Consider the following 56336-nt stretch of genomic DNA (forward strand, 5'->3'; position numbering starts at 1 on the left):
TGCCGCGGGTCTCGTAGTACTGGACGACGGCGCGGCGGGCGGAGAGGATTCCCCGCGAGTCGGAGTAGCCCTGCGTCACGGGCAGGTTCGCGGCGATGTCCTGGACGATCGCCTCGGGGGCTTCGAATCCGAAGGGGGCAGGGTTGCCGATGTTGAGCTTGAGGATCGTGTGCCCGGCGGCTTCCATCGCCTGGGCCTCTTCGAGGACGGGTCCCCGGATGTCATAGAGGACATTGGCCAACTTCGACGACTGCCTGAACATGTGAACCGAAAAACCTTTCATACGACTGCTGCTACATCCACGCTAGGACCCCCGCCGAGGTGGTTCTGACCAAACAGAGGCCCGTTTCCCAGACCTTTGCTCGGTTCGGAGGACCGTTGTGCAGACCTTTTGCAACTGGGCCTCACGATACTCTGGGGAGCATGGCGGATGTGAAGCCGGGGCCCCGTCGAAGGGGGCGCCCCCGTAAGGAAAACGGCAGTGAGGCGCGGACAGCGATCACCGATGCCGCCTCGGCCGAGTTCGCTGAGAAGGGCTACGACAAGGCGTCGATCCGTGGAATCGCCCGTCGCGCCCAGGTCGACTCCGCACTCGTCCACCACTATTTCGAGTCCAAGGCCGGCCTTTTCGCGGAAGTCGTCAAGCTTCCCGTGCGGCCGGACCGCATCATCCGCTCGGCCTTGGACGTCTCGGTCGACCGCCTCGGCGAGTCTCTCGTGCACACGGTGCTCAGCGCCTGGGAGCAGACAAGCGTGAAGTCGATCGGGGTGACCGTTCTGCGTTCTGCGGTGAGCGATTCGGCAGCCGGCCGACTGATCAGACAATTTCTCCTGCGCGAGCTCAAAGGAGCAGTGGCGGGAAGGATCGCGGACGGAGGCGTCGACCGCGCCGAAGCAGATTTGCGGGCCACGCTCGTCCTCACGCAGATGGCGGGTGCGCTCATGTTTCGCCATGTCCTCGAACTCGAACCGCTGGCATCGATGCCGGTCGACGACCTCACCGCGCGCCTGGCGCCGGCGGTGCAGGGGCATCTCGATGGAGTCGGCGACTCGATGTGAGCCCGAACGGCGGTCGTGCACGTACCGCTCATCGGCGGCAGGGCGGCGGTCATGAAATCTCTCCGTGAGAACCCTTGACCGGAGCACTCTCGGATGTCATATTCAGCACATGATGAATAAGTCGGTGGAAGCACGAGGGCTGACAATTCGGCGGGGACGTTCCACCGTCATCGACTCACTGGATCTGGATGTGCCCAGGGGTGCGATCGTCGGTCTGCTGGGTCCCAGCGGCAGCGGGAAGACGACGCTGATGCGGGCGATCGTCGGCGTGCAGATCGTCGCGGGCGGACGTGTGCAGGTGCTCGGCCGACCTGCCGGTTCGGCAGATCTGCGGCATCGCGTCGGCTATATGACCCAGTCGGCGAGCATCTACGATGACCTCAGTGTGCGGGCGAATCTGCGCTACTTCGCACGGGTGCAGGGAGCTCCGAAAACCGATGTCGACCGGGTGCTCGAACGCACGGACCTCATCGGGCAGGCCGATCAGCTGGCCCGGACGCTCTCCGGCGGTCAGGCCAACCGGGTGTCCCTCGCCGCGGCAATGCTCGGTTCTCCGGACCTGCTGGTCCTCGATGAGCCGACGGTGGGACTCGATCCAGTGCTGCGCAATGATCTGTGGGATCTCTTCCGCGGGCTCGCCGAGGAGGGGACCACGCTGATTGTGTCGAGCCACGTCATGGATGAGGCCACACGCTGTGACCGGCTGCTGCTGATGCGGGAGGGCGCGATCATCGCGGACACGACACCGCACGATCTGCTCGCCGGCACAGGGGCCGCCTCGGCGGAGGAGGCGTTCCTCGACATCATCGAGAAGGACACGGCCGGTGAAGGACCTGCCGGGCACGGACGCCGGCCGGGGACCCATCTGCTCTCCCGGAACGCGAACGGCAACGGTAGACCAAGCCACGATCGGCGGGGCCGCGGGACGAAGAAGGGAGGTCGGCGATGAACCCGATGCGCACCCTGGCCACGACGGGGCGTGTGCTCACCCAGATCCGCAACGACCCGCGCACGATCGCCCTGCTGCTCATAGTGCCCAGCCTGCTCATCGGCCTGGTGGCGTGGATCTTCGACGAGACCGAGGTATTCGCCGACATCGGTCCGGCGATGCTCGCGCTCTTCCCGTTCATCGTCATGTTCCTCGTCACGAGCATCGCGACCCTGCGCGAACGTCGGGGCGGAACGCTGGAGCGGCTGCTGTCGATGCCGCTGGGCCGCGGCGATTTCATCCTCGGATACACCCTGGCATTCGGGCTGCTCGCCGTGGTGCAGACGGCCGTGGCCGTCTGCTATGCGACTTTGGTGTGCGGTCTGGAGATCGAGGGTTCGGTCGGGCTGCTCTTCGTCGTCGCGATCGCCGACGCCCTGCTCGGCACGGCGCTGGGCCTGCTGGCCAGCGCCTTTGCCCGCACGGAGTTCCAGGTCGTGCAGTTCATGCCTGTGTTCGTATTCCCGCAGATCCTGCTCGGAGGAATCTTCCTTCCGCGCGATCAGCTGCCGGATGTGCTCGAGGTGATCGGCGACTGGCTGCCGCTCTCTCACGCGATCGATGCGCTGGATGCCGTATCGACCGGCAACGAGGATGACGCCTATATCTGGCTGCGGGTGCTCTTCATCGCCTGCTGGATCGTCGGAGCCATCACCATCGGGTCGCTCACCCTGCGCCGCCGGACGCCGTGAGAAGTGACGACGTTGCGGAGAGTTGCGAGCAGTGCCGTCAGTTCCGTCCGGACCCCATGGGTTCAGTACGGTCGATGAGCTCGTAGGGTCGGCGGCCCTGACCCCGGACGAAGGCGAAATAGCACAGCCACAGCGCGACGACCCACAGCAGACCGACCCACAGGGCCGGTCGCGAGTCGGGGACGATGCCGACCATGACGACGACGAAGACGATGAACGCGACGGTGATCCACGATCCCACCGGCCACAGCGGCATGGGGAATTCGCTGGGAAGGCGAGCCTCCTCGGCGATCACCTTCTTCATCCGGATATGGGAAGCGAGGATGATCAGCCACACGAGCACCGTGGCGAAGGTGGCCAGAGCTCCGAGGAGGAACAGGGCCTGGTCGGGGTAGAGGTAGTTGAGGACGACGCCTGCCAGCAGCGCGACGATCATCGTCACCACGGTCATCACGGGCACGCCATTGCGCGAGGTGCGGGCGAAGGACCGCGGAGCCTGCCCCTGTTCGGCGAGGCCGTGGAGCATCCTGCCGGCGCCGAAGATGTCGGCGTTGATGGCCGACAGGGCCGCCGTGATGAGGACGACCTGGAGGATGGCGGCCGCTGCACTGAAGCCGACGGAGTCGAAGATCGCGACGAAGGGGCTGATCTCGGAGGTGATCTGGTTCCACGGCAGGATGCACATGATCACGCCGAGGGTGAGGACGTAGAAGAGGAGGATGCGCACCGGCACCGAGTTGATGGCGGCCGGCAGCACCTGCTTCGGATTCTGTGCCTCTCCGGCGGTGACGCCGATGATCTCGATGCCGCCGAAGGCGAACATCACGATGGTGAACGATGAGAGCAGACCCCAGAACCCGTTGGGGAAGAAGCCGCCGTGGTCGAACAGGGCCTGCGGGCCCATCTGGTCGTGGTCAGCGATGCCGAAGCCGAAGATGATGATGGCTACTCCGGCGGCGATGAGGGCGATGATCGCAACGATCTTGATGAGTGCGAACCAGAATTCGAGTTCACCGAAGACCTTGACGCCGATCATGTTGATCGCGGCGATGAAGAAGACGACGGCGAGCACCCAGATCCACCGGGGGACGCCCGGGAACCAGAAGCCCATGTACACGCCGACCGCAGTGGCGTCGAAGACGGCGACGAGAACCATCTCGAAGGCGAAGGTCCAGCCGACGAGGAAGCCTGCAAAGGGGTGGATGTAGCGGGAGGCATACTGGCCGAAGGAGCCGGAGACGGGGTGGCGGACGACGAGTTCGCCGAGGGCGCGCATGACCATGAAGACGGCGGCACCGCCGATGATGTAGGCGAGCAGCACTGCCGGTCCTGCGGCTTGGATCGACTCCGAAGATCCCATGAAGAGGCCGGTGCCGATGGCGGAACCGAGGGCCATGAAGCGGATATGTCGGGCGGTCAGGCCCCTGTGCAGGCCGGCGTTCTCTTCATATCCGTCAGCGTTTGCGTCGCTGGGGAGCGCCTCGTTGCGGTCCTTGTCGGCTGGAGCCATCGGTGTCTGCTGTCCTCTTCTCTCGACTGACCGTGGCCGCCTCGGCCCCGATGCGATCGACGGACCCGGCTCCACGGCCACCTCAGATTCTCACACCGGGGTGGCGGGCGAATACGGAAGCTGGCACAAAGAGTCCGAGATCTCAGAAATTCGGGTCGGACCGGCGTCTGGAACGGAGCAGTCAGGCTGTCTGCCGATCGCTGGAGAGCATCCCGAAGATGAGGGTGTCGGTCCATTCGCCCTTCGACCACCAGTCCTTGCGCAGGTGCGCTTCCTCCCGCATCCCGATCCTGCGAGCCAGATTCGCCGAGGCGGTGTTCCGGGAATCCATCTGCGCGAACACCCGGTGGAGGCCGTAGTGGTCGAAGGCGACATTGAGGACCGCGATGGCCGCCTCGGTGGCGAACCCGTGGCCACTGGCGGCCGGATCGAGGATCCAGCCGATCTCGGCCTTCTGCTCACTGTCGTTGTCGAGCCAGATAGCGATGTCGCCGATGACGTGCGAACCTTCAAGAGAATCGAGACCGTAGGCCGTCTCGATGACCAGGGCCAGGGCACGGGATTCGGTCTCGAGCCCCGTGCGCTGCATGCGTTCTGAGACCTTGGTCCGGGCCACCTCGGCGGTCCAGGGATCTTCGAGGAGGAACCGGGAGACGTCCTCGCGGGAGAATATCCGCAGCTGCTCCTCGACGTCGGATTCGACATAGGTGCGCAACCGCAGTCGGTCGGTGGTCAGCGGAAGTTCGATGGGTTCCATGGGCCTACTCTGCCAGGTCGACCTGTGGAGACGACGAACGATGCCGGACGCTTCGCTGGGAAGAATCCGGCACCGTTCGCGGTCGGGCTGTGGTCGGGCTGGTGTCAGGCGGGGAGGATTCCGCGGCGCTTGGCCATGCGGATCAGAGCCGATCCGCCGATGATCGCGGCCACGCCGAAGAAGATCGCGGCACCGATCTCGACGCCGGTGCGCGGCAGGGTTCCGCCGCCACCGCCGGCCAGACCCGGACCTTCATCTCCTCCGCCGGTCGAGGCATTGCCTTCGCCGCCTTCGGAGCCGCCGTTCGCAGCGGCACCGCCTCCGGCAGAATCAGACGACCCGTTGGCGTCCTCGGATGCGTTCGAGTCCTCGGTACCAGCCGCGCCGTCATTGCCACCGGCATCGGACGATCCCGCAGCATCGTCGGAACCGTTCGCATCGTCGGAACCGGACGAGTCGTCATTGCCGTTCGCGTCGTCGCCCGGGTCGCCGGGCACTTCGGCGTCGGGGTCGAGTCCCAGACCGTCGGCGATCGTATAGTGCATGTCGGTCTGGTCGGTCAGCCCGACGACATTGGCGGCGCCCGGACCGTAGGCGGCGATGCGCAGCTGCGTTCCGGTGTGGCCCTGCGACTCCTCTTCGTCAGCGGTCGCGTAATTCATCGTCATCTCCGAGCCGTCGGCGGTGGTCAGGGTCCGGGTGAGACCCGGGGTGTCCGAACCGGCACTGACGATCTGGCTGGTGTGAGCATGATCGGCGGTGGTGATGACGAGAGTTTCGCCGTCTTCCTTCGCAAAGTCGAGGGCGGCCTTGACCGCCTCGTCGAGGTCGACGGTCTCACCGATCTGACCACACGGGTTGGCTGCGTGATCCTGCTTGTCGATGCTCGCTCCCTCGACCTGGAGGAAAAAGCCCTTGTCATTGTCGAGCAGGTCGACAGCCTTCTTCGTCAGCTGGTCGAGCTTCGGTACGTCCGAGGTGCGCTCCGGGTTGTTCTTGCACTTCACGGCCGGTTCGGTGCCGCCTCCGTGCGTGGCCTTCGGTCCCTCCCAGCGAACGGGGAAATTGCCCTCTGTGAAGAGACCGAGCACCGGTGCATCTTGGTTCGCCTCGGTGATGGAATCGAGTGAATCGGAGTCGTCGACGAGCTGGTAGCCGCGTTCCTCCGCCTGCTCACGCAGCGTCTTGTCCTTCCAATCGCCGGCGGTGGCTTTCTGCTCGAAGGACGCCGAACCGCCGCCGAGGGTGACATCGGCACGAGCATTGAGGATCTGCTCGCTGATCGAGCCGAGACCGCCGTTTTCCAGTGTCTCGTCCGCGCAGTCCTTGGCCGTCTCCTCGGGGCCGTAGCAGCCGCGCTGGCTGATGTGGGCGAGCTGCGCGGCCGGAGTCGCGTCCTGGATCTCCGCGGTCGAGACGTCGCCGGTCTTCATGCCCCTGGCGCGGGCCATCTCGATGAGAGTCTTGTGCGGTTTGCCTGTCCGGTCGACGCCGAGAGCGCCGTTGTAGGTCTTCGTGCCTGATGACCACCCGGTGGCGCTGGCCGCGGAGTCAGTGACATAGTCCGGCTTGCCGGAGTCTCTGTCCACCGCGTAGGTCGTGTACTGCCCGGTCAGCGGCAGTTCGTCGAGGCCGTCGAAGCGACCATGGGCGCCCCTCGCATAGTTGCGGGCGGCGGTGATCTCCGAATCGCCCATGCCGTCGCCGATGAGGAGGATGACGTTCTTCGCGCCGGAGTCCTCGACCGCGTCGCGGATGGCGTCGGTGTTGTCGCCGTCGAGTTGGCGGGCTCCGCCGGGTTCGTCGATTCCTGCCGCCGAGGCGGGACTTGCGAATCCGAAGAGTGCGAGGCTGAGCGCGCCGGTTGCCGCGGCGAGTCGCAGGGTTGTCCTGGCCATGTGCAGTCCTTTCGTTGAGGTGCACAGGCGCTCACCGAAGAGGAGGCGTCGTAACGATTCGAGCGGTGCCGGAGGCAGGGCTCGGCCGGGTGCGTGAGCGTCGTGTGCGAGCAGACGGCCTCCAACCTACTCAGCATTCACACAAGGCGAGTGGAGGGAACGTGAAGCCTGAGTTAACTCGCAGTTCGGTCTCTGCGTCTCCGCATCAGTTCTGCGAACCGATGACAAATGGCACCCCCGCCTCGGTGACAAATGGCATCTGCTCACTCGGCCGCTGATTTCTAGTCTGTGGACATGACTTCACAGACAGCGACTCACACAGCCCCTCCCACCCGAACGGCACCCGACGCCCCGTCGGCAGTCAACCTCACCAGCCTGACCAAGAGCTTCGGCGAATTGACAGCCGTCGACGGCCTCAACCTCGACATTCGCCCCGGCGAAGTCGTCGCCTTCCTCGGACCCAATGGGGCTGGTAAGACAACGACCATCGACATGCTCCTCGGACTCAGCCGACCAGATGGCGGCTCAGTCGAGATCTTCGGGATGCCGCCTCGGCGAGCGGTCGCGCTCGGGCTCGTCAGTTCGGTGATGCAGACCGGTGGACTGCTCGATGACCTCACCGTCCGCGAAACCGTCGACTACACCTCGGCGATCTTCGCCTCCTCCCTCGACACGGACCTCGTCCTCGAACGCGCCGGGATCACCGACATCGCCGATTCGGTGGTGAAGAAATGCTCCGGCGGGCAGAAGCAGCGCCTGCGCTTCGCCATGGCCCTGCTGCCGGACCCCGCCCTCATCGTTCTCGACGAACCGACCACCGGAATGGACGTCACCGGCCGTCGCGACTTCTGGCACCAGATGCGCGCAGACGCCCTGACCGGCAAGACAATCCTCTTCGCCACTCATTACCTCGAAGAGGCCGATGAATTCGCCGACCGCGTCGTTCTCGTCGCCGACGGCCGGGTCGTCGCCGACGGACCCGCCCACGAGATCCGCGGCATGACAGCAGCGAAGACCGTGAGCGCAACCCTGCCGATGACCGACGACAACACCGAATCGGGCGTCAATGACCTGCTCGATCGCCTCGGCGGACTGGCCGGTGTCGAATCCATCGATGTCGCTGCCAAACGTCTGAAGATGCGCACCACAGACTCGGATGCAGCCGCGAAGATGCTCTTCGAGAACGCGTGCACCGACCTCGAGATCACCTCCCATTCCCTTGAAGACGCCTTCATCAGCCTTACCTCGAAAGGAGCCTGAAATGTCCGTTCGCCCCGACACCGCTGCCCACCCCGAATCCGCAGCCCACACTGACTCGCTCACTGACACCGAAACCCGCACCGCCGCCTCGGCGACGTTCCTCACCTCGCTGGAGAACCGACGGGTGCCCCGCCTCGGCGGATTCTCAGTCACCCTGCTGCGCCTCGAACTGCTGCGGAAGCTGCGCAACCGGCGCACATTGATCTTCACGATGATCATGCCCGCGGTCTTCTACCTCATCTTCGGCCTGACGAACAAGGGCGAGATGCTCGGTAGCACGGACGCCGCGCTCTACATCTCGGTCTCCTTGGCCACGTATGGGGCGATGATCGCTACCACCACGGGTGGTGCGCAGGTCGCCATCGAACGCGCGCTCGGGTGGAGCCGGCAGCTCGCACTGACGCCGTTGCATCCGGCGGCCTACATCCTCATCAAAGTGATCGTGTCCATGGCTCTCGGCGCGGTGTCCGTCATCGTCGTCTTCGTCCTTGCCGCCGTCACCGGTGTCCACGCACCACTGGGCACACTCATCGCCTCCGGTCTCCTCGTCATCCTCGCCTCCGGTGTCTTCGCCGCTTTCGGTGTCATGCTCGGATACCTGCTGCCGGCCGAGAACGCGATCCAGGTGGCCAGCATGGTCCTCGGCATCCTCTCGCTCATCGGCGGACTCTTCGTTCCACTCGAGATCTGGCCCGACACCCTGCAGACGATCGCCCGCTTCACCCCGGCGTACGGAGTCGGCGAAATCGCCCGCGCACCGCTTGGCGGGGGTTACGATCATTGGGCGATCGTCAGCGTGATCGTGTGGCTGGGGATCTTCGTGGCAGGTTCGGCCTGGGCCCTGCGCCGAGACACCGCACGAGTGTGAGGCCAATGGTCGCGAACGGGCCACGACACCGCATACGTGAACGACGCGAACACGACGACCAGCATGACGGCCAGGGCACAGTGACGGAGGAAGGACCACAGTGACCACGCACGACAGCATCGGTGAGGCGAGGGCAGAGTCCTCGCCCGTCGGGCTGCGTTCGCTCAACTTCATGAGTTGGTTCTTTCCGTTCTTCTGGCTCGTCTTCCTCGTCTACCCCCTGAGCGCATCGTTCCAGCTCGGCGGAGCACAGCGGATCTGGGGCGTGAGCCTCACCGCCGCATTCGCCGTCATCTTCTACGGCGGAATGATCGCCGGCGGGGTCGGTCTCGGCACCTTCGCCCGCACGATGCGCGATCCCCACGCCCGCCGTACCCGCCGGGCGCTCATCATCGTCAATGCTTCGATCATCGCAATGATCGTCATCACTGCGGTGGCCGTTCCCATCGTCGGTGAGCAGGCGCTGGCATTCCTCGCCTATATCTCCGTCCTCTCCGTCGTCTCGATTCGGCGGGTGATACCTGGCCTCATCATTGCGGCATCGACGCTCATCGTCGCCGAGGCGGCCCAACGTCTCGTCCCCGGGTGGACTCACGATTGGTCGTCCACCTTCGGGATCTCGATCTCCGGGTTCGCCATGGTCATGGCGCTCATGGCCGGCGACCGAGCCCGCGCGGCACGGGCGGCAGAAGAGGAGAACCGGCGACTCGAGCGGGAGGCCGAACGCTTGCGCGTGTCCCAAGTCGTTCATGATGTGCTCGGACATTCGCTCACCGTCATCGCGCTCAAGGCGCAGCTGGCGGCGAAGCTCGAAGCGGCCGGCTCGCCTGATGCGGCTCGGCATATCGCCGAGATCGAAGAACTCGCCCGTGGTGCGCTGGCCGATGTCCGGACCACAGTGCAGGGGACACGGACGATCTCCCTGGCCGAGGAGCTCGTCGAGGCGACTCGTGCGCTGCGCGCCGCCGACATCACGGTCGAGGCTCCTACCTCGGTCGATGTCGTCGACCCACGGCTGCGAGAACTCTTCGCCTGGAGTCTGCGTGAAGGCAGTACGAACATCCTCCGGCATGCCCGAGCCCGACGGGCCACCATCGTTCTCGAGAGGAATCGATTGACCATCAGCAACGACAACGGTCGCCGCGATGACCCCGCGCACCCGGTCACGGAGCTCAACCTCGGCGAGGTGGGTGCCGGATCGGGACTGCAGGGACTGCGGAGTCGGGCACGCGCACTCGGTGGGAGTCTGCGAACGCAGCAGACCGACGAAAATTTCGAACTCATCGTCGAAGGAGCGGATGCGGACCTCGCGCGTCCCCGCGAGGACGCAGGTGGCGGCGAACTCGACGCAGGCGATGCCGATCTCAACGTTGAGAGAGGTGAGATCGGTGACGACGTTGCTCATCGCTGACGATCAGACCATGGTCCGTGAGGCGCTCGCCGCCCTGCTCGGCATGGAATCCGACTTCGAGGTCGTCGCCCAGTGCGCTCGCGGTTCCGAGGTCGTGCCGGCGATCACCGCGACTCGACCGGATGTGGCGCTGCTCGATGTGGACATGCCCGAACCCGATGGGCTCACCGTCGCGGCCACTCTCAAGGACAAGTTTCCCGAGGTCAAGGTCATCATCGTCACGACCTATGGGCGGCCCGGTTGGGTCAAACGTGCCCTGGACGCCGGGGTCAGCGGGTTCATGGTCAAGGACGCTCCGGTCGATCACCTCGCCGAGGGGATACGCCGGGTCATGGCCGGGATGTCGGTCATCGATCCCGAACTCGTCGTCGAATCGACGATGCACGGGGCGTCACCGCTGACCGCGCGGGAGACCGATGTTCTGCGCGCGGCCGCCGACGGGGCGAGCGTCGACGAGGTGGCCGCTCAGTTGTATCTGTCTGCCGGCACCGTGCGGAATCGACTGTCCTCGGCGATCGGGAAGACGAACGCCCGCAACCGTGCCGATGCCGCGCGGATCGCCGCAGAGAACGGCTGGCTGTAGGTCACAGGAGGCTGTAGTGCTCAGCCAGTCAGGCTGTCACCGCCGCAGCGCCTGTCCCCAGGTCAGCTTCGGTCCCGACTTCAGGATCGAGCGTTCGAAGATCCTCGTGGCCAGCAGCAGCGCGAGCAGCGTGGTGACGATGAGGATGAACAGGGACACCAGCGGCTCCCACCATTCGATGGTGCCGAGGAAGACTCGCATCGGCACTGCCACCGCCGCGGAGAACGGAATGTAGGACAGCACCGCCATGACCGTTTCGTTCGACGAGAAGATGATGACGCCCATGTAGGGGAGGAATATGAGCATCATGATCGGCGTGCTCGTCGACGGCAGGTCCTCGGTGCGAGAGACCATCGATGCCGCGGCCGCGTAGAGGGCGGCGACCATGACGAAGCCGACGATGAAGAGCGGGACGAACCAGGCGATCGGTTCGGCGACCTTGCCCAGCACCAGGTCGTTTCCGCTGATGGCAGCGCCCGCGAGGACCGCAATCGCGGTGAGTCCGATCTGTGCGAAAGCGAGGATCGTGCACGCGATGACCTTGCCGAACATGAGCACCCGCGCCGACGTGGACGCGAGCAGGATCTCCACGATCCGCGACTGCTTCTCCTCCACCACTGACGAAGCGATCGTGTTCCCGAACGTCATCGCCGCCATGAAGAACACCAGGCCGAGGCCGAGCCCGATGAAGTAGGTGAGCGCCGGGTCGGGGGCGTCGAGATCGAGGAGTTCGACCTCGGGGGTGAGGCTGAGTGCCCCGATGAGTGATTCCGGTGCCGAGCGCAGGGACAGCACTGCGACCCCGGTCGGCGAATCCTGGGATTCGACGACGGCGGATTCGACCTCCTCGGAGGCGATCAGGGCTTTTGCCTCGTCGACGTCAGCGACTTCGACGGTCTCGATATCGTCGATCCCCTCGACGGCTTTCGCTCCCGCCGAGGTGACCGCCACCTTGTCCGTGGAGGAGAACAAAGAGGGCAGCGCCCCGGAGACCCCGACGAGGACGCCGAAGAGGACGATGCTCAGGATCGTCGAAACCATGAACGCCTTCGACTTGATTCGCACCATGATCTCGCGTTCGATGACGAGCCCGATCGCGGTGGTGAATCCGGCTCGGTTCGTGCTGACTGGAGCCTTGCGGGTGCTGTCGGCTGCGGTGGTCGTATCGGTGGTGCTCATGCCTGCGTGACCTCCTGGAAGAGACGGTTGAGGGCGACTTCATGCGGAGCGAAGGACGACACCGATGAGACGGTGAGCGCTTTGCGCAGAACCGCCTCGGCAGTATCGGCGTTCGGGGCTGTGAACCGGGCCCAATTTCCGTCGAGTTCGACGACGGAGATATCGGGCAGACCACGCACCCAGCCGAGGTCCGCATCCGTCTGCAGCGTCCACTCGGGCAGGCTGCGCTGACGGCGCAGTTCCGCGGTGGTGCCAGCTGCGACGAGGCGGCCGTCATTGATGATGACGAGGTCGTCGACGAGACGTTCGACGAGGTCGAGCTGGTGACTGGAGAAGAGGACCGGAGCGCCGGAGGAGGCAAAGTCGGTGAGGACGCCCAGGGTGCGTTCGACGGCTACGGGGTCGAGGCCGGAGAACGGTTCGTCGAGGACGAGTGCCTGCGGGTCGTGAATGAGAGCCGCGGCGATCTGGACCTTCTGCTGGTTACCGAGGCTGACTGATTCAAGGGTGTCGGTGGGCTCGCCCTTGAGCTCGAGCTGTTCGAGGAGGTCGAGCCCGCGCTTCTTCGCCGCATGGCGGGTGAGACCGTGGAAACGGGCGAGGTAGACCAGCTGATCGATAATCGGCATCTTGGGGTAGAGGCCGCGTTCCTCAGGCATGTAGCCGATCGCGCTGCGGTGGCCGGCGGTGATAGGGGTGCCGTCGACGAGGATGCGCCCGGAATCGGCGGCAAGGACGCCGAGGATGATCCGCATGGTCGTGGTCTTGCCGGAGCCGTTCGAACCGACGAAGCCTGTCATCCGGCCGTCGCCGATGTCGAAGCTGAGGTCGTGCAGCACCTGCTTGTCTCCGAAGCTGCGGTTGATGTTCTCCAAGGTGATCATGCTTCAACGCTATGCGGAGACCGGCCTGAGCGGATCAGTCTTGAGGGTGAATTCGGTACCCTGCGTGAGGGGGATCGCGGCTCTTCGCAATCGAGGGTGCAATCGGGGTCGGTCGGCGCTTGCGAAGACTCCGAATATCCCCTGTTGCGTGGTTCGGTACGCGAGTATCATTCAGCCCATGACGAGACCGAGTGAGATCCTCGGCAGCGTAGTCGCCGCCAGCGAGCGCGAGCAGCTTGAGACGTTCCTGGATTATCTGCGCGACGCCGTCGTGCGCAAAGTCAGCGGCCTGTCGGAGGAGGATGCTCGGCGCAGCCCAGTGCCGAGCGGCACCAGCCTCGGCGGCTTGATCAAACACCTGCGTTGGGTGGAGTTGGGAGCGTTCGCTGAGCAGATCGGGCAGATCCCCGCCGCGGAACTGCCCACACCGCCGTGGACCGACGCAGACCCTGAGGCCGACCTGCGGTTGGAGCCGGACGAGAAGCTGCACGATGTCATCGGTGCCTACCTGGAGGAGTGCGACCGCTCCCGAGAGATCGCCGCCCAGCACAGCCTCGACTACGTACCGCCGGGCGGAAAGTTGACGTTGCGGTGGGTGTACCTGCACGTGATCCTGGAGACCAGCCGGCACGCGGGACACGCGGACATCGTGCGCGAGATGATCGACCGCAGCGTCGGCGACTGACTGCTCGCCGCGCGCCATCGGTCCGTGTTCCGGCGGCCGGGCAGATGCTTCAGTAATTGAAAGTCGAGCTACTGAGTAGTCGAAACCGAAACTACTCAGGTGGCCTCGGACTACCTGTCTATTGCTGAAGAGCGGGGTCTGAGCAATGTAGTTGAGTCTGCAATTCCATAGCTTGGAGGAGTTCGACCAGCTCCTCTTTCCCCATCCCCGAACTTGATCGCACCTAGTCGTGCGCGGTCAGGGATTCGAAGCGAGCTGAAACATCTTGCTCGACTTCGAAATGAGGAATGTATGACCCGGTTAGGTCTGCGCGTGCGCGCCTGGTGGGCTGCACTCACAGCTGTGCTCATGGTTGCTGCCGGCGGCGCCATTGTGCTGCCGGCCGCTCCGGCTCAGGCGGCACCCGTTTCGATCACCTGCGAGCCAGGAGCTGTCTATTCGGTCTCGGCGAAGGGCGCGCTTCGGGAAGTTAAGAATGGCAGCTCTTCTGAAATAGTGGCGGCCAGCAACTTCTCGAGCTTCAACGGTCTTGGCATTGGGAAGGATGGGGCGACGATCTATGGGTATGAACGAACGAACAATGCTGGTACCGCAACCATCTATTCGCTCGACAGGTTGACTGGAACGTGGAAGACGACCAATGCGAATACCGGTTCCGCAGTAACTGAATTCCAGTTCGTGGGTGGTGCTGTCGACCTCAGCACGGGCGTCTTCTTCTTCGGCGGATTTACCAGCGACGGCAAGAAGTTTGGAATCTATGCTTATGATCCATCGACCAAGGCGATCAGTCGCAAAGGTGTAATCAACACCAATCGAAATATCGTCAGTGGATCGGTCGCCAACGGAGATATGGCTTTCGACAGCGAGGGCAATCTTTTCGTAGTTCGCGGCATGAGCAACCAGACGAGCATCTTCTCGGTGGCCAAAAACAACCTCGATACTGCGAGCGGATCCAATACGGTGACAGCCTCCTTTTCGGGGCCATACTCGACGACGCCCGATGTCAACGGTGTCGCATTTGATGCTGCGGGATACGGATACCTCGGTGCAGGAGCGAACTTTTCACGCTGGAACACTCCTGCTTGGACAAATCCCGACAGCAACTGGTTCTCGGGTGCGTCGAGCTTCGGCAGCACGGACCTCGCGACCTGCTCCTCACCCGCGACAGTCACTTTGCAGAAATATGTCGAAGGAGGACGATCAAAGCCGGGCGATCAGTTTTCTCTCTCGCTCAAAGAAGACGGCTCCGAATTGGGGCCGGCGACAACCACAGGCAACGCCATAAACGTCCAGGACGACAAAATCGGGCCGATCCCGTCGAAGCGTGGATTAAACCTCACGTTTGCGGAGACAGCGGGCAATTCGACGACGAATCTCAATGACTACGCCAGCACCTACTCGTGCGCCGTCGATGGCAAGGCACTTTCGGGTTCCTCCGGTACCGGAACCTCGGGCACGGTGACCATTCCCAGCACCGGTGACGCCGTGGTCTGCACGATCACCAATGCTCCGCTGACTGCCAACGTCTCCATCCACAAGGACGTCGTCGACGAGAACGGTGAGAACAAGAAACCGGGCAAGGACTGGACGGTCGGTGCGAAAGCGACAGCCACCACCGACTCGGTGACATCGAGTCCCACTACTGCCGCGCAGAAGACCGACGCGAACGGCAATGCGAAATGGGGGCTGAAGTTCTCAAAGACCACAGGTCGGGCCACCGTTGCGATCTCGGAGACCCAGCAGGATGGGTTTGAGTTCAAGAGCGGCAGCTGCGACATCACTCGAATCGACGGGTCCAAGACCACGACGAAGCTCACGAGCGAGAAGAGCACCGACCTCACCGGCATCAAGCCTGGCGACAACGTCGACTGTACCTACCTCAACAAGGTCAGCGACACCGCACTGACCCTAGTGAAGAAGGTCGACAACAAGGCCGCCGCCGGCACTGCCAAGGACACCGACTGGACGCTCAAAGCCGCGGGCGATGCAGCCTCGGGCAACAAGACGATCGAAGGCAAGACAGGATCGATCGAAGTGACCAAGGCAAAGGTGAAGGCGGGCAAGTACGCTCTCTCCGAAACCGGCGCTCTGAAGGGCTACGAAGCCTCCGACTGGCTGTGCAAGCCGTCCTCCGGCTCCGGAACAGTCACCTCCGATAAGAGCTCGGTGACCTTGAAGTCCGGCGACGATGTCACCTGCACCGTCACGAACACCGCGAAGACCGGTGCCGTGACCTGGGGCAAGACCGACGAATCCGGCACCGCTCTCAAGGGTTCGGTGTGGACCCTGACCGGACCGGACGGGTCCGAGCTCACGATCGAGGACTGCGCAGCCTCCTCGGCGAGTGAATGCACCGGAGCCGACAAGGACCCGGCAACGGGCAAGCTCTCGGTCACCGGCCTCAAATGGGGCGACTACACGCTGACGGAGAAGAAAGCCCCGGCTGGATACATCCTCGACGCCACGCCTCACACGTTCACGGTCTCCGGATCCGAACTCGACAAATCGCTCGGGTCGTACACCAACGAGCAGAAGCCCCAGGTGGCGCTGCCGCTCACGGGTGGAACCGGAAGCCAGATCTACCTCATCGGCGGAGCAGCTCTGCTCGCAGCCGCCGGTGCCATCGCACTTCTCAAGGGCCTGCGCCGCAGGAACCGGAAGCACTGAAAGGGAAACAATGAAAACTAAGAAACTGGGTCTTCTGCGGCGTCTGACCGCGGTGGCCGCGATCGCCTCGCTGAGCGTGCTCGGCATGACGGGCACGGCGCAGGCCGACAGCAACGTGGGCAACATCGACACCGGTCGCTCCGGTTCGATCATCGTTCACAAGTACGACGGCGCCTACGGCACCGACGGTGGCGACGGCTCGGTGAAGACCGACACCTCGAACCTCGGCACCCCACTCGACGGCGCCGAGTTCACTGTCAAGCAGGTCACGGCCAAGGGCGGCCAGGCCATCGACCTGAAGACCCCTGAAGGCTGGGACCTCATCAGCGGGCTCAAGGCCTCCGAGATCAAGGCCGGCGGATTCTCGCTGGGCAACGGCATTGCGAAGACCACCGCAAACGGCGGACTCGCGACCTTCGAAGGTCTGCCGCTCGGTCTCTACCTCGTGGAAGAGACCAAGGCTCCGACGAACGCGACCTCGACCACGGACCCATTCCTCGTCACGCTGCCGCTGTCGCAGTCGAGCGGCAAATGGCTCTATGACGTCAACGTCTACCCGAAGAACTCGGTGAACAAGACGCAGCCGACGAAGGAAGTCTCCAACCCGACTGCGCCCGTCATCGGTTCGACCGTCGACTGGACGATCACCGCGCCGGTCCCGGCCGCGAACAACGGCTACAAAAAGTTCTCGATCGTCGACCAGCTCGACTCGCGCCTGGAATTCGTATCTGCCAAAGTGGCCGGTTTCACCGAAGGCACCGACTACAACATCGTCAGGGACGGTCAGACCGTGACGATCAACTTCACCAAGGTCGGACTCGGCAAGCTCACTGCCGGTCAGAAGGTCGTTTCCACCATCACCACGAAGGTCACCTCTCAGGGTGATGGCACCATCGAGAACACTGCGCTCGTCAACACCAACGATTCGACCGTCGAGACCCCGGCCGTGAGCACGAATTGGGGCTCGCTGCAGATCATCAAGCACGTCGCCGGCGACAAGGCACACACCCTCGCCGGAGCCGAGTTCGACATCTTCTCCGACAAGAACGGACAGAACAAGGTCGCCTCGGTCAAGACCGCGGCTGACGGCACTGCAACGATCACACTGTGGGTCGGCAACAACGATGACACCACGCAGAAGTACTGGGTCAAGGAGACGAAGGCTCCGACCGGCTACATCCTCGATGACTCCCTCAACGAGGTGACCGTGAAGGCCGGCGCCACCACCGCAGCCGTCAAGTACGAGTTCGCCAACACCCAGCAGGGCCACCCCGAACTGCCGCTGACCGGTGCTGACGGCAAGCTGCTCGCGATGATCGCCGGAATCGGCCTCATGCTCATCGCCGGCGGTGCAGGCGTCGTCGCAGCCAACCGCCGCAAGAACCAGGTGTGATCCACTCACCTGAGGACAGGCATTCCACCGAGGCTGCCGTGCCGGGCACGTCCACGCGGCGTCCGTCCCCCGACGGGCGCCGCTGGCGCGTGCCGATTCTCTCCCTCGTCATCGCGCTCATCGCTCTGACCGGACTGAGCATCTGGACCTACCCGAGTGCGGCAGCGTGGTTCTCCCAGCTCGACCAGTCGAAGATCATCGGAAAATCGGCGACGACGACCGAGGGCGACAAAGTCGAAAACGCCCGTGAGATCGCGCTCGCCCACAAGTACAACCAGGCTCTCGAGTCCGGTGCGCAGTTGGAGTCGAACCACCGGCTGCCTTCGGGGAAAGGGACCTCGGCCGAGGGTGCCCCAACGTACGAGGATGTGCTCGACGACGGTGGACCCGGAGTGATGACCCGTCTGCGGATCCCCTCCATCGATGTGGACCTGCCCGTCTACCACGGCACCGACGACGCGACCCTGCTCAAAGGGCTCGGCCACCTCGAGGGCACGAGTCTGCCTGTCGGCGGGGACGGCACCCATTCGGTCATCACCGGCCACCGAGGTCTGGCCGACGCGACCATGTTCACCAACCTCGACAAGGTGGGCAAGGGCGACCGATTCACCCTGACGACGTTCGGACAGGTGCTCAGCTACCAGGTGGTTCGCACCCAAGTAGTCGACCCGGACGAGACCGAATCTCTGGGCACGATCTCCGACCGCGACCTCGTTACGCTCGTTACCTGCACGCCCTTGGGCATCAACTCCCAACGGATCCTCGTCACCGCTGAACGCGTGTACCCGACCCCGGCCGCAGATCAGGAATCCGGGCTCGCCGAATCCGACCTGCCCGGCTTCCCTTGGTGGATCGTCATCATGGGTACGGGTCTCGTGGCAGCCGGAATCTACGTCTGGTGGTCAGGCCGTCCGGTCCGCCCGAAGGGCGAGAGGCCGAAGACCGATACCCCCGCCGAGGCGGACGCTCAGTCCCGTTCGACGAGGGTTAAGCCTTCGCGCTTCCCACGGCATTGATCCGGCCGGTGTCGCGGAGCTTGAGCAAGTGTTTCGGAATGTCGCGGCGCCGTTCGGCACCGAGCTTCGCTCGAGCCTGCAGCACATGTGACTCGACAGTGCGCACTGACAGGACCAGGCGTTGACTGATCTGCACATTCGTCAGTCCCTCGGCGACGAGTCGGCACACCTCGAGCTCCCGTTCGGTCAGGGTGACGGCTGGAGCCGCAGCATCGGAGATCGCGGTGTCCTCACGTGGCTGCGGATCTTCCGGAGGCGTGGCAGCCCGCTGTCGCAGCGCGTCGAGTGCTTCGCCGGCCACGCGTGCGCGGGAACTGAGACGTTGAGCGAGGAACAGAGCCCTGGACTCGGCGAAGGCGTGGCGGGCGGCACCCCGGTAGCCGACGGACCGCAGTTCCAGACCGGCGGCCAGGAGCGCCTCGGCGTCCTCAGTGGCCGAGGCATCGAGATGCCGCCGCGCGGCACGCGGCCCGGGCAGATTCAGGTCGGTGGATTCATCCGGAAGACTCTGGACCGCCTCGGCGGCGGTGATGGTGCCGTCGAGCACGCGCGCATGAGCGAACACGGTATGCATCCACGCAGGCATCGGGCCGGGATTCGACGCCCCGGGTCCCAGCAGGAAGGCGGCCAATCCATCGTGGAAGCGATAGCCCTGCGTCGGAACCGAGCCATCGCCCGACGTCGGGCGATAGTACGGCGCATTGCTGCGTTGCCACCGTCCGAGGGTGTCGCGCAATCCCCATCCCACCGCCAGCAGTGCCGGGGTGACAGTGGCTGCGACGGCCGCATAGTCCCGTGCGGCCAGATCGGTCTCTCCATCAAGCAGGCGCTGGATGCCGATGCACCAGGATGCCGTCGCATTCAGCTGCCAGCCGCTGTGGGTGGAGGCCCCGCTCGCGGCTTCCAGCAGCTTACGGGTGATGAGTTCAGATCGCTGTGGTTCGATTCCGGCCAACAGGCAATTCACCGTCGCTCCGACCATGAAGTACCAGGCCATGGTGTAGGTGAAACCCGTGGGTGACCTGGGGCTGGAGCCGGTGAGTCCGACGTAGTATTCGTAGCCTTCCTTAGCGGCTGCGATGAGTGCCTCTGCGTTGTCCGTCTTGAGGTGATACTGGCACAGAGCCGCATATGCGGCGAAGCGCAGAGCATCCGGCGCTGACTGAGAATCGGCGACCGCGCGAGCGTCATCGAGGCGGGTCATGCCACTCCCGGCGAACGAGGTGACGAGGTTCGCGATACCCGGAATGACCGGATCGACTTCGTCTCGCAGGTGATCGGTCCACCACTGAGGAAGCTCGGGTTCACCTGCGAGTGCCGCGGCCGCAGTGAAGAGCAGCTCGAGCAGAACCGGTTCGCGCTCGCAGCCCAGAGGTCCGTGCTCGACACCGGACCTGATGAGGGCGATCGCGCCAATTCGATCGCCGCTGAGGAGTCGGGCTGTGATCGTCTGCAGCTCCCATTCGAGCAACATCGGCGCATCGTTCCGGGCCACATCTTCAACCAGGTGGAGCATGATCGATGCCTCCATCGGGTCACCCAGCCGATTGAGTGTGCGCGCCGCCTTGAGTAAGAGCACTGCATCGGAGCGGTCGATCTCGCGGCCCTCACCGATGACATCACGAGCCAGACCGATCTCCGCAGCTTCACCGACCGGATAGCCGGCTTGCCACAGGATCGCGAGCCGACGATTGAATTTCTCCTCGTCCGCGGAATCGGCTTCTCCGATGAGCTGGTTGGCCATGGCACCGATGTGCAGAGGTGGGACCGCCACCGACGGCTGACCGCTGACCTCGAACTCTCGGGCCAGACGCAGGTCGATAAGGCGGGAGACAGCCGAATCCCCGAAGAGCTGTTTGGCTGTTCGGGTGGGCATGGGGCTGAGATCGCCGAGGCGGCGAGCAGCGATGAGTGTGGAATCAGGCATCCGCGGATACAGCGGAGCAAGTCGCGACAGCACCCTGGTGCCGAAGAACGGCGTATCGAAGCTGGCGTGCGGGTAATGGCGGGGAACTCGGTCGGGGTCCTCTTCTGCCCAGGCGACGAGGTCGGCCGCGACCAAGGGTCTGCCTCCGCACAGTGCCGCCAAAGTGCGCAGCTGCAGGTCATCGAGTGGAGTGGTCGCAGACAGACCCGCTACGAGTGCCATGGATTCGCTGCCGGTGAGCGGCGCCAGATCGATGCGATCGACTTCACCGGCGCTCCAGCTCATGGCGATCTGCTTGAGCACGCTGTTGCCGCCCTGATGGACCGTGCGCAGAAGATCACCATCGACGAGGTAGGCCACCGGTACTCGAGAGACGTGGAGAGCCTGGTCGATCACGTGCGCGGTGTCGTCCGTGAGCAGGTGGGCCCCGCTCATGATTCTCGGTCCCCCGGCGATCCTGCCGGCGTCGACGAACTCCGCGACCTCCTCGGTGGTGGTGTGGGCACTGATCCGCAGCAGGGACTGATCGGGACGACCAAGAGCAACAGCCAGCGACCGTCCGAAATCCAGGGCGCCGTCGCCGGTCAGACAGACCACGATGACGGAGCGGCCGGAGCGGAGCAGGTCGAGGATCTGGTTCGATTCTCGGCTGCGCGTCGGTGCCAAATGCACAAGACGGTCGTAGGCGGGGTCGACGGGGACGAAATCGTCCGAGCTGTGCATCGGATGCTACCTTTCCGGTCGTCGCAGTGACACAGCCAAGGGGGACGAGCTGTGATGCGTCGGTTCGACCGTGAACGCAGTGGTGGGGTCAGGTGGGGGAGCGGTGGGCGACCGAATGGCCGTCCGATGACCCACATATTACTCGCGTTGTTGCCGCAGTCTCGACTGGTGGGACGCCGGGATCTCGGTACTATCGCCCGACTTCTGCGACCATGTGCCTGTTGGCTCAGATGACCGCAGGGGTGCGGTCACGGAAGCCACAATGACTGAGATTACAGAAATAGTTATGCAAATGACATATTCGTGTGAAGGCCCCGTGGTGGTGCCCCCTTTTACACTGAGTGAGGTGCATCAGCCGATACGTGGCAGATCATCGCTCCCTCCCCTCCGACTCCCTTTCTCACAGAATCGAATCCCCTGTTATGAAACGCACCCGTTCTGCGGGCGCGCCGCTCATCGTCGCGTCCTTACTGGCCCTATTTCTCGTTCTCGGAATGAGCACGACCGCTTATGCCACCAATACAGGCACGAAACTCGGTGTCGTCTCTGACGGTTGCAACGTCCATTGGAAGGCGTCGTCTGTGCTTGACACAGACCTGAAGAATGATGATCCGAACTACCCCGGACTCATGACCGATCTCGATGGCAACCCTGCTCACTTCAGCAATGGCGGATATATCGAGGAGGTCACTCCTCGCATCGGCGGCAAAGGCATCTTCGAGCTCAACCACTTCTATAACGGCAGCCAGTCCAACGACACTCAGACTCAGGTCTGGCGGCTGCCTTTCGCCACTGATAGGGCCCTGAAGAACATCAAGATCACGGTGGACCTCCCCGAAGAGCTCAACGGAGTCACCGCGATCTTCGACGCTGAATCGACGAACTCGAGGATGAAAGCCTGGGGAGGCTCGTACGCAAACTACGACTGGAAGCAGCGCGCAACAGCAAGTGACAACGGGGACGGATCGTGGACGGTCGAGGTGCCTGATCTGGGCCGACGCGAAGCCACAGTCTTCCAGTTCACTCTCCCATTCAATGTTCCGCTGAAGGAGACGGACCAGTTCGTCGCGTCTGCCGAGCTCACTGCTGAAGCCACGGGCGAAAAATGCGGTTACAACGAAGACGAGGTTCCTGAGCCGAAACCGAGCGACGGACTCGACGTCTGCCAGGTCGAATACCTCGGGCGCACGATATGGAACATCAATGACGGCGACATCACCGTGCGGGATAAGTATTACAACGGCGAGACCTCGGATAAGCAGGGCGAGATCAACGCAGACGGCTGGGGAATGCCAGTCCACCCGAAAGCCGGCGATAAACCGACGATGCGGCTCTACGGGGCGACGAAGGTGGACCTCGAGAATGTGACGACCGATGTGAGCATCGTCGGCGGTGGAAAGTTCGTCGCCGACGGGGCTCCGGCGATTGCCTCGCCAGCCCACGGGCAGCTGCAGAACAATGGCTATACGGTTCCGGTGGGTCAGGCGAGTATGTCCGTCTCTGCAGACCGTGCGACCGGAACAATCGGGTCGATGCCAGCGAACTCAAGCTATTCGTTCAACGCCACTGTGGAGCTGGACGGGACCAACCCGATCGTGCTTCTCCATCGCCTGACCGGAACTCGTCCGGGATGTGATCCGCAGCAACCGGATCCGAAGGTCTCCACCACTGAATGGACCTTCACCAATAAAGACTGTGAGTCCAGGACGGTGACCGAGTCTCGCGAAGTGACGACGACTGAGTACGTTTTCGACCCCGACACCTTGGAGTGGGTCGAGGGGGAGTCGACAACTTCGACCGAGACTCGCGACCGCGAAATGACCGCCGACGAGCTCGCCGAATGTGAGGCGGCGGACGACGATGCTGCTGCGGACTCGGATGAGGCCGACACTGCTGCTGACTCGGACGAGGCAGATACGGCCGCTGACTCGAATGAAGCGGACACTGCGGCTGATTCGAACGAGTCGGATACTGCTGCTGACTCGGATGAGGCAGACACTGCTGCTGACTCGAATGAAGCGGACACTGCGGCTGATTCGAACGAGTCGGATACTGCCGCTGACTCGAACGAGTCGGATACTGCTGCGGACTCTGCTCAGGCCGATACTGCTGCTGACTCGAATGAGTCGGACACTGCCGCGAACTCGGACGAAGCGGACACTGCGGCAGATTCGGACGAGGCCGATACTGCTGCGGACTCTGCTCAGGCCGATACTGCTGCTGACTCGAGCGAGTCGGACACTGCAGCCGATTCGGACAAGGCCGACACTGCTGCGGACTCGAATGAGGCGGACACTGCCGCTGACTCGAATGAGTCGGATACTGCTGCTGATTCGGACAAGGCGGACGCCGCTGCGGACTCGGATGAGGCCGACACTGCTACCGATTCGGATGAGGCCGACACTGCTGCTGACTCAAACGAAGCGGACACCGCTGCGGACTCGGATAAAGCGGATACTGCAGCTGATTCGGACAAGGCCGACACTGCTGCGGACTCGGACGAAGCGGACACTGCAGCTGATTCGGACAAGGCCGACACCGCAGCGGATTCTGCTCAGGCCAACAGTGCGGCTGATTCGAGCGAGGCAGACACCGCTGCGGACTCGGACAAGGCGGACAGCGCAGCCAATTCGAATGAAGCGGATACTGCTGCTGATTCGGATGAAGCCGACACTGCAGCAGATTCGGACAAGGCCGACACTGCCGCTGACTCTGCTCAAGCTGACACCGCAGCTGATTCGGACAAGGCTGACGCCGCGGCGGACTCGAGCGAGTCTGATACCGCGGCGGACACAGCAGTTGACGGCGCTGCATCCAGCGCAGCTGCGGACTCTGACGGTGCACGGGCCGACCAGGCCGCACATGCCGACGCAGGTGCTTCAGTCGGCACCGACGGTGCAAATCGCGGCAGTGAGGGAAGTGACGATGGCGGCAGCAGTGGGGGCGATCTTCCTCGCACCGGTTCCGCCGGCATTCCGCTCTACCTCGGTCTAGCTGGGGCGCTGATTCTCACTGGCGGGCTGACGGTCGTACTGATCAATCGCCGTCGGTCAGACCTTGACTGAATGATCCGGGAGGTGAGCCGCTGTTTCAGCGGCTCACCTCCAGCGTCTTTTTTGGTCTGAGTCTCTTCGGGGTCCGACGCGGGGAATCTTGTGGCTAGCCCCCGACCTTCGCGATTCCATGTTCGTAGGCCCAGATCACTGCATGGATGCGGTCACGGATTCCCAGTTTCGACAACAGGTTCGACACATGCGTCTTCACGGTCGCCTCACCGACGAAGAGCTTCCCTGCGATCTCGGAATTGCTGGCTCCGGTCGCGACCAGCCGCAGCACCTCAAGCTCACGGTCGGTGAGGTACTCGAGTTCAGGCGCGCTTGGTGCCGTCGGTTCCGGGGTCGACACGGACCGTTCGATGACTCGGCGAGTGACCTCGGGGGAGAGCAAACCGTCGCCTGCCGCCAAAGCGGTCACTGCGTCAATGAGCTGTTCAGCCTCGGCGGTTTTGAGCAGAAAACCGCTGGCACCGGCATCGAGCGCGCGGAACAGGAAGTCGTCGCGGTCGAAGGTCGTGAGCATGAGGACGGCTCCGGCGGCGCCGCGGCGGACGATCTCCTCTGTCGCCTCGAGCCCGTCCATGACCGGCATCTGCACATCCATGCAGATGACATCCGGTGACAGCTCGAGCGCCTTATCGATGGCGATCTGCCCGTTCTCAGCCTCGCCGACGACAGCGATGCCGTCCTCGCTTTCGAGGATCGTGCGGAAACCGGTGCGAACCATCGACTGGTCGTCGACGAGGAGGACGCGGATCATGTGGATGCCTTCGCTGGAGTATCTGGGGACAAGTGACCTGCGGTGCTGCGAGGGTAGGGGATCCGCGCGCGCACGATCCAGCCTCCGCGGGATTTCGGCCCTGCCTCGAGGCTGCCGCCGAGAGCATTCATACGTTCTCGCATGCCGACGATACCCAGGCCGAGCCCTTCGCTCGTGGAACGAAGTCCGGAGTCTGCCTGGGCGCTGTCGGGTCCTGCAGATGCCGGCCTTCCTGCAGAACGGGCATCGCTGACCTCCACCTCGAGATCGGTGCTGCCGTAACGCAGCCGCACATCCACCTCGGCGCCGGCGCCCGCATAGCGGGAACAGTTGGTCAGGGATTCTTGAATCACACGGTAGATCGACATCTCGGTGATCGGAGTGAGCGGGCGAGGGGCCCCGATCGTCGTGTACTCGACAGTTTGGTCGAATCGTTGGGCCGATTCGATGAGTTCCGGAAGGTCGCCGAGGCCGGGGTTGCCTTTCGTTGATCCGGCCGTGGCGGTGTCGGCTGGTCTTTCACCCGTTTGGCCACCGGACGCGGCTGTGACGTCCGTGGCGGCGGTGACGTCGGCCGGCGAGTCCGTTTCGCGCAGCGTGTAGACGAGGGCTCGGAGTTCGTCGACGGTCTCGCGGGTCGAGGATTCGATGACCTGGAGCGATTCCTTTGCCTTGTCGGGGTTCTTCTCGAGGCTGCGACGTGCAGCGGCGGCGTGGATGCCGACCCCGGCGATATGGTGGGCGACTCCGTCATGGAGTTCGCGGGCAATGCGCACGCGTTCGAGGTCGAGGGCTTGCCGGGACAGTCGCTGTTCTTGTTCACGGACTTCTGCATTGGCCGAACGGAGATCGGCCATGAGTTTCCGCTGCTTCCATGCCCTGTTGCCGAAGACCCACGCTCCGCCGAAGAACGCGGCATTCGTCAGGAAGGAGACTCCACCGGACGCAGCGAACTGCAGGATGGTGAAGTCGCCTAGGGCTCGGTACTGAACCGACAGCGACACCGCGAAGAGGACCGCCATGCCGATACACAGAAACAGACGCGACCAGAAGGCAACTTTTCGGCTGCGCTGCCAGGGCCCGATCGAATAGATGCCCATGAACAGGACGATCTGGGAGACGCCGATCTCCATAGCGCTGTTGACCAGTGCCACCGAGTAGACGAGGCAGATGACAAAAGCACTCTGGCTCGGATAGCGGCGCCGATACAGCAAAGGTGCAGTGAGGAGGGCAGATGCGAGGCAGCAGACCCACAACGGAGCCTTGAGCACCTGAATGCTGGAGGCGCTGTAGAGCACCGCGAAGAGCATTGAGGACACAGTCAATCCAACGACGATGTAGACATCACCCTTGGTGGTTTTGATGGGTGTCAGTTCCTCCGTCATCCTTCCAGCTTAGACAGTGACGTGCCCGGCCGGTATCCGCCGCAGTGGGGAAATCAGATGCCGCGGCTCCGGCAGTCGGTGGAGGGATTGAGCGTGCGGGACCGGGCGGCTGCCGGTAACCGGATCAGCCCATGCTCCCTGTGACGACACGAGCCAACGCAGCATCGATCGGATGCGGCTGCGGGCGCCCGGATTCATCGAGAGTGTTCCAGCGCTGACGATTGGTGAACACCGTCACCTGCTTGCCTGTGTCCGCCCGGGTGAATGTGAGCGCTCCTCCGCCCCACACCGAACCGTCATGTCCCCACCAGACGGTTCCGTCGTCGGATTCGCGTCGGTGCAGGCCGAGCCCGTATTCGATCGTCGTGCCCTCGAACGAGATCACCGGAACTGTGCTCTGCATTTGTTCGAGCGATTCCGGTCGAAGCAGCTGACCGTCGATGAGGAGGCCGAAGAACCGATTGAGATCGGCCGTCGTCGACACCAATGAGGCGGCGGGACCCACCCACGACATGTCGAAGTCGGTGAGGTCAATCGGCGGATCGGCCATGCCGAACCACGACTCGTACAGATGAGTATGCGCAGCCGCCAGCACGGACCCGACCGGAAAGTAGGTGTCGGGGAGATCGGCAGGCTCGATGACCTCGGAGCGGATGTGCTCTTCGGCAGAAGTGCCGGTGACGGACTCGATGAGTTCGGCAAGGAGCAGATAGTTCGTGTTCGAGTATCTGCCGGGCAGGCCGCCGGGTTCGCCTGCGGGAGGAGCTCCGACGCCGATGTTGATGAGCTCTCGTCGGTCGAAGCGGGTGAACTGCTGCTCGATGAGGCTGCGCGGACTCGTCTGCGCCAGGTTCGGAAACGCCCGCAGCGAGTCATAGATGACGGGTAGGTATTCGTTGAGTCCGCTCGTGTGATTCGCGAGCATCCGCACGGTGATCGCCTCCCCGCGAGTTCCGGGTACGAGCTCGGGGAGGCAGCCGCCGATCGGGGCGTCCAGGTCGATGATCCCCTTCTCGACGAGCCGCAGCAATGTCACCGTCGTGAAGGTCTTTGCGATGCTGCCGACCCGGTGGTGGAGCTCGGGCGTCATCGGCGTCTTCGCTGCGACCTCGGCGAACCCTGCGCATTCACGCACGGTCTCTCCGTGGTCGATCACCTCGGCGATGATGCCGGGCATGCCTGCCCGGTGGACCTCGAGCACCGCCTCGGCCAGGTCGTGTCGGGTGTGAGTCTGGGAGCTGATGGGGTGTGTCATGGGTCGTCCTTTCAGGCTGTTCGTGCGCGTGGTGAGCGGTTCAGGGGATGTGGATCGTTGTTCGCCGAGGCGGCTGTTCGTGTGAACATGAGGACGACGGCGACGAGCCCTGCCACGCAGGGGAGGAGCCCGATCGTGCCGATGAGCGGCGGCAGCCCGGTGTCTCCTGAAATGTCCCGGACGAGGAAGGCGAACAATGCAACTGCGGTGCCGGTGAGAGCGAGGACCACGGCCGCCCACCGGACCCAACGGCTGCCGCGATGTGCTCGCCAGATCGTTGCGACCCAGCCGAGGACGCCGAGCACACCGACAACCGTCAAGGACGCGGCGTAGAAGTTCACGCCTGACGTGATCTCATCCTGGGACATCGATGGGTAGCCGCTGCGGATGTGTTCGTCGATGAGCGGCCTGCCCAGCTGTGCGCTGACGATGGCCACGACTGTGAGGACGAGTCCGACCCAGAGGGCGACGTAGGTCGAACGGGAGTACTGCCTATTCATGATGGAGCCCTTTCTCCTGTGTTATACAGCGTAAAATGTAATTCTCATGCTTGTTTTACGCTGTATAGCAGGTCAATGGAGGAAAACCCGAGAGTTCGTGGGGGAGACGGCCATGGTGAAGCGAAGTGATCGCGCAGCAAGTGTGGCTTCGAGCGGCCCGCGGAGCGAGTCCGGCGCGGCACGCATGCGAGGCCAGCACGCTGGTCTGAAGCCGGAATCGATCGTGAGGACGGCAATTGCCATCGCCGACGAAGAAGGTCTGGGCTCTGTGTCGATGCGCAGGATCGGCGCCGAACTCAAGGTCGAGGCGATGGCGCTCTACCACCATTTCCCGAACAAGGGTGCGCTGCTTGACGCCGTCGTCGAGCAGATATCGACTTCCGTGCCGCCAGTCGAAATCGCCGGATCACCGTGGGACGACGTTCTGAGGGGGTACGCCCGGTCGCAGCTGAACACTCTGTCCGAGCATCCGAACCTCGTCGATCTCGTCATGACCCGCCCGGCGGTGACCACCGGAAGCCTTGCTCTGTTGGAGGCACTCGTCGACTTCCTCTGCGCCGCCGGGTTCTCAGCTCGCCGCGGGCTCGACATGATCTACACCATCCATGAGTTCGTTCTCATGCATGCCGCGCTCAATGCCGAGGTTGGAAAGGCCGCCCGCAGAGGCGCGGTGCGAGCCGAAGGTGGCGAACGGGGCGGAGGCATGAGCGGCGAGCTGCGCCAAGCGGCTCATCTCGAGGGAATCTCCGAGGCGGACTTCCCACGTCTCGTTGAGGCGGTCGGTGCGGCTTCGCGTCGACCCTCAACCGCTCGCTTCGATTTCGCGCTCGACGTCCTCATTGCGGGATTCGCCGATGTGCCTGAGGGCGATCGCTGAATCAGACGAATCAGGCTCCGGCTCTGGCGAAAACTGATCAGTCCTTCTGAGCGACGACGACGGCCAGATCCCGGTGCTGCCAGTGCACGTGGGTGGTCAGTCCTGCCTCGGCGAGCCAGGTCAGCTGCTCATCGAGCGAACTGGGGGTGTCGTCGATCCAGTCGATCGGCGTGACGACGTCCGCCGGGTCGGCGGGTACGACGAGATCACCGAGGACGAACCTCCCGCCGGGCTCGAGCACCGACGCGACGCGGACGAAGAGGTCGGCCTTGCCGGAGCCGTCGAGGTGATGGACGGCGAGCATGGACATGACCAGATCGAACGGCCCGTCAGGCAGTGGTTCTTCCAGGCGACCCGACTGCAACTGCGTGCGATCCGGGTCAAGGGTCGCCTCGGCGGCGGCGAGCATCTCGGAACTCGCGTCGACGCCCAGCAGTTTCGCCTCCGGCAGGGCTTCGAGAACGCGCTGTGCGGTCAGCCCGCTGCCGATGCCCAGATCGAGGATCGACGTCGGCGCTCCTGTCGCTGCCGCAGCCGCCACTTCTGTCTGCAGACGCGGGTAGTCGGGGATCTCCTCGGCCATGAGCGCCAGATAGGTCTCCGGATCCCACTCGAAATCGGACATAACAGCTCCTTCGCCGCCGATGCCAGGAAGCCTACTCCCTACAGCTCTCAGAGGTCGATGGCGACAATCGGATCCGTGGTCGGCTGCTTCGAGCCTCCCTCGGGCTCGACGGTGATGCCGAAGACGCTGCCCGAGGCGAACGTCTCGCCCGCAATGGTCACCGGATCGTCCGACATCAGACCGGCGCTTTCCGGACCGTCGGCACCGATGACCCACATCTGCATCGACTTTCCGGCCGGTGGCCGCCCGATGTCTTTCGGACTGAGACGGATGAGCTGCTCGCTCTCGGAGGAGAGCACGGTGACGGAGCCGCCCTCCGGCATGTCTGCGGTGCTCGTCTTCAGGTCACTGGCTTCCATGAGGCGAGCGGAGTCCTCGAGCTGCTGCTGAGTCGCCGCCAAGTCCTCTTCCAAGGAACTCTGTCGCTGATTCTGCTGCCAGACGGTGGCGCCGAGTCCTGCGGCGACGACGATCGCCGCCGCAGCTGCCGCCCAGGGCAGCCAGGAACTGCGGCGAGGCTGTGACTCGCCGGCGCCCTCTGCGCGGGCATCGGACCGGCGTGCCTCCCGATGGTCGGCGAGCGATGCCGGAGCGGCCGGCTCATCGGCGGAGGCCTCCGCAGCGACCGACGAAGTCTCAGGCTCGACAGCGGGTGAGGTCTCCGGTGCCGACTCCTGGGAGTAGTTCTCGGGGATCGACAGAATTGTCTCTTGAGTCGCCGAGCTGACCTCGACGGGTTCATCGGATTCGGCCGCGTCGGCCATCACGTCGGCATAGGCGGCGACTTCGGCGCGGAAGTCGGCGTCGGCATCGGCCAGCGCCTGAGCCTCGGTGAGTTCTGAGTCGCTGAGCCCGCCGAGGGCCAGCCCGGCAGCCAGATAGTCACGATCTGCGCTCATCGGCTTGCCTCCAACTCTTCTCGCAGCTTCTTCATTCCGTCCCTGATCCGTGACTTGATGGTACCCAGGGGCACCTGGAGATTCTCAGAGATCTGGGTGTGGGTCATGCCTTGGTAGAAGGCCATGACGATCGGTTCGGCCTGCTCATCCGGGAGGATCCGCAGAGCCGAGACGGTCCGGTCCGACTCTGCACGGGCGATGACGGTCTGCTCCACCTGGTCGCTTGCTTCGGCGGTAGTGCGGAGCCCGTCCGCATAGTCTCTGTCCTGTTGAGCCTGGACGCTGCGCACACAGTCGATGGCTCGCCTGCGGCACAGGGTGATCAGCCATGCCCGTCCGCTGCCGCGCCCCGGGTCGAAGCCCGAACACCGGGTCCACACCTCGGTGAAGCAGTCCTGGAGGACTTCCTCGGCCAGTGTTCGGCTCTTGACGATTCGCAGGATGACGGCCATGAGGATGCGGGAGTGAGTGGTGAACAGTTCTTCGAATGCGGACCGGTCACCCTCGGCGATGCGGATCAGCAGGGCACCGCCGGGATCGGCGGAATCCGCCGGCTGGTGATCAGAACTCATTGCCCAATCATGCCATGCATGCAGAAACCGATCACACCTTTCCCAGGTGAGCGAGTCGAGCGGGGTGGGCGCAGTGGTGGGAGCGTGTGCAGCAGAGACGGTCAGTCGACGTTCGCCTGAAGCCGCACGAACCGGCGAGGAACCGAAAGCGGCCGGGAGCCGATCCTGTTGCTGCTGATCGGTTCCCGGCCACTGCATCGTGGTGTTCTCTCGCTGTGGACCCTCCGGTCACTTCTTGGGCATCATCACGGCGTCGACCATGTAGACCGTGGCGTTGGCGGTCTTGACTCCGCCGCAGACCAGTCCGGCATCATCGAACTTCATGTCCTCGCCCTCACCGGAGATCTTCACCTTCGAACCTTCGACGGTCTCGTGTTCACCGGCGATCTCATCGGGGGAGAGCTGTCCGGGGATGACGTGGTAGGTCAGCACCTTCGTCAGCTGGTCCGAGTCCTTGGCCAGGGCGTCGAGGTCGTCCTTGGGCACATCGGCGAAGGCATCGTCGACCGGGGCGATGACCGTGAACTCGTCGCCGTTGAGGGTGTCGACGAGGTCGACATCGGGGTTGAGCTTGCCCGAGACAGCCTTGGTCAGGGTCGTGAGCATCGGGTTGTTCGAGGCGGCAGTGGCCACCGGGTCCTGGCCCATGCCCTCGACAGAACCTGCCCCGTCAGGGTTCGCCTCGGCGTAAGCCGAGCAGCCCTTGCCGACGAGGTCGGAATCGGCCATGGAGGAGTCGCCGGACTCGTCGGGCATCTCGGACTCGCCCGAGTCAGCGGGCTGAGATTCGGAGCTGCTCGATTCCGAACCGGACTCCTCCCCGCCGGAACCGGAATCCATTCCGCAGCCGCTCAGTGCCAGGAGGCCGATGGCGCCGGCCGAGAGGATGGTGGCGGTGCGTGTGCGAAGCAGTGTCTTCATTGTTCTTCTCCTAATCAACAGTGATGCGTATTCGCGCACAGCTGTGAAGTGATCTCCATTGCTCGCTGTGTACTGGGTATTCGGTGCGGTGCCCGGTTCGGATGGGCGGATGGGGAAGAAATCTTGAGAATTTCTTCGCCGAGGCGGCTGCAGGCTCATTCGACGCGGAATTGGATGTGGTGGTGCCCGGTGGCCGAGTTCGGGATCGAATCCCGGCGTTTCGCTGTCTGCACTGTGCCGTCCTTGTCCGTGGCACGCACGGTGAGGGTATGTGACCCCGCGGCCACCTCGGCGAATTCGGCCCGCCACTGTCGCCAGGTGTCGATCGTGACCTCCTCGGCCAGATCCGCCTGCGTCCATTCGCCGTCGTCGAGCTTGACCTCGACGCGGTCGATCCCTGAACGCTGCGCCCAGGCGGTGCCGCCGACCCGGAGGTCCCCGGCAGGGACCTTGGCCAGCGGCTTGGGGACCTCGATGCGCGAAGCGACGAGGATGGGGGCCTTGGCATCCCACCCGCGGTCGGTCCAGTAGGCGGTCTTCTCATCGAAGCGGGTGACCTCGAGTTCGGTCACCCATTTCGTCGCGGAAACGAAACCGTAGAGTCCGGGAACGACGAGGCGGGCGGGGAAGCCGTGGATCGGGGTGAGCGGTTGGCCGTTCATTCCCACAGCCAGGAGGGCGGCGCGGTCATCGGTCAGTGCACCGATCGGGGTCGAGGCGGTGAATCCGTCGAACGAGTGGGAGAGGACCATATCGGCTTGCGAGTTCGGGCGTGCTCGGGCGAGGAGATCACGCACGGGGTATCCGAGCCAGGTCGCATTTCCGACGAGGTCCCCGCCGACGGGATTGGACACGCAGGTGAGCGTGATGTGGTGTTCTTCCAGCGGCAGGTCGAGGACGTCGTCCATCGTCAGGGTCACCTCCTCTTCGACCATGCCGTGGATGCGCAGGGACCACTGTTCCGGGTCGATGACCGGTGGTGAGAGCACCGTGTCGATGCGGTAGAAGTCCTTCGCTTCGGTGACGAAGGGGACCGTGCCGTCGAGGTCGGTGCTCGCGGCGGCGGGGATCGCTGCCGCCTTCTTCGCAGGGTCGGGCAGCACCAGCTTGGCCACCGCTGCTCCGGCTTCCTGTGTGAGGGAGACGAGGGTCTGGCCGGCGGCGATGGTGACGGCCCCGATGGTGCCGACGGCACCGGCGAGGCCGAAGAAACGGCGGCGGCTCAAGGGCTCCGAGGTTCGCGAACCGCGCGCGACATCGGGACTGTCGGTCGCCTCGGCGGTGGAAGTCGGTACCCCGAAGCGAAGCAGAAGCAGGAAGACCGTGATGCCCACGGCGATGCCGATCAGCGTGGGAATGACATCGATGGCACCCGCTTCGGGGCGCAGGACGATGACGATGACGGGGACGAGCCCGGCGACGACCAGCAGCGTCGTGGCCAGACGCCGGCGGGAAACCGCCAGTGCTCCGATGAGACCGGCGAGGACGATCGCACCGAGGCCGGTGGAGAGGACGAGGACGAGTTTGTCGTTGTCGCCGAACAGGGCGATGACGGGTTTGATCGCCGCCGGGGGAGCAAGTGGGATGATCGCCTGACCGAGGGTGAGCAGGGGTGCGGCGCTCGGGGTGAAGGCACGCGCGATGAGGTCTGCGAGACCGAACATCATGACTGTGGCGACGATGCCTGCCACGACGCCGCGGAAACGTTGGGTTGCACGGGTTTTCCGATTCATAGTGATCATTCGGAGCCGCCGGGACGGCGGATGGGTCTGCGGGCTTTGTTACTGACCATTCACTGAAACGCCAGTGACCTTGTTGCGTGCCTGTCGTAGCATGGTGCAATGACTGAGAAACCCGGATACGCCCAGCCGCAGGCTCCGACCGGAGACGCGGATGAGCCGAAGAGCCCGAGTGCGCCGATCTACACCGCGAAGGTCGAGAACCTCGGCGGCACCTCGGGCGAGGTGCGCGTCGAAGACGGCCAGACCCTGTCCACCGCCCCGACCTCACGGGTCGAAGAGGGCAACAACCCGGAACAGTTCCTCGCCATGGCCTGGTCGACCTGCCTCGGCGAGACGCTCAAGGTCGTCCTCGCGGTCAATGAGATCGAGGCGCTCTCACGCGTGCGCGTCGAGGTCGAGCTGCACAACGAACCCTCCGGCAACGGCTTCTACTTCGCTCCGAAGGCGTTCATCTCCATCGAAGGGGTCTCGGACACCGACGCCGAGAAGTACGCTGCCCGCGCCCACGCTCGCTGTCCCATCTCCAAACTGCTTATGGGCAAGGGCACCCCGGTCGTCGAAATCGAACCGTACAAGAACCCGGACAACTTCCAGCTCAGCTGAATCGGCTGAGCAGAGAACGAGAGGCCCCGACTGTCACGGTCGGGGCCTCTTCCGTCGGCGCCTGCGCTTTACCTGTCGGACTCCGCGGCAAAGTCGGCGGCGATCTGCGCCAACTGCGCGGCCGCCTCGGCGGGGCGGATCAGCCATCCCACGTGGGACGACGCCAGCGTGCGCACCCGGTAGGGATTGTCCGGGGTGAGCGCATCACCTTCGCGGATGAGGCGATCCTGCATCGCGGTCGGCATGCTCCGATCCTCGCCGAGGCGGACGAACGTACGCGGGATCGTCCCCCACGTGCCCGCCTGCGCCCGGTGTTCGGGGCCTCCCGCGTCGAGGTTCTCATCCGGCTGCAGTGAATTCAGGAAGATGCGGAATTCGTCATCGCTGACGTCGGCGCAGAAGAGTGCTTTCAGGCCGTCGAGGACCACCGGGTCGGCCTGGCGGAAATTGCAGCGCAGCAGACCCAGCTGCCCGGGATCACCGGCCAGGGCCCGGGCGAGAGCCGCATTGTCGACGGTCTTCATTTCGGGTTCGGCATTGTATTCGGCGGCCGGGAGGTCCACCGGTGCCCATGCGGAGACATAGACCATGTGGTCGATGAGCTCCGGATGTGCATTCGCCAAGGCGGTCAATGTGGCCCCGCCGCGGCTGTGGGCGACGATGACCACCGGTCCGTGCTCCTTGGCACGGGCGGCCGCCTCGGCGAGAGCCCGGACATTGTCGTCGACGGTCACACCCCTGATCGATCCCGGCTCCGAGGTGAACCGGGCGAGATCCTGAGGCGCCTGATACCCGAGCGGGAAGGTGGCGGCGAAACCGTGACCCGGCAGGTCAACCGCGGCCGAGCGCACTCCGTGGAAGGAGAGTTCGGCCTGCAGCGGGGCGAAAGAGAAGGAAGTGGCGAAAGCGCCGTGGACGAGGATGAGCGTCGGCTGCGTCATCTCCTCAGCCTAGCGGCCGCCTCGGCGATGGGGAACGGAACACCAGACAAATGGCTCACGGGATGCCGAAGCGGATTACAGTGGCTGGTAGGACGCTCGGCACCGGGCCGGGCACGGAGCGACGAGAGGAGCCGAGGTGGAGATGAACTTGCAGGAGTTCCTGTTCCTCGCCCTCGACCTCACCGGCACTTTCGTCTTCGCAGTCTCCGGAGTGCTGCTGGCCGCGCGACGCAATTTCGACATCACCGGCGGGTTGGTGCTGGGCACGATGACGGGCATCGGCGGAGGCATGATCCGCGATGTGCTCCTCGACCGGGTGCCCAACGCCATCGGCCAACCGATCTACCTCGCCCCGCCGGTGATTGCGACCCTGCTCATCTACATCATCGGCTCCCACATCTCTCGGGCCCGGATCTGGATCGTCGCCTTCGACGCGATGGGTCTCGGGCTCTTCAGCGTCACCGGTACGACGATCGCGCTCGCCGCCGGGACGAACTATCCGGCGGCGCTGCTCATGGGTGCGCTGACCGCGTGCGGCGGCGGACTCATGCGCGATGCCGTGGCCAGTGAGGATCCGGCGATCTTCCGCGGCACCGACCTCTACCTCATCCCCGCCCTGTTCGGTTCGGGGCTGACGATCATCGCCGAGGTGACCGGACTGTTGGGTGCCATCGCCTCACTCATCATCGCGGCTGCCGCCTTCGGGTTCCGCATGCTCGCCTGGAAGCTGCAGTGGCGGGTGCCGCAGCCGATGCGGCAATGGTCGTACCGGGACACCGGGCAGCGCGTGAAGAAGAAGCTGCCGTCGGTGTTCCGGAAACCGGACTGAGGGTGTGGCTTGTGGGACGGTCTCTGATCGGTTGACGTTCGCGGTGGCGGATCTGAAACATCGCTGCCGGAATCACTCGCCCGTGCTTGTGCGAGGATGAAATCATGAGTGAAACACCGCCCGGGCCACCGCCACCGGGGCCGCTTCCGCTGCGCGAGGAGGAACCGGTCCCGACGTGGACACGCGACTTTCTGCGCGTCCTCGGCTTCACCCTCTTCGGTGCGCTCTTCTTCACCTTCTTCATCTGGCTGGCCTCGACGGGGCTGATGTACCAGCGGAACATGACCGACAGAATTGAGGCAGACGGTCTCTGGGCAGGAATCATTGCTGGTGTATTTGCGTTGCTCTTTCCCTTCCTGTTCATGGAGTACAAGCGCAAGGACGACGGGTTCCGGCGTGAGGGTCTCGTCCCGCTTATTCTGCTCAGCGTCGTCGCTTCCGCAGTGACCGTCACGTTGGTGGCGCTGGTCTGGCCGTTCTTCCTCGGCGAGCGGGCCGTTCCCGGAACGGTTGCGACGGAACTCAACAGCGATCCGGCGAGCTTCTTCCTCGTCCTGCTCTTCTTCATCGGCGGCATGGCGTGGAGCACGTGCATGATGATGCCGATGATGATCGGCGGCTTCAAGGTCGCGCTGTGGCTCCTGCTGCCGTTTCTCGGATTCGTCTTCCTCATCGGCTTCGCCGGTGTGAGAGTCTTCGACAATCCGCCGAGCCTGCTCACCACGATGATCTGGGTGGCTGTGACGCTGACCGGCCTGGCGGTGCTGACCGTTCTGGCGATGCTGCGCAATGTCATCGACAAGTCCACGCCGCAGATGACCGCCGCCGAACGCGAAGCGGACTACCAAAGGTACCTGGAGGACAGGCGTCGGCGTGGACTGACGAACGAGAACCCGCTGCCGGGTATCGACGGACCTCAGCAGCCGCCTCGGCGGTGAGTTGTCGGTATAGACGCGGCCCTTCCCACCTGGAAAGATGAACGCATGAGTGAGCCGACGAGCAACTGGACGACCGATCCTGCACCACTGCTGCGCGCTGGGGAGGGATTCCGCCTCGGCGAGGTCGATCCCGAATCCACCCCCGGCTACGACGGGGACAAGAAGAGCGGGAAGAAAGATCTCGAAGCGCTGTCTGCTGAGCTCAACGACCTGCAGGAGCGCCTCTTCGCCGCCCACCACGACGAGGACTCCGGTCCCGCCGTCCTCCTCGTCCTGCAAGCCATGGACACGGCGGGCAAAGGCGGAATCGTCCGCCACGTCGTCGGAGCCGTCGATCCGCAGGGTGTCGAGCTCGCCGCCTTCAAGAAACCGACTGAAGAGGAACTCGCCCACGACTTCCTTTGGCGCATCCGACCGCGCGTGCCCGGGCCCGGCATGATCGGAGTCTTCGACCGCTCACACTACGAGGATGTGCTCATCGGCCGCGTTCGTGAACTCGCCGACGAGACCGAGATCGAGCGCCGCTACACCGCCATCAACGACTTCGAAGCTGAACTGATCGCGGCGGGAGTGCGGATCGTCAAGGTCATGCTCCACATCTCTCCGGACGAGCAGAAAGAGCGTCTGGCCGAACGCCTCGAACGGCCGGACAAGCACTGGAAATACAACCCAGGAGACGTCGACGAACGACTCCTGTGGCCGGATTACATGGACGCCTATCAGGTTGTCTTCGACCGCACCTCCACCGAGGCGACCCCGTGGTTCGTCGTGCCCGCGAACCGGAAATGGTACGCCCGTTTGGCTGTGCAGCGGCTGCTGCTCGACGTCCTCAAGGACATCGACCCGCGGTGGCCGGACGCCGATTTCGACGTCGAGGTCGAGAAGAAGCGCCTCGCCGAAAGCTGAGGGTCACGTCCGTACGGAACGGCGGTCCGCCTCGGCGAAGGATCTGCCGTGACGAATCGCGACGTCAGTCGCGACGGATGCTGAAGTCGACCTTCGTGGGGTGTTCGACGGTGCGGGAGACCGTGCAGTACTTGTCATGGGAGAGCCCGACGAGGCGTTCGACGCGGGCATCGGCCTTCCGACCCTCCTCGTCGTCGGGGAACGCGAGGTCGAAGTCGAGGTGGACGTTGTCCACACGGGAGGCCCCGTCTTCGTCGATCTTGTCCGCGGTCGCGGAGACGTCGAACTTCGTCGGTTCGGTGTGACGGCTGGTGACGGTGTCGACGTCGATCGACGAGCAGCCGGCGACAGCGGCCAGCAGCAGTTCGACGGGGGTCATGAGGCCTTCGCCGCGGCCGAATTCGATGCTTGCTCCGCTCGGGGCGGTGGCGCGGTAGTGGTTTTCGGCGATGCGGGTCAGTTCGATGCTGCGGATGTCTTCACTCATGGGGCCATGATGCCAGGTTTCGGAGGCCGCCGTTGTGGTCACGGTCGGCGGGCGGGTGAACCCATGGTCACGGTCGGCGGTCGGGAGCCTCATCGGTCGTCGGCAGATGCGCTGCCTGCCACGCCTCAAAGCCGCCGATGACATCGGCAGTGCTCGTCAGACCCATCTGTCGCAGGTTCCACGCGGCCAGCGATGAGGAATAACCGTGGCGGCAGATGAGGATCCACCGCCGATCGGTTCGATCGGCCTCGGGGATGCGCCAATCGAAGCCGGGGTCGAGACGCCACGGCAGCACGGTCAGGTCGATGGCGAGGGATCCGGGGATCGACGGAGCAGACTCGCGGTGGACCTCGGTGCGGACATCGACGATGATCGCCCCTTGCTGCTGCTCGATGAAGGCGGCGTGTGGAGTCAGCCGGTCGATCTCGGCGCGGGCGCGATCGAGCAGTGCCAACGAGCCGGGTCGGGCGACACCGTCAGCGAGCACCGAAGTCGACCTTGTCGGCTTCCTCGACCTTCGCGGTGCGACCCGGACCCGATTCGAATCCCCAATAGAGGTTCGTGTGTGAGACCACCTGCTCCGGTGGGGGAGCGCCCCATTCGGTGAGATCCTCGGTGGTGTGGGCGTCGGAGACCAGCGTGACGTCGTAGCCGCGGGCGAATCCGCCGTGGATGGTCGAGCGCACGCAGGCATCAGATTGGGCACCGGTGACGACGAGGTGGCCGACGTCCTTTCCGGCGAGCACCTCCTCGAAGTCCGTGCCCTCGAATGTATTGCCGTGGGTCTTCTCGATGATCGCTTCGCCCTCAGCGGGGGAGAGCGTGTCGACGATCTGCCATTGCGGGGAATCGATCGGCAGCTCACCGGAGCTGTGCCGGACCCAGACCACCTCGGTGCCGGTGTTCCGGGCACGGTCGACGAGATCGGAGATCGTGGAGATGACCGATTCGGAGTTCCAACTGGCTTGCATGACGCCGTTTTGGACGTCGATGACGACAAGGGCGGAGTTCGGGCGGGTGGACGTCGGCGGTTGAGCTGTGGACATAAGATCCTCCTTGATCAAGGATCATTGTCCTCGCCTCGATCCCAGCAGACAAGAGGTCGGTGCCGGTCCGTTCCGCCGGTGTGAGAATGGGGGAGTGAGCGATTTCTCCGAGGACAACGGCGGTGCCGCCGGTCCGCGCCGTTTCAGCGTGCTGCGCAGTTGGAAGACTGCGCCCTATCTGATCGGATCGGGCACGGCGATGATGGGCGACAATATCGAGCACGTCATCACCTATTGGGTGCTGTGGCAGAAGTTCGAATCCCCGGCGCTCGTCGGATTCCAGCTCATCAGCCACTGGCTGCCCTTCCTGCTCCTGTCCGTCTATGCCGGGTCTCTGGCCGAACGCTTCGACTGCCGCCGCCTCATCCAGATCGGACAGATCATGTTCATGGTCGTGTCCCTGTGTTGGGGGATCCTCTTCCTCACGGACTCTCTGCAGCTGTGGCAGGCCTGCGTGCTGCTCGTCATCCATGGCCTGGCCGGATGTCTGTGGGGTCCTGCCGAGCAGATGATGCTCCATGACTTCGTCGATCGGAAGGAGCTGCCGAGCGCTGTCCGGCTCAATGCGACGTTCCGCAGCCTCGGCATCCTCTTCGGTCCCGTCGTCGGTTCCGCTCTGCTGCTCGGGGTCGGTGCCACGTGGGGCATCTTCATCAACATCGTCTTCTATCTGCCGCTGACGATCTTCCTCATTCGCACCCCCTTCACCGGGCATCTGCGCAGCGGAGGAGTGCGCACCGCGCGGACGACTCTCATCCAGTCGCTGCGGGTGCTCATCGACGTCCGCCACAATCGCGCGATCGTCGGCATGCTGTTGCTGGCCGCGCTCGCCTCGACGACGATCGGGGCGGTGCTGCAGACGGCGATGCCGGTGTTCGGCGACATCCTCAATCCGGTCGGCGGGGACAGTGACTTCACCTATGGCGTGCTGCTCTTCGCCATGGGTGCAGGAGGGGTGCTCGGGGGCTTCGGGCTTGAGGCGACCGGGTGGATCAAGGCCGTTCCGGCTGCCGCGGCACTGGCCGCCGCGGCGATGGGCATCAGCTCTCTGTTCTTCGCCCTGACCTCGCACCTGTGGCTGGCCGTCATCATGCTCGTCATCGCCGGAGTCTCGAAGATCACCGCCGAGTCGACCGAGATGGCGATCATCCAACTCGAAGCGCCGCCGGAGATCCGCGGCCGCGTCATCGGCTCCTATGCGACATTCGGGCCGGGGATGCAGACCTTCTCCGGAGTCACCGTGGGAGTGCTCGGCACGATCGCCACAATTCCCGGAGCCGTTATCATCGGCGGCACGGTCCTGGCCATCGGAGCGGTGGCCATCGGCACCTACGCCATCACAGGAAGGCGCAACCCCCATGCCCCAATTGCTACCTGACGGGGGCGCAGCAACCTGGCGCCAGGTATCTGGGCCGCCGTCACCTGCTTCTGCGCGGGAATTCGGTGTGCCATCGCTCGGGTTCGCCCACGTCAAAGGCACACGACACGAGGCTCGACCGAGCGCAGCCGTCGACGTTCACGGTCCGGTCGGCGATCGTGAGTTCTGCTTCGTCGATGTCGAACGACGACAGGTGCTCAAGACCGTGCAGAATCCTCGGCTCATCCGCATGACCACCTCACTCGTCGACGACATTTTGACGATCACCCTGCCCGACGGGCGCTCTGCCACCGGGGTGCCAGCCGGCTCGGGTGAGCGCCTGACCTGCAATTACTGGAAGCGACCGGTCGACCTCGAACTCACTGACGGCCCGCATTCGGCACTCGCCTCCGAGTGGCTGGGAAAGCCGGTGCGGCTGGCCCGCGCACGTCGTGGAGACGTGATCTACGGAGCTGGCCTGTCGATCGTCACGACCGCGTCGATGAGGGAACTCGCCGATCGGTCGGGTCACCATGAGCTGCTTGATGAAGCCGCCCGCTTCCGGGCCACCCTCGTCCTCGACACGGACGAACCCTTCATCGAAGAGACCTGGCGAGGCCGGGACGTGACGGTGAACGTGCCGAACGCCGCCGCGCTGCGTGTGCGAATCGGGGATCCGATCGCGCGGTGTGCTGTCCTCGATCTCGACCCGATCACTGGGGAGCGGGGCAGCAATCTGCTCAGGACGCTTGTCGCCAACCGCCCGCGAAATGAGGCGGGTGAACCGTACTTCGGCGTCAACGCCGAGATCATCGAAACTTCTGCTGCTCCGGACACCTGAGCGGCCACGTCCCAATGCAGGTGACGGCGGCCCAGATACCTGGCGCCAGGTTGCTGCGCCGCCGTCAGGTAGCAATTAGGTGACGGCGCCGCGGACCTTGTGCGCCGGGGTGTCCCAGAGTCGGTTGTCGAGGATGTCGCGCAGGGCCTCGACGGTGTCCCACACCTCGGTGAACCCGATGTAGAGCGGGGTCAATCCGAACCGCAGCACCTCCGGCTCGCGGTAGTCGCCGATGATTCCGCGTTCGATGAGCGCGCTCATCACCGCGAATCCCTCGGGGTGGGTGATCGAGACCTGGGATCCGCGATGGGCGTGTTCACGTGGGGTGACGACCTCGACCGGGTGATCGGCCAATCGCTCATCGACGAGGTCGATGAACAGGTCCGACAGGGCCAGGGACTTCTCCCGGATCTGTTCCATGTCCACCCGCGAGTGGATGTCGAGGCCGAGCTCTGCCACGGACATCGACAGGATTCCCTGCGTTCCGGTGAGGTAGCGGCGGATACCGTCGGCCGGCCGGTAGTCCGGGGCCATATCGAAGGGCTGCGCATGCGACCACCACCCCGACAGAGGTTGGCTGAATCGGTTCTGCAGCGCCTCGGCGACCCAGATGAATGCGGGAGACCCGGGTCCGCCGTTGAGGAACTTGTACGTGCAGCCGATCGCCATGTCCGCCCCGGTTCCGGCCAGATCGATGGGCAGAGCACCGGCCGAATGGCACAGGTCCCAGATGACCATGGCTCCGCCGGAATGGATCGCCGAGGTGGTCGTCCCCATATCGAAGAGCCGACCGGTCCGGTAGTTCACATGGGTGAGGACGACGAGGGCCACCTCGTCGGACATCGTGGTCGGGAACCCTGCGGTGACTTCGTCATCGTCGACGAGGCGGACCTCGTATCCGTCGCCGAGCTGCTCGGCCAATCCTTCGAGCATGTAGATATCGGAGGGAAAGTTCTCCCGCTGGGTGAGGATGATCCGCCGGTTCGGGGAGTCTTCGGATTGCATCTTCAGCGCCGCCGAGGCCGCCTTGAACAGATTGATCGACGTGGTGTCGGTGACGACGGTGGACCCGACCCCGCCGCCGACGATCCCGGAGACCTTCTCACCCAATTTCGCCGGCAGGTCCCACCAGCCGGCGGTGTTCCATGACCCGATGAGGCCGGTGCCCCATTCGTCGGTGATGACTTCCTGGGCGCGGTCTGCGGCTCCCTTCGTGCGGGGACCGAGAGAGTTCCCGTCGAGGTAGATCGTGCCTTCCGGGAGCAGGAACTCCTCGCGGCAATTACGCAGAGGATCGTTCGCATCGCGTTGTTCGCAGTCCGCGCGGGTGATTGAACCCGGGGAGCCAGTTGAGTTCGCCGAGGTGGCTGTCCGGTCAGAGGTCGTCATCGTCGCCTTCCGCGTGGTGGGGGAACCGGTGGGTTCGTCTGCCTTCCAGGCTACCGTGCGTCGGCTGATGACGAATTGTGTTCTGCTCATGACGCCAGACGACGGCAGCCGACGGTGGGGAGGACGCCGCCGGGCGATCGTTTCTAATCTGAGATCAGCACCGACCCGCACGATCTCGACCACACGCTCGACCATTCGATCAGGAGTCCACCCTCATGACTGCAGCCACCACCGAGTTCGACACGACCATCGCCATCAGCGACGAAGAACGCGCCACGCGACTGACCACGGCCGGAGAGGCATTGGAACGAACGACTGGCCGCCTCGGCGAAGAACGGGCAGCTGACGTTCTCGGCCTCGGGCACCGCCCGCGGTTCGGTGCCCTCGGTCATCACCGCCGGCCGCCACACCTTCACTGTCGACGAACCGACCCCGCTGGCCGGCGACGACGCCGCCCCGAATCCCGTCGAGTACGCCCTCGGCGCATTGATCTCCTGCCAGGTCGTCGTCTACCGCCTCTACGCCCAGAACCTCGGACTGACCATCGACGCACTCAATGTCAGCGCTGAAGGCGACCTGGATGTGCGGGGACTCTTCGGCGTCGATGAGACCGTGCGCCCCGGATTCTCGTCCGTGCGCGTGAGCGTCAACATCGCCGGACCCGACAGCAACGAGGACTACCAGAAGCTGCAGGAGACCGTGGACGCTCATTGCCCTGTCTTCGACATCTTCACCAGCCCGACCCCGATCGACGTCACCGTCACGAAGACCAACTGACCTCCCAGGACTACCCGACGGCGGCACAGCAACCTCGCGCCAGGTTGCTGGGCCGCCGTCAGGTAGCAAATGGGTGTTGACAGGGGGTCTGGGCGCGGTAAGAATCGAAGTCCCACCGTCCAGCCATCCGGCTGTCGTGGACCGTCCGGTGTCGCGTCTCCCGATCCGTCGCCGTCACTGCAAGGGAGCAGTCATGACCCAGATCTTCGTCAACCTTCCGACCACGGACCTTGAGCGCGCCAAGTCGTTCTACCAAGCCATCGGCGCCGAGGTGGTGCCCGAGTTCACCGATGACAACGCGTCGTGTATCAAATGGACCGATGACATCTTCTTCATGATCCTCACCAGGGACTACCTCGCCACGTTCACGGACAAACCGATCGTCGACCCGCACACCGCGGCTCAGGCGCTGACTGCGATGAGCCGCGAATCCCGGGACGAGGTCGATGCAATGCGCGCCTCGATCCTCGACGCCGGCGGTGGGGAGAACAAAGAACCGCAGGACCTCGGGTTCATGTACGGAATCAGCATGACCGACCCCGATGGCAACATCCTCGAGTTCATGTGGATGGACCCAGCGGCAGCCGAACAGGGTCCCGAGGCCTTCGAACAGAACTGAGCCTGATCAGCCCGAAGCCGGCTCCGGTCCCAGACGGGACGCCGAACTACGTGACGGCGGCCCAGCAACCCGGCGCGAGGTTGCTGGGCCGCCGTCAGGTAGCAAATAGGGAGTTTGAGGGGCCCGAGGCGGTCTAGCCTGCTTGGGCGGCGAGCACCTCGAGCACGGAATCGCCGTAGCGGTCGAGCTTCTTCAGACCCACTCCGCTGACCTGACCGAGTTCGCTGATCGTCGTCGGCTTGACCTCGACGATGCCGTAGAGCGTGGCATCGGGGAACACGACGTAGGCGGGCACGCCCTGCTCCTTCGCCTGCTCTCCTCGCCAGGAGCGCAGTGCCTCGAACAGGGAGGCATCGGCGGAGTCGAGCTCGACCTCGGGGCCGCCTCGGCGACTTGATCCGGCCTTCTTCGCTCCGGCTTTCTTCACCGGGTCGACACGCAGTGAGATCTCCTCTTCTCCGCGCAGCACGGGGCCGGCGTTCTCGCCGACCACAAGCACACCGTAGTCACCATGGGATTCGAGGAGGCCGCGGGCGAGCACCTGCCGGATGACGGTCTTCCACTGGCTCTCGGACAGGTCCTCGCCGACGCCCCAGACGCTCAAGCTCTCATGGTCCGAGGCCCGGGACCGGTCATTGTCGTTGCCGCGCAGCACATCGATGACTTGGCCCGAACCGAAACGCTGCCCGCGTTCTCGGTCGAGGCGGATGACGGCCGACAGAAGCTTCTGCACGGCCACGGTCGCGTCCCAGGTCACTGGGGGTGTCATGCAGGTGTCGCAGTTGCCGCACGGTGCGGATTCCTCGTCGAAGTACCGCAGCAGCTGCACACGTCGGCAGTCGACGGTCTCGCAGAGGGCGAGCATCGAATCGAGGTGGCTCATCTGGCGGCGTTTGAACACCTGGTCGCCTTCGCCGGATTCGATGAGTCGACGTTGGGAGACGACATCGCCGAGGCCGTAGACCATCCACGCATCCGCGGGCAGTCCGTCACGGCCGGCTCGACCGGTCTCCTGGTAGTAGCCCTCGACCGAGCGGGGCAGATCGAGGTGGGCGACGAAGCGGACATCGGGTTTGTCGATGCCCATGCCGAAGGCGATCGTGGCGACCATGACGATGCCGTCCTCGCGGAGGAATCTCGCCTGATTCTCCGCCCGCACTTCGGAGGGCAGCCCTGCGTGGTACGGCAGGGCTGTGAGGCCGCGGGCGACGAGTGCTTCGGCCAGCTGATCGACCCCGCGCCGGGACAGACAGTAGACGATGCCCGAATCCCCGGGGTGTTCGGTGGTGATGAAGTTGAGCAGCTGCGATCTCGCCGAGGCCTTCGGCTCGATCCGGTAGGTGATGTTGGGTCGGTCGAAGCTCGCGACGAAGTGCTCGGCGTCCTGGAGGTGGAGTCGTTCGGTGAGTTCGGCGTGGGTGGCCGGCGTGGCCGTGGCCGTCAGTGCGATGCGCGGGACATCCGGGAATCGTTCGGCCAAGACGCCGAGTCCCAGATAGTCGCTGCGGAAGTCATGTCCCCATTGGGACACGCAGTGGGCTTCGTCGATGGCGAACAGGGAGATCTGTGCCTGCTCGAGCAGTCGCATCGTCCGCGGCAGGACGAGACGCTCGGGCGCGAGATAGAGCAGGTCGATCTCTCCGGCGAGCAGCTGCTGTTCGACCTGTTGGGCGGTCTCGAAATCGAGGGATGAGTTGAGATAGGCCGCCCGCACGCCGAGGTTCTCCAGTGCCGCGACCTGATCGGCCATGAGTGCGATGAGCGGGGAGATGACGACACCTGTACCGTGCCTGACCAGGGCCGGGATCTGATAGCACAGGGATTTTCCGCCGCCGGTGGGCATGAGTACGACCGCATCCCCGCCGCTGACGACCTGGTCGACGATGGCCGCCTGCTGGCCCCGGAACTCCTCATAGCCGAAGACATCGTGGAGGACATCGAGGGCGGAGGTCGTGGCTGCGGAGGTCATGGCTCCCACCCTAGTTCACGTCACTGACCCGAACCTCCACCGGAGACAGCCCACAGCACCCGGCAATCCCATACTTAACGGCCCGCGAACCTCCGTGCCGCCACGAGGCCCAACACGCACACCACGGCCACAGCGACGGCGAAGACGACGGTCGCATTCGCCAGTCCCACCTCGGCGGCGAGGAATCCGGCACCGATCGCCGGAACCGACATGAACACATAGGCGAGGCTGAAGTACGAGGTGGTCGCCTCGGTGCGGTGCTCGGGCGCAGTCACCGCGGTGATCGCGCGCATACCGGTCATGAAGACGAGCCCCTGCCCGGCTCCTGCCAACGCTGCGGAGACGATGAGCAGCGGCAGCGACCCCGCCATGAGTGCGAAGACGAGTGCACCCATGCTCACGATCATGGTCACGGTCCCGCCGACGATGAGCAGGCGGTCGCTGAACCCGCGCAACAGCACCTGCGCGGTCGCCGAGGCGCCGAAGAGGAGGAACACAACAGCGCCGGTGACCGCGGTCGACGTCACGTGCAGGGTCTGACCGATGAAGCTCGGCGCGATCGCCGAATACAGCCCGCACACCGCGAAGCCGGTGATCGCCCCAGGTGAGGCGGCCAGGAACATGCGCTTCGCCGAGGCGGGAACCCCCGGCAGCTGCAACCGCACAGCCGTCGCCCCGCCGCGCGTCCGGTCCCGCACGAGGATGAGCGCCACCCCGGCGATGATGAGCATGATCGCATTGACGAGGAACGGCGTGAGCAGGGGAGCGGGAGCGAATCGGGCGAGCAGTCCGGAGGACAGGATCCCGAGTCCCAGCCCGCCCATATTCGCCGCCGTCGCCAAGGATCCGGCGAGTCGTTCGCGACCGGCCGGCGCGTTCTCGAGCACGGTGACGGTGGCGGTCGACGTGAAGATCCCCGCGGCCAGCCCGGACAGGACCCGGCCGGCCAACAGCAGGCCGATGTGGGAGCCGATGAGGAAGAGCACCGCCGAGCCGATCGAGAAGATCACCCCGAGGCTGAGCACCGGCCGACGCCCCAGTCCGTCGGAGAGGCGACCGAAGACGACGAGCGCGCCGATGACACCGACCGCGTAGATCGCGAAGAGCTGAGTGGTGAATGCGGTGCCGAACCCGAACCGCTCCTCATAGAGCGGGTAGAGGGGCGTGGGCAGGGTGGTGCCCATCATGACGACAGTGAACACGTACACCGAGGCGGCCAATCCCCATCCCGTCGCGACGCGCGCTTCCGGGTGCCGCCGGTGTGCCGCCGCCGTTTCGTCGGCCACTGCCGCACCCCTTTTCCGTCCGCAATCGTCGCTCGCCGAGGCGGCCCACCGCACCCGTTGCCCCGATCGTCCGAGGACCGGTCCGGCGCCCTTCGATCCTGACAGGTGCCTGCAGGCGGTGAACCGACTGCGATTGTACGCTGGAACTGAAAAGCCCATGCCTGCGTGAGCACATGGCGGATTGTGCGCACCCGCGAGAAGGAGCAGATTCCGATGACGACGACCCCGAACAGCCCAGCCGACACCGACCCGACCGCACCGGCGGATCCGACCCGACGTCGTGTGATGAAGACAGCGGGCGTGGCCGGAACGGTGGCGGTCATCGGCGGTTCCGTGGCGGCCACCTCGGCGTGTTCGTCCGACGAGGATGCGGAGCCGACGAAGGACTCGAGCTTGCCGGCCTCCGACGTTCCTGTCGGTTCCGGCACCGTCATCGAGGACACCTACGTGATCACTCAGCCGAAGGAAGGCGAGTTCTTCGCGTTCTCATCGGTGTGCACCCACCAGGGCTGCCAGGTCACTCGCATCACCGAGGAGGCCATCATCTGCCCGTGCCATTCCTCGAACTTCTCGGTGACAACCGGAGAGGTGATCTCCGGTCCGGCCGAGGAACCGCTGCCGAAGTATGAGGTCTCCGAAAGCGGCGGCACACTGACCGTCAAGGGGCAGTAGGGCACGTAGAGACCGACTCGGGCCGCCGCCGGCCTACGTAGGCCGCCGTGGTCGGCCGTTCGCGGAGCCGGGCACTCTCCGTCAGAGGAAGAGCCCGGGGAGGACGAGGGCGCCGGCGATGAAGAGCGCGAGCAGGGCGGAGAAGCCGAGCCCGCTCGCTTCGTTCCGGCGTGCCTTCGGATCGTCGGATCGCCACGGCAGGTCCGCCCAGACGAGCGCGGCCCGGAAGACGGAGACGACGATGACGAGCATTCCGGTCAGCCAGACGTAGATGAACCAGCTCTCCCAGCCTCCGAACGGTGTGATGAGGCGGATGAGCAGCACGAATACGACCGCCGTGACCATCCCCGAGAGCAGTCCGATCCGGGACGTCGCGCGGGGCGCCCGCCACGCTGTGAATGCGCCCCAGGCCACGATGAGGGCTCCGATCACTGCTGAGACGAGTTCGGGACTCATGAGCGTACTCCTTTCGTCGAGACAAGACTCGCGGCCTCGTCGACGTCGTTGGCTGAGTCGTTCAGGACGATGATGCCGCCACCGCTCTCCCTGTCGAATCCGAGGAAAGACCGGTAGCCGCCGGTGCCGCCGTTGTGCCAGGTGATGGTCGAGCCGTCGTGCGTCGTCGTGAACCACGCCCAGCCGATGCGGTCGTCCTCGAAGTCGGCTCGAGGTTCGGCCGCCTCGGCGCCGGGCGCGGTTCCGTCGCTCACAGCTCGCAGCCAGATCGACAGGTCATGGGTCGTCGATCGAATCGCGCCAGCAGATGCCGAGCCGCCGAGAGTCCACGGAGCGGCCGGCAGCCCCGATGCCGTGAACCCATGGGACAGGCCGTCAGCGGAGTCGGGAACGAACGTCTCATTCATCCCCAAGGGTTCGGTGAGGCGGTCGCGAACGAGCTCGGAATAGTCCCGCCCGGCCGCCTCGGCGAGGGCCTGGCCGAGGACGGCGAACCCGTAGTTCGAATACTCGGGTTCCGGCTCGCCCACCTCCACGTCGTTGAGGCTAGCCACGATGTCCCCGGCGTCCCCGCGGTACGGGTCGGTGTGCAGGTAGTTCGACAGCACGCTCATCACCCCGTCGCTGAAGCTCGGAGCGGGTTCCTGGGAGGGCAGCCCCGACCGCTGCATCGCAATCGACTCGAGCGTCACCTCGGCGACCTTCCCCTCCAGGTTCGGCCAGACCTCGCCGAGGCGGGTGTCCGCCTTCACCTCGCCCCGGTCGATCGCCTCGGCGAAGAGGGCGGCCGTGAACGTCTTCGTGATTGAGCCGATCTCGAACTCGGTGTGCTCATCGGCTCCGGTGCCCGCGAAGGTCACTTCGTCTCCGTCGATGTGGGCCGCGGCCACATGCTGCCAATGCTGGCTGCCGAGCGCGTCCCCGAGTTCGGTCATGAGCTCGGCGTCCCCTGTCGGCGTGCCTTGGAAGCCGCGCGGCCACGGGGTGATCGCCGCGAGCACGGCGGCTGTGACGGTTGCCGCGATCACGGCAATCAACACTCGCCGAGGCGGCCGTCCCGCAGCCGCAGATGTGCGGTTGAGATCGGAGTCAGTCATCGTTCCTCCTGGTCAGCAGGGGTGGAATGGGTGATGGTCGGGTCCGGGTCGCGCGGTGGGCGAGCGGCCCGCCGGTGAGAGGTTCTGTCAGTGCGTTCCGATGAGGACGAGGGTGAGCAGCGGAACGACTCGCTGAGCGGGCACGCGCCAGTGCCCGCGGCGGGCGCTCTCTAACCAGCCGGCGCCGGCGAGGGCATGCACATGGTGATAGATCTGCCCGGACGTGCCGAACCGTTCGTCCTTGCCCAGTTCGGCCACCGTGCTCGTGCCCTCATAGATCGCTTGGAGCAGCTGCAGGCGGACCGGGTGACCGAGCGCTGCCAAGGATCCGGCCGCCTCGGCGAAATCGATCTGCGCCAGCCCTGCGCTGCTCAGACCCATCTGCCACGCCACGGGACCGCTGCCGCCCGGGGGAGTCGTGTACCCGGTGTAGGTCACTCCGCCCTCCTCGCCGAGGTGGTCGACGAGCCCGTGCAGCGCCCAGAACGACTCGGTGTCGCCCGGCAGGGCTGAGTTCCCGGCGGCGGGTTGGACTGACGATTCCGGGCAACCGGATGGCACCGGTGATTCCGCTCTGATCGACGACGTTCCGTCCGCCTTCTGCTGAGTCGCGCCGGGCTCCTGCGATGCAGAGGGTTCTGCGGCTGCAGCCTCGAGCTCGGCGACTCGCTGTTCGAGAGCGGAGAGGCGATCTTCTGCCGACGGTGTTGGTTCCATGCTTGGACAATACAGGAAATACGTAATTACGTAAATGCATGCAGAGCGAAGAGGCGGCTCTCACTCGACCCTGAACCGACGCTGATCGGACAGACTCAGGCAGGCGACCTAGACTGGTGCCGTGATGAGTACCGAAGATCCGCGCACCGAATCCACAGCCCCGCGTAACGAAGCCGCCCCGCAGGCCATTGCCGCAGCGAGTCGACTCGGCTGGCCCATGGTCGTACGCGGAATCCTCGGCGTCGCCTTCGGCATCGTCACCGTCTTCTGGCCCCGCGATTCGAGCAATCCGCTGCAGCTGAGCCTGCCGACCGACGTTGTCGACCACCTCGCGATCGGCTACCTCATCCTCTTTGCCCTGGCCCTGGTCTTCCAGGCCGTGCGCTCGCCGTTGAACGTGCGCACCGCGATCTTCGGACAGGCCGTCATCGCGATCCCGGCCATCGTCTTCCTCTTCCTCGCCGACCAGCCCGCCGAACTGCGCGCGGCCCTGAGCATCTGGGCCCTGCTGCACGGCGCCCTCGAATTCTGGGCCTACCGGCAGCTGCGGTCCCAGCCCATGGCCTCGGATTTCCTCATCGCCTCCGGAGTCCACGTCCTGCTCGGCATCATCCTCGTCTTCGGCGACGGCATGGAGGCCCTGTCGATCCTCGGCTTCACGGGAGCGGCGACCCTCATCGCCGGCGTGATCTTCATCATCGGCGGCTACTCCCGCCTGAGCAAGGGCCGTCAGCTGGCCAAGCTCGGTGCCCTGCCCGAACAGATCGACTCCCCCGCCGAGGCGGCCGACCCCACCGACGCTGCCCCCTCGGGCGCCGCTGACGCCGCCGACGATGCGAACCCGTCCGATGCCGCGGACACGTCGAACCCAGCCGATGCCGCCGGCGAAGCCGATCGCACGACCGAGGCCGCCGACTCGGCCGATTCCGGTGATCCGGACGATCCGGACAGCGATACCCCAGTGAAGAAAGAGCCCTGACCGGCACCCGAGCCAACCGAGACACCCGAGGTGAGATGAGCACTGTCGAGCACGAGAGCGCAACCGAATCCCGATTGGCCACCATCGCCGCCTCGGTGAGGTCCTCCGAGTTATTGGGCGACCTTGCCGAAGCCAGCCGAGCACTCGACCCCGTCCTCTTCCGGCGCCTCTTCGCGCTCTCCCGTTCCCCATCCCTGCTGGTGGCCACCGACTACGACGGGACGATCGCCCCCATCGTCGACATCCCCAGCCAAGCCTTTCCCTTGGAGAGCTCGGTCGACTCACTGCGCGCGCTCGCCTTGCTGCCGTCCACCTCGGCGGGGGTGATCTCCGGTCGCAGTCTGCGCGACCTCGCGGCGATGTCCCGCCTGCCCCGGGAGGTCCACCTCTTCGGGTCCCACGGCGGTGAGACCGACACATTCACCATCGACACGCTCACCGAAGAGCAGCGGGCGGTCCTCGCCGACCTCCGCGCCGACCTCACACGCGCCCTGCCGCGCGACGTCATCGAGCACAAGACCACCGGCGCGGCCGTGCACCTGCGCGGACTCGACGAGACCGACCGGCGGGAGATCGAAGCCGCCGTCGAGAAGCTCGCCGACGCCCACCCGATCCACCCCACCCGCGGCAAGCAGGTCATCGACCTGTCCGTCGTACCGTCGTCGAAGGCCGACGCGCTGACCCGTCTGCGCAACCAGACAGGGGCGGAAGCCGTCGTCTTCATCGGCGATGACACCGCCGATGAGTTCGCTCTCGAAACCCTCGGCGCCGATGACCTCGGGCTCAAGGTCGGAACTCAGACCGCATCAACTCACGCCGACTTCCGGCTGGACTCACCGGCCGAGGTCTCCACCGTCCTCAGTGCCCTGTTCGAGCTGCGCAAGTCCTGGCTCTTCGGCCGCCGCGCCACCCCGATCCAGCGGCACAGCCTCATCGGCAACGGACAGTCGACCGCGCTCATCGACCCCACCGGCAGCATCTGCTGGATGCCGCACCCGCTGCCGCATTCGGCGTCGATGTTCTCCGAGATCCTCGGCTCCGAGGCGGCAGGATTCTTCGCCGTGGCACCGGCCAATGGGGCCGCCCCGCTGACCCAGCGCTACCTCGGGAACTCGACCCTGCTCGAGACCCGGTGGGCCGGACTGAGCTGTGTCGACTACCTCGCTCCCGTCGACGGGCACAGCGATGACACGATCGTCGTCCGCGTGCTCACCGGCGACACCCCGACCCGCATCCGCTTCGCACCCAGGCTCGACTACGCCACGGTTCCCACCCGCATGACCCGGTCCGATGATGGTGTGGCGGTGCTCGGCACCGCCGAGCCGATCGAACTCCACGCCCCCGGAATCGACTTCGACATCGTCGAGAACGGCGACTCCCACACCGCCGAGGCGACCGTCGTCCCCTCGCAGCAGCCCGGCGGATCCGTCGTCCTCGTCCTCGCCTGCGGGACGGGCACGGGCGACGCCGGATACATGGCCACAGGCGGCGAGCATCATGTGCGCGAACGCGCCCTGAACTTCTGGACGAACTGGGTCGAATCACTGACTCTGCCCGGTCACCACCGCGAAGAGGTCATCCGCTCCGCGATCACCCTGCGCGCTCTGTGCCACGAACCCACCGGCGGAGTCCTCGCCGCCCCCACGACCTCCCTGCCCGAGGGCATCGGCGGCGTCCGCAACTGGGACTACCGCTATACATGGCTGCGCGACGGATCGATGACCGTCCGCGCCCTGCTCGCCCTCGGTTCCACCGGTGAGGCCGAAGGATTCCTCTCCTGGCTGTCGGGGGTGCTCGAGCGCACGGTCTCACCCGAACAGCTGCATCCGCTCTACGCCGTCGACGGCTCGGCCCTGACCACCGAGGCGGTGCTCAACCACCTGCCCGGATACGCCGGATCACGGCCGGTGCGGGTCGGCAACGCCGCCGAACATCAGGTCCAACTCGACGTGTTCGGCCCGGTCACGGAGCTCCTCGACGAACTCAGCGACCACCTCGGCGAGTTGCCCGAGGATTATTGGACGCTCACCTGTCAGATGGTCGAGGCCGTGGGCAAACGGTGGTTCGAGGCCGATCACGGGATCTGGGAAGCCAGGCGTCCGCCGAAGCACAACGTGTACACGCGCGTGATGTGCTGGGTGACGGTCGATCGGGCGCTGCGGATTGCGGACCGGTTCGATCGTGAGCCGCCCGGTGCGTGGCGGCAACTGCGCGAGGAGATCGCCCACGACGTGCTCACGCATGGCTTTAACGAGGAAGTTGGCGCATTCACCGTCGCCTACGGTGAGACGGATTTGGACTCGGCGGCACTGTTCGTCGGGCTCTCGGGACTGCTCGACGCCGACGATCCGCGATTCGTGTCCACCGTCGACGCGATCGAGCGTGAGCTGCGGGTCGGCCCGACGGTGTTCCGCTATCGCTACGATGACGGGCTGCCCGGGCTCGAGGGCGGATTCCACATCTGTACGACCTGGCTCATCGAAGCCTTCATCAAGGTCGGTCGCATCGACGACGCCTGGGATCTGTTCCGGCAGGTCGACAACTTGCTCGGGCCCACCGGGCTGCTGTCAGAGGAATACGACCCCGTTGCCGAGATGCACCTGGGCAACCACCCGCAGGCGTACTCACACCTCGGCTACATCCGCGTCGCCCAACAGCTCGACGCCCACCGCCCGAGCTGAGGCAATGCTGCCTGCCGCGGCGGACCCTGTCCGCGCGATAAGTGTGCGCAGATTGCCAACTCCGAGCGGTGGGCTCAGTGTTCTAGTGCAACAGTGGGCTGGTCTCAGGCTACCTGCTCATGCAACAGATCAGCCAGGACCTCGGCCGGGGTCGCGAACCCGAGGACCTTCCGCGGCCTGCGGTTGAGCTGATCCTGCATCGCCTGGATCTCCTCGTCAGTAACCGACTCATCGAAGACCGTGCCCTTCGGGTAGTAGTCCCGAACGAGACCGTTGGAGTTCTCATTCGTCGGTCGTTGCCAGGGTGAGTGCGGGTCGCAGAAGTACACCTGGCAATCGGTGGCGACAGTGATCCGCAGATGCTCAGCCATCTCCTGACCCTGGTCCCACGTGAGAGTCGAGAACAACGCTTCCGGCAGGGAAGCGATCATGTCCTGGACTAGTCCGGTGACGGTGACCGATTCGCGGTTGTTCGGCAGTTTCCGGATCAAGGAGAACCGGGACCGGCGTTCGAAGACGGTCACCAGGCCACCGGCGTGGGAATCGACGACGAGATCACCCTCCCAGTGGCCAGGAACAGTGCGGTCGGCAGCTTGTGAGGGACGGTCGGTCAACAAGGCACCATCGAGCCAGGGACGGTTGGACCGACGCGGCAGCTTCGACTGTGGCTTCCTTCCCGTCTGTCCCGATCGGAGGGCTTTGACCACGGCCAGCTCGTGACGCAGGGATCCGCGTCCTTGGACGTAGAGAGCTTGGTAGACCGTTTCGTGGCTCACGTGCAGGTCCTTCCGGTCAGGGTAGTCACGCCGAAGCCTACCGGCGACCTGTTCGGGCGAGCACTTGTCGTTGAGCCCGTTGATCACGTGAGCCCGCAGCCACGGATCCTCGAGACGTGTGCGACGGTGTTTCTTGCGTGCCTGTCGGGCATAGGTGCGGCCGTGGGCGCCGGCGGCACTGTAGACCGGGTGTGGGCTGATTCTGTCGTATTGGATGAGTCGGTTGCGGCGGATCTCTCGGGACACGGTTGACGGAGCAACACCGAGTTGAGTCGCGATGGTTCTCATCGACAATGGCGGATCTGATTGCAGGCCAGCCTGGATCGTCATTCGGTCGGCGATCGTCAGGTGGCGGTAGGCAGGTGGTCGTGGTGGTGCCGGGGCAGCAACGATGGTGGTCGGCATGGACAGTATTCTGCCGGTCCTGCCTTTGGGCAGGCCGAGTCGCCGCGCCCACCGGGTGACGGTGTTGAGGTTGATGCCGAGGTGGTCAGCGATCGCTGATCGTGGTCTGCCTTCGAGGAGGAGCCAGAAGAGTTCGTCGAGGACGTGGAAGGGCAGCCGTGGACGTCTGTAGTGCGTGGTCATGGGGGTGTTCCTTCGTTCAGTGGAAACACCCGGTCTGATAGTGCTGGTCAGACCGGGTGTTGCACTAGAACCTAGAAACCGCCAGCTGGAAATGGGCAATCTGCGCACACTTATCCTGCCGTCAGACGGCGGACGCTCAGTGGTGCCAGCTGTCCTGTCGCGCTCAGCTCACTCAACGAGGAGGGTGACCACCTCGGCGACGCAGGCGGGGCGATCCTGGCCGTCGATCTCGATCGTGTGTTCGAGGATGACCTGCGTGCCCTTGTCGCCGCGGATGACGTCCTTGACGC

The 56336-nt window shown here is 64.7% G+C and carries 53 protein-coding genes (2 of these 53 cut by a window edge); 24 read left to right on the forward strand and 29 right to left on the reverse strand.

Annotated features, from left to right (window positions below; genetic code table 11):
• Positions 1 to 262, reverse strand: partial view of a pyridoxal phosphate-dependent aminotransferase gene (locus ACU4IU_RS09760; RefSeq protein WP_446656592.1) — the 5' portion only. Its footprint begins 1019 nt before the window's first position; 262 of the gene's 1281 nt are visible here — the first part of the coding sequence; its start codon is at positions 260 to 262; the stop codon falls past the left edge of the window.
• 161 nt (positions 263 to 423) lie between these two features.
• Here ACU4IU_RS09760 and ACU4IU_RS09765 point away from each other — a divergent pair, with 161 nt between their 5' ends.
• The 3 genes from ACU4IU_RS09765 (at position 424) to ACU4IU_RS09775 (ending at position 2739) form a co-directional block, all read left to right on the forward strand.
• Entirely contained in the window at positions 424 to 1059 is a 636-nt protein-coding gene (locus ACU4IU_RS09765; RefSeq protein ID WP_139909394.1) for a TetR/AcrR family transcriptional regulator, read from the forward strand.
• A gap of 109 nt (positions 1060 to 1168) precedes the next feature.
• Complete coding sequence (locus ACU4IU_RS09770; RefSeq protein WP_446656593.1) at positions 1169 to 2008, forward strand: ABC transporter ATP-binding protein; 840 nt, start codon at positions 1169 to 1171, stop codon at positions 2006 to 2008.
• Positions 2005 to 2739 carry an ABC transporter permease gene (locus tag ACU4IU_RS09775; RefSeq protein WP_446656594.1) on the forward strand — a complete coding sequence of 245 codons (735 nt, stop codon included), beginning with the start codon at positions 2005 to 2007 and terminating at the stop codon, positions 2737 to 2739. Before ACU4IU_RS09770 ends, ACU4IU_RS09775 begins: the two co-directional genes overlap by 4 nt.
• A gap of 37 nt (positions 2740 to 2776) precedes the next feature.
• Here ACU4IU_RS09775 and ACU4IU_RS09780 read toward each other — a convergent pair whose 3' ends face one another.
• From ACU4IU_RS09780 to phoA, 3 genes are all read right to left on the reverse strand, one after another.
• The gene (locus ACU4IU_RS09780; protein WP_446656595.1) at positions 2777 to 4249 is read right to left on the reverse strand and encodes an amino acid permease; all 1473 of its coding nucleotides are present in this window, start codon (positions 4247 to 4249) and stop codon (positions 2777 to 2779) included.
• A gap of 181 nt (positions 4250 to 4430) precedes the next feature.
• The gene (locus ACU4IU_RS09785) at positions 4431 to 5006 is read right to left on the reverse strand and encodes a GNAT family N-acetyltransferase (RefSeq protein WP_446656596.1); all 576 of its coding nucleotides are present in this window, start codon (positions 5004 to 5006) and stop codon (positions 4431 to 4433) included.
• A gap of 104 nt (positions 5007 to 5110) precedes the next feature.
• Entirely contained in the window at positions 5111 to 6904 is a 1794-nt protein-coding gene (gene phoA / locus ACU4IU_RS09790; RefSeq protein ID WP_446656597.1) for an alkaline phosphatase, read from the reverse strand.
• Positions 6905 to 7198: 294 nt separating this feature from the next.
• Between phoA and ACU4IU_RS09795 the strand changes: the two genes are divergently transcribed.
• The 4 genes from ACU4IU_RS09795 (at position 7199) to ACU4IU_RS09810 (ending at position 11026) form a co-directional block, all read left to right on the forward strand.
• Positions 7199 to 8164, forward strand: coding sequence for an ABC transporter ATP-binding protein (locus ACU4IU_RS09795; RefSeq protein ID WP_446656598.1), 966 nt, complete (start codon positions 7199 to 7201; stop codon positions 8162 to 8164).
• 1 nt (position 8165) lies between these two features.
• Positions 8166 to 9032, forward strand: coding sequence for an ABC transporter permease (locus ACU4IU_RS09800; RefSeq protein WP_446656599.1), 867 nt, complete (start codon positions 8166 to 8168; stop codon positions 9030 to 9032).
• 100 nt (positions 9033 to 9132) lie between these two features.
• Positions 9133 to 10443, forward strand: coding sequence for a sensor histidine kinase (locus tag ACU4IU_RS09805; RefSeq protein ID WP_446656600.1), 1311 nt, complete (start codon positions 9133 to 9135; stop codon positions 10441 to 10443).
• On the forward strand, positions 10421 to 11026 hold the full coding sequence (locus tag ACU4IU_RS09810) for a response regulator transcription factor (RefSeq protein ID WP_218973609.1): 606 nt from the start codon (positions 10421 to 10423) through the stop codon (positions 11024 to 11026). The genes ACU4IU_RS09805 and ACU4IU_RS09810 overlap by 23 nt, the downstream gene beginning before the upstream one ends.
• 36 nt (positions 11027 to 11062) lie before the next feature.
• Here the strand turns inward: ACU4IU_RS09810 and ACU4IU_RS09815 are convergent, their stop codons facing one another.
• Complete coding sequence (locus ACU4IU_RS09815; RefSeq protein ID WP_446656601.1) at positions 11063 to 12205, reverse strand: ABC transporter permease; 1143 nt, start codon at positions 12203 to 12205, stop codon at positions 11063 to 11065.
• Entirely contained in the window at positions 12202 to 13089 is an 888-nt protein-coding gene (locus ACU4IU_RS09820; protein WP_446656602.1) for an ABC transporter ATP-binding protein, read from the reverse strand. The genes ACU4IU_RS09815 and ACU4IU_RS09820 overlap by 4 nt, the downstream gene beginning before the upstream one ends.
• 178 nt (positions 13090 to 13267) lie before the next feature.
• On the opposite strand from ACU4IU_RS09820, the gene ACU4IU_RS09825 reads away from it, so the two are divergent.
• Positions 13268 to 13774 carry a DinB family protein gene (locus ACU4IU_RS09825; protein ID WP_259357951.1) on the forward strand — a complete coding sequence of 169 codons (507 nt, stop codon included), beginning with the start codon at positions 13268 to 13270 and terminating at the stop codon, positions 13772 to 13774.
• Between the two features lie 761 nt (positions 13775 to 14535).
• On the opposite strand, the gene ACU4IU_RS09830 is transcribed toward ACU4IU_RS09825, so the two are convergent.
• Positions 14536 to 14910, reverse strand: coding sequence for a hypothetical protein (locus ACU4IU_RS09830; RefSeq protein ID WP_259357950.1), 375 nt, complete (start codon positions 14908 to 14910; stop codon positions 14536 to 14538).
• 37 nt (positions 14911 to 14947) lie between these two features.
• Between ACU4IU_RS09830 and ACU4IU_RS09835 the strand changes: the two genes are divergently transcribed.
• From ACU4IU_RS09835 to ACU4IU_RS09845, 3 genes are read left to right on the forward strand one after another with little or no spacing between them, the layout of a single operon-like run.
• Complete coding sequence (locus ACU4IU_RS09835) at positions 14948 to 16441, forward strand: SpaA isopeptide-forming pilin-related protein (RefSeq protein WP_446657589.1); 1494 nt, start codon at positions 14948 to 14950, stop codon at positions 16439 to 16441.
• Between the two features lie 10 nt (positions 16442 to 16451).
• Positions 16452 to 17834 (forward strand): SpaH/EbpB family LPXTG-anchored major pilin, encoded by a 1383-nt coding sequence (locus ACU4IU_RS09840; protein WP_446656603.1) that lies wholly within the window; start codon positions 16452 to 16454, stop codon positions 17832 to 17834.
• On the forward strand, positions 17831 to 18850 hold the full coding sequence (locus tag ACU4IU_RS09845; protein ID WP_446656604.1) for a class C sortase: 1020 nt from the start codon (positions 17831 to 17833) through the stop codon (positions 18848 to 18850). Before ACU4IU_RS09840 ends, ACU4IU_RS09845 begins: the two co-directional genes overlap by 4 nt.
• Here ACU4IU_RS09845 and ACU4IU_RS09850 read toward each other — a convergent pair.
• Positions 18822 to 21500: a helix-turn-helix transcriptional regulator gene (locus ACU4IU_RS09850; RefSeq protein WP_446656605.1), complete on the reverse strand. Its 2679-nt coding sequence runs from the start codon at positions 21498 to 21500 to the stop codon at positions 18822 to 18824. The genes ACU4IU_RS09845 and ACU4IU_RS09850 overlap by 29 nt on opposite strands.
• A 581-nt stretch (positions 21501 to 22081) precedes the next feature.
• Here ACU4IU_RS09850 and ACU4IU_RS09855 point away from each other — a divergent pair.
• Complete coding sequence (locus ACU4IU_RS09855) at positions 22082 to 24565, forward strand: hypothetical protein (protein WP_446656606.1); 2484 nt, start codon at positions 22082 to 22084, stop codon at positions 24563 to 24565.
• A gap of 94 nt (positions 24566 to 24659) precedes the next feature.
• Here ACU4IU_RS09855 and ACU4IU_RS09860 read toward each other — a convergent pair whose 3' ends face one another.
• The 4 genes from ACU4IU_RS09860 to ACU4IU_RS09875 all read right to left on the reverse strand — a co-directional run bounded on the left by ACU4IU_RS09860 (position 24660) and on the right by ACU4IU_RS09875 (position 28456).
• Entirely contained in the window at positions 24660 to 25316 is a 657-nt protein-coding gene (locus ACU4IU_RS09860) for a response regulator (protein ID WP_259357944.1), read from the reverse strand.
• Positions 25313 to 26701 (reverse strand): sensor histidine kinase, encoded by a 1389-nt coding sequence (locus ACU4IU_RS09865; protein ID WP_376904470.1) that lies wholly within the window; start codon positions 26699 to 26701, stop codon positions 25313 to 25315. Before ACU4IU_RS09865 ends, ACU4IU_RS09860 begins: the two co-directional genes overlap by 4 nt.
• A gap of 124 nt (positions 26702 to 26825) precedes the next feature.
• Positions 26826 to 27956, reverse strand: a complete 1131-nt coding sequence (locus tag ACU4IU_RS09870) for a serine hydrolase domain-containing protein (protein WP_446656607.1) — start codon at positions 27954 to 27956, stop codon at positions 26826 to 26828.
• An 11-nt stretch (positions 27957 to 27967) separates the two neighbouring features.
• Complete coding sequence (locus ACU4IU_RS09875; protein WP_376904472.1) at positions 27968 to 28456, reverse strand: hypothetical protein; 489 nt, start codon at positions 28454 to 28456, stop codon at positions 27968 to 27970.
• A gap of 223 nt (positions 28457 to 28679) precedes the next feature.
• On the opposite strand from ACU4IU_RS09875, the gene ACU4IU_RS09880 reads away from it, so the two are divergent.
• Complete coding sequence (locus ACU4IU_RS09880) at positions 28680 to 29333, forward strand: TetR/AcrR family transcriptional regulator C-terminal domain-containing protein (RefSeq protein ID WP_172173465.1); 654 nt, start codon at positions 28680 to 28682, stop codon at positions 29331 to 29333.
• 37 nt (positions 29334 to 29370) lie between these two features.
• Here the strand turns inward: ACU4IU_RS09880 and ACU4IU_RS09885 are convergent, their stop codons facing one another.
• The 5 genes from ACU4IU_RS09885 to ACU4IU_RS09905 form a co-directional block, all read right to left on the reverse strand.
• Positions 29371 to 29958 carry a class I SAM-dependent methyltransferase gene (locus ACU4IU_RS09885; protein ID WP_172173468.1) on the reverse strand — a complete coding sequence of 196 codons (588 nt, stop codon included), beginning with the start codon at positions 29956 to 29958 and terminating at the stop codon, positions 29371 to 29373.
• A gap of 47 nt (positions 29959 to 30005) precedes the next feature.
• Positions 30006 to 30857 carry an anti-sigma factor gene (locus ACU4IU_RS09890; protein WP_446656608.1) on the reverse strand — a complete coding sequence of 284 codons (852 nt, stop codon included), beginning with the start codon at positions 30855 to 30857 and terminating at the stop codon, positions 30006 to 30008.
• Positions 30854 to 31429 carry a sigma-70 family RNA polymerase sigma factor gene (locus ACU4IU_RS09895; RefSeq protein ID WP_172173474.1) on the reverse strand — a complete coding sequence of 192 codons (576 nt, stop codon included), beginning with the start codon at positions 31427 to 31429 and terminating at the stop codon, positions 30854 to 30856. The genes ACU4IU_RS09890 and ACU4IU_RS09895 overlap by 4 nt, the downstream gene beginning before the upstream one ends.
• A gap of 228 nt (positions 31430 to 31657) precedes the next feature.
• Positions 31658 to 32350 carry a fasciclin domain-containing protein gene (locus ACU4IU_RS09900; protein ID WP_446656609.1) on the reverse strand — a complete coding sequence of 231 codons (693 nt, stop codon included), beginning with the start codon at positions 32348 to 32350 and terminating at the stop codon, positions 31658 to 31660.
• Between the two features lie 155 nt (positions 32351 to 32505).
• Entirely contained in the window at positions 32506 to 34083 is a 1578-nt protein-coding gene (locus tag ACU4IU_RS09905; protein WP_446656610.1) for a molybdopterin-dependent oxidoreductase, read from the reverse strand.
• Positions 34084 to 34191: 108 nt separating this feature from the next.
• Between ACU4IU_RS09905 and ACU4IU_RS09910 the strand changes: the two genes are divergently transcribed.
• Positions 34192 to 34695, forward strand: a complete 504-nt coding sequence (locus tag ACU4IU_RS09910; RefSeq protein WP_052240173.1) for an OsmC family protein — start codon at positions 34192 to 34194, stop codon at positions 34693 to 34695.
• A gap of 68 nt (positions 34696 to 34763) precedes the next feature.
• Here ACU4IU_RS09910 and ACU4IU_RS09915 read toward each other — a convergent pair whose 3' ends face one another.
• Positions 34764 to 35636: an alpha/beta fold hydrolase gene (locus ACU4IU_RS09915; RefSeq protein WP_446656611.1), complete on the reverse strand. Its 873-nt coding sequence runs from the start codon at positions 35634 to 35636 to the stop codon at positions 34764 to 34766.
• A 142-nt stretch (positions 35637 to 35778) separates the two neighbouring features.
• Here ACU4IU_RS09915 and ACU4IU_RS09920 point away from each other — a divergent pair, with 142 nt between their 5' ends.
• The 3 genes from ACU4IU_RS09920 (at position 35779) to ACU4IU_RS09930 (ending at position 38309) form a co-directional block, all read left to right on the forward strand.
• Entirely contained in the window at positions 35779 to 36465 is a 687-nt protein-coding gene (locus ACU4IU_RS09920; RefSeq protein WP_062860326.1) for a trimeric intracellular cation channel family protein, read from the forward strand.
• 104 nt (positions 36466 to 36569) lie between these two features.
• Entirely contained in the window at positions 36570 to 37403 is an 834-nt protein-coding gene (locus tag ACU4IU_RS09925) for a hypothetical protein (RefSeq protein WP_446656612.1), read from the forward strand.
• Between the two features lie 45 nt (positions 37404 to 37448).
• Positions 37449 to 38309: a PPK2 family polyphosphate kinase gene (locus tag ACU4IU_RS09930; RefSeq protein WP_446656613.1), complete on the forward strand. Its 861-nt coding sequence runs from the start codon at positions 37449 to 37451 to the stop codon at positions 38307 to 38309.
• Between the two features lie 64 nt (positions 38310 to 38373).
• On the opposite strand, the gene ACU4IU_RS09935 is transcribed toward ACU4IU_RS09930, so the two are convergent.
• The 3 genes from ACU4IU_RS09935 to ACU4IU_RS09945 all read right to left on the reverse strand — a co-directional run bounded on the left by ACU4IU_RS09935 (position 38374) and on the right by ACU4IU_RS09945 (position 39842).
• On the reverse strand, positions 38374 to 38796 hold the full coding sequence (locus tag ACU4IU_RS09935; protein ID WP_039211873.1) for an OsmC family protein: 423 nt from the start codon (positions 38794 to 38796) through the stop codon (positions 38374 to 38376).
• Positions 38797 to 38863: 67 nt separating this feature from the next.
• A complete protein-coding gene (locus tag ACU4IU_RS09940; RefSeq protein WP_139467489.1) occupies positions 38864 to 39283 on the reverse strand; it encodes a rhodanese-like domain-containing protein in 420 nt (139 codons plus the stop codon).
• Positions 39273 to 39842, reverse strand: a complete 570-nt coding sequence (locus ACU4IU_RS09945) for a cysteine hydrolase family protein (RefSeq protein WP_376904479.1) — start codon at positions 39840 to 39842, stop codon at positions 39273 to 39275. Before ACU4IU_RS09945 ends, ACU4IU_RS09940 begins: the two co-directional genes overlap by 11 nt.
• A 94-nt stretch (positions 39843 to 39936) precedes the next feature.
• Here ACU4IU_RS09945 and ACU4IU_RS09950 point away from each other — a divergent pair, with 94 nt between their 5' ends.
• Positions 39937 to 41220: an MFS transporter gene (locus ACU4IU_RS09950; RefSeq protein ID WP_139467487.1), complete on the forward strand. Its 1284-nt coding sequence runs from the start codon at positions 39937 to 39939 to the stop codon at positions 41218 to 41220.
• 67 nt (positions 41221 to 41287) lie between these two features.
• A complete protein-coding gene (locus tag ACU4IU_RS09955) occupies positions 41288 to 42040 on the forward strand; it encodes an MOSC domain-containing protein (protein ID WP_446656614.1) in 753 nt (250 codons plus the stop codon).
• A gap of 75 nt (positions 42041 to 42115) precedes the next feature.
• On the opposite strand, the gene kynU is transcribed toward ACU4IU_RS09955, so the two are convergent.
• Positions 42116 to 43519, reverse strand: a complete 1404-nt coding sequence (kynU, locus tag ACU4IU_RS09960) for a kynureninase (protein WP_446656615.1) — start codon at positions 43517 to 43519, stop codon at positions 42116 to 42118.
• A gap of 288 nt (positions 43520 to 43807) precedes the next feature.
• Here kynU and ACU4IU_RS09965 point away from each other — a divergent pair, with 288 nt between their 5' ends.
• Both ACU4IU_RS09965 and ACU4IU_RS09970 read left to right on the forward strand, forming a co-directional pair.
• Positions 43808 to 44206 (forward strand): OsmC family protein, encoded by a 399-nt coding sequence (locus ACU4IU_RS09965; protein ID WP_446656616.1) that lies wholly within the window; start codon positions 43808 to 43810, stop codon positions 44204 to 44206.
• Positions 44207 to 44399: 193 nt separating this feature from the next.
• Complete coding sequence (locus tag ACU4IU_RS09970; protein ID WP_376904484.1) at positions 44400 to 44825, forward strand: VOC family protein; 426 nt, start codon at positions 44400 to 44402, stop codon at positions 44823 to 44825.
• Positions 44826 to 44958: 133 nt separating this feature from the next.
• Here ACU4IU_RS09970 and recQ read toward each other — a convergent pair whose 3' ends face one another.
• Both recQ and ACU4IU_RS09980 read right to left on the reverse strand, forming a co-directional pair.
• The gene (recQ, locus tag ACU4IU_RS09975; RefSeq protein ID WP_446656617.1) at positions 44959 to 46794 is read right to left on the reverse strand and encodes a DNA helicase RecQ; all 1836 of its coding nucleotides are present in this window, start codon (positions 46792 to 46794) and stop codon (positions 44959 to 44961) included.
• Positions 46795 to 46868: 74 nt separating this feature from the next.
• The gene (locus ACU4IU_RS09980) at positions 46869 to 48080 is read right to left on the reverse strand and encodes an MFS transporter (RefSeq protein WP_446656618.1); all 1212 of its coding nucleotides are present in this window, start codon (positions 48078 to 48080) and stop codon (positions 46869 to 46871) included.
• Between the two features lie 213 nt (positions 48081 to 48293).
• Here ACU4IU_RS09980 and ACU4IU_RS09985 point away from each other — a divergent pair, with 213 nt between their 5' ends.
• Positions 48294 to 48752 carry a Rieske (2Fe-2S) protein gene (locus ACU4IU_RS09985; protein WP_139467482.1) on the forward strand — a complete coding sequence of 153 codons (459 nt, stop codon included), beginning with the start codon at positions 48294 to 48296 and terminating at the stop codon, positions 48750 to 48752.
• Positions 48753 to 48833: 81 nt separating this feature from the next.
• Here the strand turns inward: ACU4IU_RS09985 and ACU4IU_RS09990 are convergent, their stop codons facing one another.
• The 3 genes from ACU4IU_RS09990 to ACU4IU_RS10000 all read right to left on the reverse strand — a co-directional run bounded on the left by ACU4IU_RS09990 (position 48834) and on the right by ACU4IU_RS10000 (position 51022).
• On the reverse strand, positions 48834 to 49208 hold the full coding sequence (locus ACU4IU_RS09990) for a hypothetical protein (protein ID WP_446656619.1): 375 nt from the start codon (positions 49206 to 49208) through the stop codon (positions 48834 to 48836).
• Positions 49205 to 50305, reverse strand: coding sequence for a serine hydrolase domain-containing protein (locus tag ACU4IU_RS09995; protein WP_446656620.1), 1101 nt, complete (start codon positions 50303 to 50305; stop codon positions 49205 to 49207). The genes ACU4IU_RS09990 and ACU4IU_RS09995 overlap by 4 nt, the downstream gene beginning before the upstream one ends.
• Positions 50306 to 50392: 87 nt before the next feature.
• A complete protein-coding gene (locus ACU4IU_RS10000) occupies positions 50393 to 51022 on the reverse strand; it encodes an ArsR/SmtB family transcription factor (protein WP_446656621.1) in 630 nt (209 codons plus the stop codon).
• A gap of 124 nt (positions 51023 to 51146) precedes the next feature.
• Between ACU4IU_RS10000 and ACU4IU_RS10005 the strand changes: the two genes are divergently transcribed.
• Together ACU4IU_RS10005 and otsB are read left to right on the forward strand one after the other, a co-directional pair.
• The gene (locus tag ACU4IU_RS10005) at positions 51147 to 52001 is read left to right on the forward strand and encodes an HdeD family acid-resistance protein (RefSeq protein ID WP_446657590.1); all 855 of its coding nucleotides are present in this window, start codon (positions 51147 to 51149) and stop codon (positions 51999 to 52001) included.
• A gap of 35 nt (positions 52002 to 52036) precedes the next feature.
• Positions 52037 to 54682 carry a trehalose-phosphatase gene (gene otsB / locus ACU4IU_RS10010; RefSeq protein ID WP_446656622.1) on the forward strand — a complete coding sequence of 882 codons (2646 nt, stop codon included), beginning with the start codon at positions 52037 to 52039 and terminating at the stop codon, positions 54680 to 54682.
• Positions 54683 to 54786: 104 nt separating this feature from the next.
• On the opposite strand, the gene ACU4IU_RS10015 is transcribed toward otsB, so the two are convergent.
• Both ACU4IU_RS10015 and ACU4IU_RS10020 read right to left on the reverse strand, forming a co-directional pair.
• The gene (locus tag ACU4IU_RS10015; protein WP_139470450.1) at positions 54787 to 56046 is read right to left on the reverse strand and encodes an IS30 family transposase; all 1260 of its coding nucleotides are present in this window, start codon (positions 56044 to 56046) and stop codon (positions 54787 to 54789) included.
• A 168-nt stretch (positions 56047 to 56214) separates the two neighbouring features.
• On the reverse strand, positions 56215 to 56336 hold the end of the coding sequence (locus ACU4IU_RS10020; protein ID WP_446656623.1) for a MaoC family dehydratase. It continues 331 nt past the right edge of the window; the window shows 122 of its 453 coding nt (coding positions 332-453); the start codon falls outside the window, past its right edge; the stop codon is at positions 56215 to 56217.

It is taken from the genome of Brevibacterium sp. CSND-B09 (genome assembly GCF_052906525.1).

Excerpts from the sequence above, each read along its gene's own strand:
- ACU4IU_RS09765 (WP_139909394.1), top strand. The coding sequence starts at position 424 with ATGGCGGATGTGAAGCCGGGGCCCCGTCGAAGGGGGCGCCCCCGTAAG.
- ACU4IU_RS09770 (WP_446656593.1), top strand. The coding sequence starts at position 1,169 with ATGATGAATAAGTCGGTGGAAGCACGAGGGCTGACAATTCGGCGGGGA.
- ACU4IU_RS09775 (WP_446656594.1), top strand. The coding sequence starts at position 2,005 with ATGAACCCGATGCGCACCCTGGCCACGACGGGGCGTGTGCTCACCCAG.
- ACU4IU_RS09780 (WP_446656595.1), bottom strand. The coding sequence starts at position 4,249 with ATGGCTCCAGCCGACAAGGACCGCAACGAGGCGCTCCCCAGCGACGCA.
- ACU4IU_RS09785 (WP_446656596.1), bottom strand. The coding sequence starts at position 5,006 with ATGGAACCCATCGAACTTCCGCTGACCACCGACCGACTGCGGTTGCGC.
- phoA (WP_446656597.1), bottom strand. The coding sequence starts at position 6,904 with ATGGCCAGGACAACCCTGCGACTCGCCGCGGCAACCGGCGCGCTCAGC.
- ACU4IU_RS09795 (WP_446656598.1), top strand. The coding sequence starts at position 7,199 with ATGACTTCACAGACAGCGACTCACACAGCCCCTCCCACCCGAACGGCA.
- ACU4IU_RS09800 (WP_446656599.1), top strand. The coding sequence starts at position 8,166 with ATGTCCGTTCGCCCCGACACCGCTGCCCACCCCGAATCCGCAGCCCAC.
- ACU4IU_RS09815 (WP_446656601.1), bottom strand. The coding sequence starts at position 12,205 with ATGAGCACCACCGATACGACCACCGCAGCCGACAGCACCCGCAAGGCT.
- ACU4IU_RS09820 (WP_446656602.1), bottom strand. The coding sequence starts at position 13,089 with ATGATCACCTTGGAGAACATCAACCGCAGCTTCGGAGACAAGCAGGTG.
- ACU4IU_RS09825 (WP_259357951.1), top strand. The coding sequence starts at position 13,268 with ATGACGAGACCGAGTGAGATCCTCGGCAGCGTAGTCGCCGCCAGCGAG.
- ACU4IU_RS09840 (WP_446656603.1), top strand. The coding sequence starts at position 16,452 with ATGAAAACTAAGAAACTGGGTCTTCTGCGGCGTCTGACCGCGGTGGCC.
- ACU4IU_RS09850 (WP_446656605.1), bottom strand. The coding sequence starts at position 21,500 with ATGCACAGCTCGGACGATTTCGTCCCCGTCGACCCCGCCTACGACCGT.
- ACU4IU_RS09860 (WP_259357944.1), bottom strand. The coding sequence starts at position 25,316 with ATGATCCGCGTCCTCCTCGTCGACGACCAGTCGATGGTTCGCACCGGT.
- ACU4IU_RS09865 (WP_376904470.1), bottom strand. The coding sequence starts at position 26,701 with ATGACGGAGGAACTGACACCCATCAAAACCACCAAGGGTGATGTCTAC.
- ACU4IU_RS09870 (WP_446656607.1), bottom strand. The coding sequence starts at position 27,956 with ATGACACACCCCATCAGCTCCCAGACTCACACCCGACACGACCTGGCC.
- ACU4IU_RS09875 (WP_376904472.1), bottom strand. The coding sequence starts at position 28,456 with ATGAATAGGCAGTACTCCCGTTCGACCTACGTCGCCCTCTGGGTCGGA.
- ACU4IU_RS09885 (WP_172173468.1), bottom strand. The coding sequence starts at position 29,958 with ATGTCCGATTTCGAGTGGGATCCGGAGACCTATCTGGCGCTCATGGCC.
- ACU4IU_RS09890 (WP_446656608.1), bottom strand. The coding sequence starts at position 30,857 with ATGAGCGCAGATCGTGACTATCTGGCTGCCGGGCTGGCCCTCGGCGGG.
- ACU4IU_RS09895 (WP_172173474.1), bottom strand. The coding sequence starts at position 31,429 with ATGAGTTCTGATCACCAGCCGGCGGATTCCGCCGATCCCGGCGGTGCC.
- ACU4IU_RS09900 (WP_446656609.1), bottom strand. The coding sequence starts at position 32,350 with ATGAAGACACTGCTTCGCACACGCACCGCCACCATCCTCTCGGCCGGC.
- ACU4IU_RS09905 (WP_446656610.1), bottom strand. The coding sequence starts at position 34,083 with ATGAATCGGAAAACCCGTGCAACCCAACGTTTCCGCGGCGTCGTGGCA.
- ACU4IU_RS09910 (WP_052240173.1), top strand. The coding sequence starts at position 34,192 with ATGACTGAGAAACCCGGATACGCCCAGCCGCAGGCTCCGACCGGAGAC.
- ACU4IU_RS09915 (WP_446656611.1), bottom strand. The coding sequence starts at position 35,636 with ATGACGCAGCCGACGCTCATCCTCGTCCACGGCGCTTTCGCCACTTCC.
- ACU4IU_RS09920 (WP_062860326.1), top strand. The coding sequence starts at position 35,779 with ATGAACTTGCAGGAGTTCCTGTTCCTCGCCCTCGACCTCACCGGCACT.
- ACU4IU_RS09925 (WP_446656612.1), top strand. The coding sequence starts at position 36,570 with ATGAGTGAAACACCGCCCGGGCCACCGCCACCGGGGCCGCTTCCGCTG.
- ACU4IU_RS09930 (WP_446656613.1), top strand. The coding sequence starts at position 37,449 with ATGAGTGAGCCGACGAGCAACTGGACGACCGATCCTGCACCACTGCTG.
- ACU4IU_RS09935 (WP_039211873.1), bottom strand. The coding sequence starts at position 38,796 with ATGAGTGAAGACATCCGCAGCATCGAACTGACCCGCATCGCCGAAAAC.
- ACU4IU_RS09945 (WP_376904479.1), bottom strand. The coding sequence starts at position 39,842 with ATGTCCACAGCTCAACCGCCGACGTCCACCCGCCCGAACTCCGCCCTT.
- kynU (WP_446656615.1), bottom strand. The coding sequence starts at position 43,519 with ATGAGCAGAACACAATTCGTCATCAGCCGACGCACGGTAGCCTGGAAG.
- ACU4IU_RS09970 (WP_376904484.1), top strand. The coding sequence starts at position 44,400 with ATGACCCAGATCTTCGTCAACCTTCCGACCACGGACCTTGAGCGCGCC.
- recQ (WP_446656617.1), bottom strand. The coding sequence starts at position 46,794 with ATGACCTCCGCAGCCACGACCTCCGCCCTCGATGTCCTCCACGATGTC.
- ACU4IU_RS09985 (WP_139467482.1), top strand. The coding sequence starts at position 48,294 with ATGACGACGACCCCGAACAGCCCAGCCGACACCGACCCGACCGCACCG.
- ACU4IU_RS09990 (WP_446656619.1), bottom strand. The coding sequence starts at position 49,208 with ATGAGTCCCGAACTCGTCTCAGCAGTGATCGGAGCCCTCATCGTGGCC.
- ACU4IU_RS09995 (WP_446656620.1), bottom strand. The coding sequence starts at position 50,305 with ATGACTGACTCCGATCTCAACCGCACATCTGCGGCTGCGGGACGGCCG.
- ACU4IU_RS10000 (WP_446656621.1), bottom strand. The coding sequence starts at position 51,022 with ATGGAACCAACACCGTCGGCAGAAGATCGCCTCTCCGCTCTCGAACAG.
- ACU4IU_RS10005 (WP_446657590.1), top strand. The coding sequence starts at position 51,147 with ATGAGTACCGAAGATCCGCGCACCGAATCCACAGCCCCGCGTAACGAA.
- otsB (WP_446656622.1), top strand. The coding sequence starts at position 52,037 with ATGAGCACTGTCGAGCACGAGAGCGCAACCGAATCCCGATTGGCCACC.
- ACU4IU_RS10015 (WP_139470450.1), bottom strand. The coding sequence starts at position 56,046 with ATGACCACGCACTACAGACGTCCACGGCTGCCCTTCCACGTCCTCGAC.